The sequence below is a fragment of the Rhizobacter sp. Root1221 genome (assembly GCF_001425785.1).
In the GTDB taxonomy this organism is placed as follows: Bacteria; Pseudomonadota; Gammaproteobacteria; order Burkholderiales; family Burkholderiaceae_C; genus Rhizobacter.
Genome location: NZ_LMDI01000031.1, coordinates 1 through 57,671, shown reverse-complemented (window position 1 = coordinate 57,671; position 57,671 = coordinate 1). Strand labels below are relative to the sequence as shown.

At 68.3% G+C, this 57,671-nt stretch carries 46 protein-coding genes and 3 pseudogenes (1 of these 49 running past the window's edge); 39 read left to right on the top strand and 10 right to left on the bottom strand.

What is annotated here, in order from left to right; genetic code table 11:
• The 5 genes and pseudogenes from ASC87_RS33850 to ASC87_RS20450 form a co-directional block, all read left to right on the top strand.
• Positions 1-741 (top strand): annotated as a pseudogene (locus ASC87_RS33850) (amino acid adenylation domain-containing protein) (its annotated part extends 1,122 nt beyond the left edge of the window); the annotation flags it as partial.
• Between the two features lies 1 nt (position 742).
• Positions 743-4,978: amino acid adenylation domain-containing protein (locus ASC87_RS20465; RefSeq protein WP_235582231.1), on the top strand; the 4,236-nt coding region annotated here is incomplete at its 5' end.
• Positions 4,975-6,258 carry an MFS transporter gene (locus ASC87_RS20460; RefSeq protein ID WP_056666521.1) on the top strand — a complete coding sequence of 428 codons (1,284 nt, stop codon included), beginning with the start codon at positions 4,975-4,977 and terminating at the stop codon, positions 6,256-6,258. The genes ASC87_RS20465 and ASC87_RS20460, both read left to right, overlap by 4 nt.
• Positions 6,255-7,925 carry an acyl-CoA dehydrogenase gene (locus tag ASC87_RS20455; RefSeq protein ID WP_082568800.1) on the top strand — a complete coding sequence of 557 codons (1,671 nt, stop codon included), beginning with the start codon at positions 6,255-6,257 and terminating at the stop codon, positions 7,923-7,925. The genes ASC87_RS20460 and ASC87_RS20455 overlap by 4 nt, the downstream gene beginning before the upstream one ends.
• A 134-nt stretch (positions 7,926-8,059) precedes the next feature.
• Positions 8,060-8,296 carry a hypothetical protein gene (locus ASC87_RS20450; RefSeq protein ID WP_056666516.1) on the top strand — a complete coding sequence of 79 codons (237 nt, stop codon included), beginning with the start codon at positions 8,060-8,062 and terminating at the stop codon, positions 8,294-8,296.
• An 84-nt stretch (positions 8,297-8,380) separates the two neighbouring features.
• Here ASC87_RS20450 and ASC87_RS20445 read toward each other — a convergent pair whose 3' ends face one another.
• The gene (locus ASC87_RS20445; protein ID WP_056666513.1) at positions 8,381-8,596 is read right to left on the bottom strand and encodes a hypothetical protein; all 216 of its coding nucleotides are present in this window, start codon (positions 8,594-8,596) and stop codon (positions 8,381-8,383) included.
• Positions 8,597-8,816: 220 nt separating this feature from the next.
• On the opposite strand from ASC87_RS20445, the gene ASC87_RS20440 reads away from it, so the two are divergent.
• The gene (locus ASC87_RS20440) at positions 8,817-9,032 is read left to right on the top strand and encodes a hypothetical protein (RefSeq protein WP_056666511.1); all 216 of its coding nucleotides are present in this window, start codon (positions 8,817-8,819) and stop codon (positions 9,030-9,032) included.
• A gap of 64 nt (positions 9,033-9,096) precedes the next feature.
• Here the strand turns inward: ASC87_RS20440 and ASC87_RS20435 are convergent, their stop codons facing one another.
• The 3 genes from ASC87_RS20435 to ASC87_RS20425 all read right to left on the bottom strand — a co-directional run bounded on the left by ASC87_RS20435 (position 9,097) and on the right by ASC87_RS20425 (position 11,669).
• Entirely contained in the window at positions 9,097-11,022 is a 1,926-nt protein-coding gene (locus tag ASC87_RS20435) for a PAS domain S-box protein (RefSeq protein ID WP_235582230.1), read from the bottom strand.
• A gap of 92 nt (positions 11,023-11,114) precedes the next feature.
• Entirely contained in the window at positions 11,115-11,363 is a 249-nt protein-coding gene (locus tag ASC87_RS20430) for a DUF3297 family protein (RefSeq protein WP_056666508.1), read from the bottom strand.
• Positions 11,364-11,426: 63 nt separating this feature from the next.
• Complete coding sequence (locus tag ASC87_RS20425) at positions 11,427-11,669, bottom strand: hypothetical protein (protein WP_056666505.1); 243 nt, start codon at positions 11,667-11,669, stop codon at positions 11,427-11,429.
• A gap of 229 nt (positions 11,670-11,898) precedes the next feature.
• On the opposite strand from ASC87_RS20425, the gene ASC87_RS20420 reads away from it, so the two are divergent.
• Positions 11,899-12,285 carry a response regulator transcription factor gene (locus ASC87_RS20420; RefSeq protein WP_162255187.1) on the top strand — a complete coding sequence of 129 codons (387 nt, stop codon included), beginning with the start codon at positions 11,899-11,901 and terminating at the stop codon, positions 12,283-12,285.
• A 13-nt stretch (positions 12,286-12,298) separates the two neighbouring features.
• Here ASC87_RS20420 and ASC87_RS20415 read toward each other — a convergent pair whose 3' ends face one another.
• Positions 12,299-14,371 carry a PAS domain-containing sensor histidine kinase gene (locus ASC87_RS20415; RefSeq protein WP_056666499.1) on the bottom strand — a complete coding sequence of 691 codons (2,073 nt, stop codon included), beginning with the start codon at positions 14,369-14,371 and terminating at the stop codon, positions 12,299-12,301.
• Between the two features lie 238 nt (positions 14,372-14,609).
• Here ASC87_RS20415 and ASC87_RS33525 point away from each other — a divergent pair, with 238 nt between their 5' ends.
• The 32 genes from ASC87_RS33525 to ASC87_RS20260 all read left to right on the top strand — a co-directional run bounded on the left by ASC87_RS33525 (position 14,610) and on the right by ASC87_RS20260 (position 42,218).
• A complete protein-coding gene (locus ASC87_RS33525; protein ID WP_255359063.1) occupies positions 14,610-14,738 on the top strand; it encodes a hypothetical protein in 129 nt (42 codons plus the stop codon).
• 127 nt (positions 14,739-14,865) lie between these two features.
• Positions 14,866-16,008, top strand: a complete 1,143-nt coding sequence (locus tag ASC87_RS20410; protein WP_056666496.1) for a putative zinc-binding metallopeptidase — start codon at positions 14,866-14,868, stop codon at positions 16,006-16,008.
• Between the two features lie 142 nt (positions 16,009-16,150).
• A complete protein-coding gene (locus tag ASC87_RS20405; RefSeq protein WP_056666493.1) occupies positions 16,151-16,687 on the top strand; it encodes a hemerythrin domain-containing protein in 537 nt (178 codons plus the stop codon).
• Positions 16,684-16,899: a hypothetical protein gene (locus tag ASC87_RS20400; protein WP_056666490.1), complete on the top strand. Its 216-nt coding sequence runs from the start codon at positions 16,684-16,686 to the stop codon at positions 16,897-16,899. The genes ASC87_RS20405 and ASC87_RS20400 overlap by 4 nt, the downstream gene beginning before the upstream one ends.
• A 37-nt stretch (positions 16,900-16,936) precedes the next feature.
• Positions 16,937-19,606, top strand: coding sequence for a catalase (locus ASC87_RS20395; RefSeq protein WP_082568799.1), 2,670 nt, complete (start codon positions 16,937-16,939; stop codon positions 19,604-19,606).
• 119 nt (positions 19,607-19,725) lie between these two features.
• Entirely contained in the window at positions 19,726-19,992 is a 267-nt protein-coding gene (locus ASC87_RS20390; protein WP_056666538.1) for a flagellar biosynthetic protein FliQ, read from the top strand.
• Positions 19,993-19,999: 7 nt separating this feature from the next.
• Positions 20,000-20,782 (top strand): flagellar biosynthetic protein FliR, encoded by a 783-nt coding sequence (locus tag ASC87_RS20385; protein ID WP_082568798.1) that lies wholly within the window; start codon positions 20,000-20,002, stop codon positions 20,780-20,782.
• A complete protein-coding gene (locus tag ASC87_RS20380; RefSeq protein WP_056666487.1) occupies positions 20,782-21,861 on the top strand; it encodes a flagellar biosynthesis protein FlhB in 1,080 nt (359 codons plus the stop codon). The genes ASC87_RS20385 and ASC87_RS20380 overlap by 1 nt, the downstream gene beginning before the upstream one ends.
• On the top strand, positions 21,858-23,906 hold the full coding sequence (gene flhA / locus ASC87_RS20375; protein WP_056666484.1) for a flagellar biosynthesis protein FlhA: 2,049 nt from the start codon (positions 21,858-21,860) through the stop codon (positions 23,904-23,906). The genes ASC87_RS20380 and flhA overlap by 4 nt, the downstream gene beginning before the upstream one ends.
• Positions 23,907-23,931: 25 nt before the next feature.
• A complete protein-coding gene (locus ASC87_RS20370) occupies positions 23,932-24,687 on the top strand; it encodes a flagellar hook-basal body protein (RefSeq protein WP_056666480.1) in 756 nt (251 codons plus the stop codon).
• A gap of 35 nt (positions 24,688-24,722) precedes the next feature.
• Entirely contained in the window at positions 24,723-25,514 is a 792-nt protein-coding gene (gene flgG / locus ASC87_RS20365) for a flagellar basal-body rod protein FlgG (RefSeq protein WP_056666477.1), read from the top strand.
• Positions 25,514-26,488 (top strand): flagellar basal body P-ring formation chaperone FlgA, encoded by a 975-nt coding sequence (flgA, locus tag ASC87_RS20360; RefSeq protein ID WP_056666474.1) that lies wholly within the window; start codon positions 25,514-25,516, stop codon positions 26,486-26,488. The genes flgG and flgA overlap by 1 nt, the downstream gene beginning before the upstream one ends.
• Positions 26,485-27,060, top strand: coding sequence for a flagellar basal body L-ring protein FlgH (locus tag ASC87_RS20355; protein WP_056666471.1), 576 nt, complete (start codon positions 26,485-26,487; stop codon positions 27,058-27,060). The genes flgA and ASC87_RS20355 overlap by 4 nt, the downstream gene beginning before the upstream one ends.
• On the top strand, positions 27,060-28,208 hold the full coding sequence (locus ASC87_RS20350; RefSeq protein ID WP_056666468.1) for a flagellar basal body P-ring protein FlgI: 1,149 nt from the start codon (positions 27,060-27,062) through the stop codon (positions 28,206-28,208). Before ASC87_RS20355 ends, ASC87_RS20350 begins: the two co-directional genes overlap by 1 nt.
• 28 nt (positions 28,209-28,236) lie before the next feature.
• A complete protein-coding gene (locus tag ASC87_RS20345; RefSeq protein ID WP_056666465.1) occupies positions 28,237-28,611 on the top strand; it encodes a flagellar basal body protein in 375 nt (124 codons plus the stop codon).
• Positions 28,612-28,631: 20 nt separating this feature from the next.
• A complete protein-coding gene (gene flgC / locus ASC87_RS20340) occupies positions 28,632-29,075 on the top strand; it encodes a flagellar basal body rod protein FlgC (protein WP_056666462.1) in 444 nt (147 codons plus the stop codon).
• Positions 29,072-29,389, top strand: coding sequence for a flagellar hook-basal body complex protein FliE (fliE, locus tag ASC87_RS20335; protein WP_235582229.1), 318 nt, complete (start codon positions 29,072-29,074; stop codon positions 29,387-29,389). The genes flgC and fliE overlap by 4 nt, the downstream gene beginning before the upstream one ends.
• A 55-nt stretch (positions 29,390-29,444) precedes the next feature.
• Positions 29,445-30,887 (top strand): flagellar basal-body MS-ring/collar protein FliF, encoded by a 1,443-nt coding sequence (fliF, locus tag ASC87_RS20330; protein ID WP_056666458.1) that lies wholly within the window; start codon positions 29,445-29,447, stop codon positions 30,885-30,887.
• Positions 30,884-31,489, top strand: coding sequence for a hypothetical protein (locus tag ASC87_RS20325; protein WP_056666455.1), 606 nt, complete (start codon positions 30,884-30,886; stop codon positions 31,487-31,489). The genes fliF and ASC87_RS20325 overlap by 4 nt, the downstream gene beginning before the upstream one ends.
• Entirely contained in the window at positions 31,486-32,247 is a 762-nt protein-coding gene (locus ASC87_RS20320; RefSeq protein WP_056666453.1) for a FliH/SctL family protein, read from the top strand. The genes ASC87_RS20325 and ASC87_RS20320 overlap by 4 nt, the downstream gene beginning before the upstream one ends.
• A 5-nt stretch (positions 32,248-32,252) precedes the next feature.
• On the top strand, positions 32,253-33,563 hold the full coding sequence (locus ASC87_RS20315; RefSeq protein WP_056666449.1) for a FliI/YscN family ATPase: 1,311 nt from the start codon (positions 32,253-32,255) through the stop codon (positions 33,561-33,563).
• A complete protein-coding gene (locus ASC87_RS20310; RefSeq protein WP_056666446.1) occupies positions 33,560-34,042 on the top strand; it encodes a hypothetical protein in 483 nt (160 codons plus the stop codon). The genes ASC87_RS20315 and ASC87_RS20310 overlap by 4 nt, the downstream gene beginning before the upstream one ends.
• The gene (locus ASC87_RS20305; RefSeq protein ID WP_056666443.1) at positions 34,039-34,788 is read left to right on the top strand and encodes a hypothetical protein; all 750 of its coding nucleotides are present in this window, start codon (positions 34,039-34,041) and stop codon (positions 34,786-34,788) included. The genes ASC87_RS20310 and ASC87_RS20305 overlap by 4 nt, the downstream gene beginning before the upstream one ends.
• A 1-nt stretch (position 34,789) precedes the next feature.
• Positions 34,790-35,194: a flagellar hook assembly protein FlgD gene (locus tag ASC87_RS20300; protein WP_056666440.1), complete on the top strand. Its 405-nt coding sequence runs from the start codon at positions 34,790-34,792 to the stop codon at positions 35,192-35,194.
• Between the two features lie 28 nt (positions 35,195-35,222).
• Entirely contained in the window at positions 35,223-36,401 is a 1,179-nt protein-coding gene (gene flgF / locus ASC87_RS20295) for a flagellar basal-body rod protein FlgF (protein WP_056666436.1), read from the top strand.
• Positions 36,398-37,204 (top strand): flagellar motor switch protein FliM, encoded by an 807-nt coding sequence (locus ASC87_RS20290; protein WP_056666433.1) that lies wholly within the window; start codon positions 36,398-36,400, stop codon positions 37,202-37,204. Before flgF ends, ASC87_RS20290 begins: the two co-directional genes overlap by 4 nt.
• A 31-nt stretch (positions 37,205-37,235) precedes the next feature.
• Positions 37,236-37,595, top strand: a complete 360-nt coding sequence (locus ASC87_RS20285) for a FliM/FliN family flagellar motor switch protein (protein WP_056666430.1) — start codon at positions 37,236-37,238, stop codon at positions 37,593-37,595.
• The gene (locus ASC87_RS20280; RefSeq protein WP_056666428.1) at positions 37,592-38,023 is read left to right on the top strand and encodes a flagellar biosynthetic protein FliO; all 432 of its coding nucleotides are present in this window, start codon (positions 37,592-37,594) and stop codon (positions 38,021-38,023) included. Before ASC87_RS20285 ends, ASC87_RS20280 begins: the two co-directional genes overlap by 4 nt.
• Positions 38,020-38,904, top strand: coding sequence for a flagellar type III secretion system pore protein FliP (fliP, locus tag ASC87_RS20275; RefSeq protein WP_235582228.1), 885 nt, complete (start codon positions 38,020-38,022; stop codon positions 38,902-38,904). The genes ASC87_RS20280 and fliP overlap by 4 nt, the downstream gene beginning before the upstream one ends.
• Positions 38,905-38,912: 8 nt before the next feature.
• Entirely contained in the window at positions 38,913-39,737 is an 825-nt protein-coding gene (locus tag ASC87_RS20270) for a sigma-70 family RNA polymerase sigma factor (protein WP_056666425.1), read from the top strand.
• 32 nt (positions 39,738-39,769) lie between these two features.
• Positions 39,770-40,960: a tetratricopeptide repeat protein gene (locus ASC87_RS20265; protein WP_056666422.1), complete on the top strand. Its 1,191-nt coding sequence runs from the start codon at positions 39,770-39,772 to the stop codon at positions 40,958-40,960.
• A gap of 28 nt (positions 40,961-40,988) precedes the next feature.
• Positions 40,989-42,218, top strand: coding sequence for a glycosyltransferase family 4 protein (locus ASC87_RS20260; RefSeq protein ID WP_056666419.1), 1,230 nt, complete (start codon positions 40,989-40,991; stop codon positions 42,216-42,218).
• A 76-nt stretch (positions 42,219-42,294) separates the two neighbouring features.
• On the opposite strand, the gene ASC87_RS20255 is transcribed toward ASC87_RS20260, so the two are convergent.
• From ASC87_RS20255 to ASC87_RS33835, 5 genes and pseudogenes are all read right to left on the bottom strand, one after another.
• Positions 42,295-43,167 carry a transposase gene (locus ASC87_RS20255; RefSeq protein WP_056666416.1) on the bottom strand — a complete coding sequence of 291 codons (873 nt, stop codon included), beginning with the start codon at positions 43,165-43,167 and terminating at the stop codon, positions 42,295-42,297.
• Positions 43,168-43,465: 298 nt separating this feature from the next.
• On the bottom strand, positions 43,466-44,245 hold the full coding sequence (locus ASC87_RS32040) for a hypothetical protein (RefSeq protein ID WP_162255186.1): 780 nt from the start codon (positions 44,243-44,245) through the stop codon (positions 43,466-43,468).
• A 68-nt stretch (positions 44,246-44,313) separates the two neighbouring features.
• Positions 44,314-56,826, bottom strand: a pseudogene (locus ASC87_RS33845) (calcium-binding protein); the annotation flags it as partial.
• Between the two features lies 1 nt (position 56,827).
• Positions 56,828-57,386: pseudogene (locus tag ASC87_RS33840) on the bottom strand (calcium-binding protein); the annotation flags it as partial.
• Position 57,387: 1 nt separating this feature from the next.
• Positions 57,388-57,560 (bottom strand): calcium-binding protein (locus tag ASC87_RS33835; protein ID WP_369820780.1); only part of this gene is annotated, 173 nt, incomplete at its 3' end.
• Between the last annotated feature and the right edge of the window lie 111 nt (positions 57,561-57,671).

The following is a 57,671-nucleotide window of genomic DNA, read 5'->3' as shown; positions in this document are numbered from 1 at the left end:
GCAACCGTGGGTTGCATCGTGCACGAGGTGGACCAGGTACAGGACGGCCCGGTGCCCATTGGCCGGCCGATCGCCAACATGCGGGCCTACGTGCTCGATGCACAACGCCAGCCGGTGCCCGTGGGCGTGGTGGCGGAGCTCTACCTGGCCGGCGCCGGCATTGCACGCGGCTACCTGAACCGGGAAGAACTCACCGCGGAGCGCTTCGTCGAAGACCCGTTCCATGGCGGCCGGATGTACCGCACGGGCGACCTGGCGAGGTGGCGAGCCGACGGCCAGATCGACTACCTGGGCCGCAACGACCACCAGGTGAAGCTCAGGGGCTTCCGGGTCGAGCTGGGCGAGATCGAGGCGGCGCTGTGCCGGCACGAGGCGGTGGGGCAGGCGGCGGTGATCGCGCGGGAGGATCGGAGCGAGCCGAAGCTGGTGGCCTACATCGTCGCGAAACCAGGCGCGCAGGGCGAGCCGGCCCGGTTGCGCGAGCACCTGAAGGGCTTGTTGCCCGAGCACCAGATTCCAGCGGCGATCGTGCTGATCGACAGCCTGCCGCTGACGGCCAACGGCAAGCTCGACCGCGGGGCATTGCCCGCGCCGCAGCAGGAGGCCTACGCCTCGGCCGAATACGAGGCGCCGCACGAGGGCATCGAGCAGACGCTGGCGCGGATCTGGCAAGAGCTGCTGGGCGTCGAACGCCTGGGCCGCCACGACAACTTCTTCGACCTCGGCGGCCATTCGCTGCTGNATCGAGCAGACGCTGGCGCGGATCTGGCAAGAGCTGCTGGGCGTCGAACGCCTGGGCCGCCACGACAACTTCTTCGACCTCGGCGGCCATTCGCTGCTGATCATGCAGATGATGGAGCGCCTGAGGCTGGCCGGCTGGCGCGGTGATGCGCGCAGCATCTACCAGGCGTCGACACTGTCGGCGCTGGCCGCCGGGCTGGTGCCGCTGCTGCCGGCCGACGACCAGGCGGCGGTACTGCCGGCACTCCCCAGCGCACAGCTCGCCCTGCTTGCCGAGGCCGTGCCCGGCGGCGCGGCCAACATCCAGGACGCCTATCCGCTCGCGCCGCTGCAGGAAGGCCTGCTGTTCCACCACCTTCTGAAGCCGCGGGGCGATGCCTACGTGTCGCCCGTGCTGGTGGCGGTGGACGGCCGTGACCGGCTCGACACCTGGATCGCCGCGTTCCAGCAGATGGTCGACCGCCACGACATCCTGCGCACGGCCTTCTTCTGGGAAGGCCTGCCGTCGCCGTTGCAGGTGGTGCTGAAGCAGGCCACGCTGCCCGTCGAGGAATTCCAGCTCGACCCGTCGCGCGACCTGCGCGCGCAACTCGACGAGGAAATGGCCACCCGGCACCTGCACGTCGACGTGCGCCGGGCGCCCCTGCTGCGCCTGCGCATCGCACGCGACCCTCGATCGGCGCGCTGGTTCGTGGTGGTGCTGCAGCATCACCTGACCAGCGACCACGTGTCGTTGCAGATCCTGCGCGAGGAGGTGCTGGCCTGCCTGCAGGGCCGCGGCCACGCATTGCCAGCGCCGGTGCCATACCGCGGCTTCGTCGCCCATGCGCTGGCCCGCCGCGGCGAGGCGGAGGCCGAGGCCTTCTTCCGCAACCGGCTGGCCGATGTGGACGAGCCGACGCTGATGTTCGGGCTGGGCGACGTGCAGGGTGACGGCCGCCGCGTACGCCGCAGCCGCCGCGCACTGCCCGCTGCGCTGCACGACCAGGTGCGCGCCGCGGCGCGCCGCATGGGCGTGCCGCCGGCCGCGCTGTTCCACCTGGCCTGGGCCCTCGTCGTTGGCCGCACCAGCGGCCGCGACGACGTGGTGTTCGGCAGCGTGCTGTCAGGCCGGCTGCAGGGCGCGGCGCGGGCCGACCGCGCGGTGGGCCTGTTCATCAACACCTTGCCGTTGCGGGTGAGGCTGAACGGAGTCACCACGGCGGCGGCGCTGAAGGGCATGCGCGACGAGTTGGGGCAACTGCTGCGTTTCGAGCAGGCCCCGCTCGCGCTGGCGCAGCGTTGCAGCGGCCTGGCCGGCGGTTCACCGCTGTTCTCTGCACTGTTCAACTACCGCCACGGCAGTGGCGATGCCGAAGGCGCCACGGTCGAAGGCGTCGAGCTGCTGGAGGTGCGCGAGCAAACCAGCTACCCGGTCACGCTGTCGGTGGACGACACCGGAACCGGCTTCATGCTGGGCGCGCAGACCGATGTGATGGTCGATGCGGGCCGCGTGATCGCCTACCTCGAGACCGCGCTGCAGGCGCTGGTGCAGCAGCTGGCGACCGCGCCCGACGCGCCGCTGGCCGCGATCGACGTGCTGCCCGCCGATGAGCGCGAGCTCCTGCTGCGCGGCTTCAACGGCCCGCTCGAGGCGATGCCCGGCGAGGCGCTCGTGCACCGGTTGTTCGAGGCCCAGGCCGCGCGCCATCCCGAGGGCATTGCGCTGATGGTCGGCGAGCGGCGCATCAGCTACCGCGCGCTCAACGCCATGGCCAACCGGCTGGCGCTGCGGCTGCGCCAGGCCGGCGTGGCCCCCGACGGCTTCGTCGCGCTGTGCGCCGACCGCAGCGCCGAGTTGATCGTGGGGCTGCTGGCCACGCTGAAGGCGGGGGGGGCCTACCTTCCAATGGACCCGGCCTATCCGGCCGAGCGGCTGTCGTACATGCTGGCCGATGCCCGGCCTCCGGTGTTGCTGACGCAGGCCCACCTGCGCGACCGGCTGCCGCCGACCGAGGCACGGGTGATCGCGATCGACACCGCCGACGAAGGCGCCGACCCTGGCAATCCCGACCCCGCCGCCATCGGCCTGCACGCGCGGCACCTGGCCTATGTGATCTATACCTCGGGCTCCACTGGCGTGCCCAAGGGCGTGATCTCGCCGCATTCGGCTGCCGTCAACCGCCTGCAGGCGCAGCGCCAGATCGCGGCCTTCCGCCCCGGCGACGTGGCCTGCCAGAAGACTGCGATCGGTTTCGTCGACTCGGTTTACGAGACCTTGGGTCCGCTGGTGCACGGCTGCCCGCTCGTCATTGCGCCCGAGCTCGTGGCCAAGGACCCGCAGGCGCTGGTCAGCCTGATCGAGCGTGAGCGGGTCTCACGACTGATCGCGGTGCCCTCGCTGGCCCGCGCGCTGCTGGACCTGCCGCGCATCGGCGAGCGCTTGCGGCGGCTGCACAGCTGGACGCTGGGCGGCGAAACGCTCACGCCGCAGTTGTTGCGCGAGCTGCGCGCCACGTTGCCAGGCTGCGACTTCATCAACATCTACGGCTGCTCCGAGGCCTCCGCCGACTCCACCTGGCACGTGGGCCGCGAGCACGAGGGTACCCATGTGTCGATGGGCTTTCCGCTGATCAACACCCAGCTCTATGTGCTCGACCACCGAAGCCGGCCGGCGCCGTTGGGCGCGGTCGGCGAAATCTTCATCGGCGGCGCCGGCGTCACCTGCGGCTACCTGAACCGGCCCGACATGACGGCCGAACGCTTCCTGCCGCATCCGTTCGGCGCTGCGGCCGATGCCCGGGTCTACAAGACCGGCGACCTGGGCCGCTGGGGTGAGGACGGCCGGCTCGAATACCTGGGCCGCGCCGACCACCAGATCAAGATCCGCGGCAACCGCATCGAACCCGGCGAGATCGAGGCGCGGCTGGCGTTGCATCCGCGGGTGGGCCGGGTGGCGGTGGTGCCCCGCGACGACCTGGCCGTCGGCGAACGCCGGCTGGCGGCCTACGTGGTCCCCAGGGGCGGCGAGGCCCTCGATGTGGACGACCTGCGCCGCCACCTGCGTGCGGCGCTGCCCGAATTCATGATGCCGGCGGCCTTCGTGGTGCTGGAGGCCTTGCCGCTCACGCCGAGCGGCAAGCTGGATCGCATGCAGTTGCCGGTGCCCGCTGCCGGCCAGGCGCTGCGCGGCCGCCATGAACCGCCGCAGGGCGCGGTGGAGGCGCAACTCGCGCAGCTGTGGCAGGAGCTGCTGGGCGTCGAGCAGGTGGGCCGGCACGACAGCTTCTTCGACCTCGGCGGCCATTCGCTGGTGGCCGTTCGGCTGATGAGCCGGCTGCAGGCGCTGGGACTGGGCGTGTCGCTGTCGCTGCTGATGTCGCGGCCCACCGTCAAGGGCCTTGCCGATGCGGTGCTGTCGGGCCAGTGTGGCCGCGCTGATGAAGGCGCCGTGCCATTGCGCACCGGCGGCGAGGGCCGCCCGCTGTTCCTGGCTCACGAGGTCAGCGGCGAGGCCTTGCCCTACCTGGAGCTGTCGCGCCTGCTCGACGGCGGCCACCCGGTCCATGGCCTGCAGACACTGGATCTCGATGCCCTGGGCGAGCCGGTGTCGATGGAGGCGCTGGCAGCGCGGCACGTGAATACCATCCGCCGGCTGCAGCCGCAGGGTCCCTATCGCCTCGCCGGCTGGTCGTTCGGTGGCATGCTGGCCTGCGCCATCGCCGACCAGCTGCTGGGCCAGGGAGAGGCGGTGGAATTCCTTGGCCTGATCGACACGCATCTGAGCGCACCCGGCCTGCGCACGCCGCGCACCGTGGACGAAGTGCGGCTGCTGATGACGTACCTGCGTGGTGTGCTGCCCGACGTGCCTGACGGCGAGCAGCAGGCGCTGGCTGCGCTCGGTGACGTGGGCGCCATCCTGCAGCGCTGCCGCCAAGCCGGGCACCTGCCGGCCGAACTGCAGGAGGCCGAGGTCCGTTCGCGCCTGGCCACGCTGGGCCGCCTCATCGCCGCCGGCGAGCGCTACCGGCCACCTGCGCAGCTGCCGCCGCTGCACCTTTTCTCCGCCGGGCACGAAGACCCATCCTGCGGCTGGGCCGAGTTCGCCCGCGGGCGGCTGGCGGTGCAGGTGATCGGGGGCGACCACTGGACCATCATGCAGCGGCCGCACGTGCAGAAGCTGGCGCAGGCCTTGTCGCAAGCGCTGGCCCGGACGGGCGCTGTGCACCGGTCCGGGCACGCGGCGGTGCAGGCATGACGCGCGGCTGGCGCACCCTGCTGGTGATGGCGACGGCGCTGTTGCTGGCCTTCGTCGGGCTGCGGGTGGTGGAGTTCGTGATCGCGATCTGGGTCTACGAGCACAGTGGCTCGATCAGCCAGTTCTCGCTTGTGTTCCTGCTGACCATCCTGCCGGCCATCGCGCTGTCGCCGCTGGGCGGCGTGCTGGCCGACCGCTGGAGCCGGCGCGCGGTGCTGGCGGGCACCACGCTGGGCGCTGCGTTGGCCTGCGCGGCGTTGGCCGCGGTCGCCGCCTCGGGCACTCTGCAGGTGTGGCAGGTCTACCTGTTCACGCTGGTCGCCTCCGGTTTCTCGGCGCTGCAATGGCCGGCGATCAGCGCCACGCTGGCCCTGCTGGTCGACAAGCCCGAGCTGCCGCGTGCCAACAGCCTGGTGCAACTGGCCTTCTCGGTCGCGCAGGTGGTGGCTCCGCTGCTGGGCGGCGTGCTGCTGCAGGCGGTGCAGCTGAGCGGCGTTCTGGTGTTCTGCATCGCGGCGCTGGGCGCGGCGGTGCTGGTGCTCGCGCTGCTGAGGCTACCTCGCGCGCCGGCCGACGAGGCCTCGTCGGCCCGGGCCGCCACGGGCATCGGCCTGGCCGACTTCCTGACCGGCTGGCGCTACATCGCGGCCCACCCGGCGCTGCTGGCACTGGCGCTGTTTGTCATCGCCAACACCTTCTTCATGGGCATGGTCACCGTGCTGGCCATTCCGATGATCCTCGGCTTTTCGTCGAAGGCGGTGCTGGGCACCATCCTCTCCACCGGTGGCGTGGGCATGGTTGCCGGCTGCCTGCTGATCGGCCTGCGCCGCCGCGCCGACCGGCTGGTGCAGCGCGTGGTGGCCTACCAGGTGGTGGCCGGGCTGGCGATGGTCAGCGTGTCGCTCACCGAGTCGGTCGCGCTGGTGATGGCCTCGGCCTTCGTCTACTTCTTCAGCCTCGCGATCGTCGGTGCCTACTACGACGCCATCTGGCAGGGCACGGTCGCGCCTGCGCTGCAAGGGCGGGTGCTGTCGGCGCGCAAGACCGCCACGCTGCTGTCGCAGCTGCTGGCCTACCTGAGTGCCGGGGTCGTGGCCCAGCAGTGGTTCGAGCCGCTGATGCGTGCCGACGGCTACCTTGGCGGCGGCCTCGTCGGCAACCTGCTCGGGAGCGGGCCGGGCCGCGGCATCGCACTGCTGTTCCTGCTGCTGGGCCTGGCCACCGTGCTGGCCTCGGGCCTGGCCTGGCGCTCGCCACATCTCGCTTCCCCATCCCGATGATCACCTCCCATTCCGCCAGGTTGATCGCCTCGCTCGACAAGCAGCTGGGCGACCCGCGCGATCCCGCTGCGCCGGGCAGCCGCGAACGCGCGCTGCACGACGACGAGCAAGCGGCCTTTCCCCAGACGCTGTACACGGCGCTCGACGCCTGGGGCCTGCACCACCACTACGTGCCGCGCCGCCTCGGCGGGCAATTCCATTCTTTCGAGGAACTGCTGGCGCTGACCCGCGTGGTCGCGCAGCGCGACCTCACGGCCGCGATCGCCCATGCAGCGGTGTTCCTCGGCTCGGCGCCGGTATGGCTGGGCGGCAGCGACGACCAGCAGCGCCGGCTGGCCCGGCTGGTGCTTGACGGCGGCGCGGTGGCCTTCGGCCTCACCGAGGAGGCGCACGGCAGCGACATCCTGGCCAGCGACACGCACGCCCGGCTTGCCGACGATGGCGGCTTCGTGATCGACGGCCGCAAATGGCTGATCAACAACGCCAGCCGCAGCACCGCTGCGCTGGTGTTCGCCCGCACCAGGCCCGAGGGCGGGCCGCGCGGCTTTGGCCTCTTCCTGCTCGACAAGCGAGCGCTGGACCCGGGCAGCTTCGCACCGTTGCCCAAGCTGGCCACCCATGGCATCCGAGGTGCCGACATCAGCGGCTTCACGCTGCGCGCGGCCCGGGTGCCCGAGTCGGCGTTGGTCGGTCCGGCCGGCGGCGGGTTGGACCTGGCACTGAAGACGCTGCAAGTCACCCGCACGCTGTGCGCCGCGCTGGCGCTGGGCTCGGCGCAGTCGGCACTGAAGCTCACGCTCGACTTCGCGCTAGGCCGCCAGCTCTACGGCCGCTCGATGCTGACGCTGCCGGCGGTGCGCCTGGCCTTGGTGGAATCGTTTGTCGACCTGCTGGTGTGCGACGCGGTGGGTCGCGTGGCGGCGCGTGGGCTGCACGTGGCGCCGGAGCAGTTCAGCAGCTGGTCGGCCGTGGTCAAGTATTTCGTGCCGGCCACGCTGGAGCAGGCGGTGCGGCGACTGGCTGGCGTGATGGGCGCGCGCCATTTCCTGCGCCAGGGGCCGGAGGGCCTGTTCCAGAAGGTGCTGCGCGACAACGCGCTGATCGGCATGTTCGACGGCAGCGCGGCGGTGAACCTCCAGTCGATTGCGGCGCAGCTGCCGTTCCTGCTGAAGGCGGGCGAGGGCGGCGAGGACCCGCGACGAGCCTCGCTCTTCGACCTGTCGGCGAATCTGCCGGCTTTCGATGCGAGCCGGTTGGCCCTGTTCGACCATGGCGCCGACCTGGTTGTGGGCGCGCCGCCGCCGGCCGGCATGCCGGCGTCGGCCGCGCCGCTGCTGGCGCAGGAGGCCGAGGCGCTCGCGGCATTGCGGCGCGAAGTGGCTGCCTTGCGGGATCAGCCCGGCGCGATGAAGGCCTCGGCCGCGATGTTCCGTCATGCCCGCGCCTACTGCGACCGCCATGCTGCGGCAGCCTGCACGCAGCTGTGGGCCGCCAACGCGCCGCGGCTCGACCCGTTGGTCACCGACGGCCACGCGCTGGTACTCGCGCTGCGCCGCCTGTCAGGCCTGCCGCTGGACGAGGGCAATGCCTCGTTCGCGCCGGTGTACGAGACGATGCTCGAATGGCACCGTCGGGGAGGGGCGGCGCTGGGGTTCTCCCATTTTTAGAGAAAAACGCTGACGCGAAAGGGGTTTTGTGCTTCTTCCTTCGGGGCCGTCTGCATGGGTGGCGCCCGGGTTCATCCGGAGGGCATCAACGTGCGACAGGTTCATCATTCACCTCTCAACACCGGGAGACGTTGATGGCGAAGATCGAGAAGACCGCTCACGAAATCCACGATGAAGTTTCGCGGCTGGTCCATGAAATTCCTGCGGTGCTGGAGGATGGCGAGGCCGTCCAGGTGGGTTTTCCCATCCGCCTCGACGAGGGTGGCGGCGGCCCCAACTGGACCATCGAAAACGTCGCGAACGGGCGTGCCTACCTGACCGCCATCCGCGAGGTCATCACCGAGGCGCAGCAGCGCCTCGACCTGAAGTAGAACCTGAAACAAGAACAGGCGCCTCGGCGCCTGTTCTCGCAGGGAAGTCTGCCGCGCCAGGGGGTCACCCCGCGCGGCCCCCGTTCATTTTTCCAGCGCCGCGCGACCCGCGTCGGTGACCCCACGGATCACCGCGACAGTGTGTTGCCCGGCGTTGTACCGGCCCTTGGCCGACGAATCGACGACGGCGTCCAGCCAGCCTCGCGCCAGGAATTTCTTGACGTACTGGATGGTGGCGCCGTGCGTGACGGTCTTGGGAAATGGGCCGGCCGCGAGTTGGGCGAAGATGTTCTTTTCCATGGTGGATTCCTGCAGTGAACCCCGAGTGTCCCTCGGAAATGCCTCGGCAGGCTGAACGGCCGAGACTGGTTCTTGCCGGAGTGGAACGGGGGTCGCCAGGATGCGGTGCGGTGGACGTGCAGGAATACCTGCACTGCGGGCATGCGGGCCGCTGATGAGGTATAGCTTGATCCTGGCAACCGGAGGCAGGCCCCGGGGCCGCCTAGCGAAAGGATGCACCATGGACGACGACAACGACGACGACGAGGTTCGCGCCAATGACATGGCGCGGTTGACGCAATTGCTGCAGGACCGGGGCATCGAGGCACCGGAAGAATTCCAGGCACTGCAGCAGCGTTATGTCGACGGCGAGGCCGACCTCGACGAGGTGGGCGAGGCCCTCGACGCCCTTTGCGACGAAGAAGAGCACGCGGAAAGCACCACGGGCTCGTCGTAACAGGCGCCGCCTTGAAGTCACGCCAGCGTCGCGCTGTCGCTCGCCGCGGGCCTGTCCGCGTCCGTTACGCCGTGTCCCGCCGGGGCACGCTGGCCAGCAGGGCCTCCAGCTGTTCGAACGCCACCGGCTTGGTCAGGTGCTCGTCGAACCCGGTCACGAGGGTGGCCTGGCGGTCGGCCTGGCGGCCGTACCCGGTCATCGCCACCACGAGCAGGCCGGCATCGAAGCGGGTGCGCAGCTGCTTGGCCACGTCGAAGCCGTTCATGTCCGGCATGTTGAGGTCGAGCAGCACGACGTCGGGGCGGAAGGTGCCGGCCAGGGTCAGGCCATCGGCGCCGCTGTAGGCGCCGCGGGCGTCGTGGCCGAGGAGGGACAGCACTTCCACCATCGAATCGGTGGAGTCGCGGTTGTCGTCGATCACGAGCACGCGCCGGCCCGACGTTTCGCTGCGCGTCTCGGGGGCCAGGGCGATCGGGGCCGACCCGGCCGGCGCTGGCAACAGCATCGAAAACGTGGTGCCCTGCCCAGGCCCGCCGCTGCTGGCCGTGAGGTTGCCCCCGTGCAGTTCGACGATCCGGCGCGCGAGGCTCAGGCCGATGCCGAGCCCGCTGTCCTCCGGGTGCCTGGCCACCGGCTCCCGCGAGAAAAGCCGGAAGATGCGTTCGCTGGCATCGGGCAACAGGCCTATGCCGTTGTCGGTGACGGTGACCTGGAAGGCCGTCCCCTGCCGCAGGCCCGCAACGCGGATCCTGCCGCCGTCCGGCGTGTAGCGCGTCGCGTTGGTCAGCAGGTTCTGGATCGCCTGCGCCAGCCGGACGGTGTCGCCCAGGATGCCTACCGGTTGCTCGGGCAGGGTCAGTTCGAGCGTCTGGTGTTTCCCGTTCATTTGCGGCCGGACCGACTCGACACTGCTGCGTATCACCTCGCACACGTCCACCCAGGCCTTGACGAGCGAGATCCTGCCGGTGGTGATGCGCGCGACGTCGAGCAGGTCGTCCACCAGGCGGGTCAGGTGCTGGGTCTGGCGGCCGATGAGGTGGCGCATGTCCGCCATGTCGGGGGGCAGGTCGTCGCGCAGCGCCATGATCTCGACCGCATTGCGCAGCGGCGCGAGCGGGTTGCGCAGCTCGTGCGCCAGCGTCGCGAGGAACTCTTCCATGCGCCGGCTCGATTTCTCGAGTTCAGCCCACCGGTGTTGCTCGGAGAGGTCCCGCGTCACCTTGGCGAAACCGCGCAGCGTGCCGTCGGCATCGAGCACCCGGGTGATGGTGACGTTGGCCCAGAACACCTGGCCGTCCTTGCGCACGCGCCGCCCTTCCGCTTGCGCGCGGCCCGTGCGCCGGGCCAGCAACAGCTCCCGTTCGGGCAGCCCGGCGGCAATGTCCTCCGCGGTGAAGAACATCGTGAAGTGGTGCCCGATCACGTCGGCCGCCGCGTAGCCCTTGATGCGTTCAGCGCCCGCGTTCCACGTGAGCACCTCGCCTGTGGGCGACAGCATGAAGATCGCGCAGTCATCGACGGCATCCACCAGGAGCCGCAGTTGCGCCTCGCTCTGGCGGAGTTCTTCCTCGTGGCGGCGCCGTTCGCTGAGGTCGCGGGTGACCTTGGCAAAACCCTGCAACCGGCCGGCGCCGTCGCGCAGGGCGGTGATGATCACGCTGGCCCAGAAACGCTGGCCGTCCTTGCGGATGCGCCAGCCTTCGTCCTCGAACCGGCCCAGTGACGTGGCGCGCCTCAATTCCTCGGCGGGCCAGCCGCGGGCGACGGCCTCGTCCGGATAGAAGACCTCGAAGTGCTGGCCGATGATCTCGCGGGCCGTGTACCCCTTGAGCCGCTCGGCGCCGGCGTTCCAGGTGCGCACGGTGCCGTCGGGGTCGAGCATGAAGATGGCGTAGTCCTGGACACTGTCGACGAGCAGCCGGAACCGCTCGTCGCCGATCTCGCTGATCGGTCGATGGTCGGGCACGGAAGTCGGCTGTCCGATGGCCATTCACGGCTCCATTCGTGCGTCGCGGTTGACGGGCCCGCGGCGGGCGTCCCGAGGGTCGGTCGCCCTCGGGGCCAGTGTAAGCGCGCGGGGCGTCAGCGGTAGAACGCCTCGACCGTGCCTTTCAGCTTGATCATCATCGGCTGCCCCTTGCGGTCGAGCGTGCGGCCGGCGGGTACCCGGACCCAGCCTTCGCTGATGCAGTACTCCTCGACGTCGAAGCGCTCCTTGCCGTTGAGCCGGATGCCGATCTCGCGTTCGAAGACGGCGGGGACGTGGTGGGGGCTGCGCGGATCGACGGAGAGGCGATCGGGCATGGGGGGCAGGGAGGAGGTGTCGCTCATGGGGCTTCGGGGTCGGGGGATCGGTCGGAATCCGATTTTCCCGGATTTCTGGCCGACCCGGCGTCACCCTTGCGTTTCGACGTACGCGAGGCCCGCCATGCGGGCGCAGGCCACGGCTTCCTCGACGGTGGGAAAGTAGTCCAGGTCGATGAAACGCTGGGCACGGGTGCGCTTGCCGCCGAGCGAGGTGACGACGGTCCGGGCCTGGTAGTGCCCGCCGGCGAGCGGGTGCGCCGTCGCGGTGATCATGAAGTCGCCCACAAAGAGCCGTTCGACCTGGTGTGGAAGAAGCTTGCCGGTGCTCATGACGCAGGAAAGGAAAACGTGCATTCTTGCGGCCGCCGGATGCCGGCTCAAGGTGCCGGCCCCTCGTGGCCCCGCTGCTTGAGAGTTCGTGCACGAAAGTCGTGGTCGCCGCGCGGCCTGTGGGGGTAGGGATGGCGCCGCGCTCGACACAGGATCAGAATGCCCCGATGCCGTTCAGCCAATGCGCCCACTTCGTGCCGCGCCGGGCCGCGCTCCGGGCGGTGCGGGCATGAACATCGTTCTGGTCGAGGACTCGGTCGCGATGCAGCGGGTGTTCCTGCACTACCTGGAGCGCATCCCGAACGCGTCGATCAACGGCATCGCCGCCACGGAAGACACCGGCATCGAGCTGATCCGCCGGATGCTGCCCGATGTGGTGCTGCTGGACCTGTCGCTGGCGCAAGGCAGTGGCCTCAACCTGCTCGCCCGGTGCCGGTCCGAAGGGCACCGTTGCCAGGTGATGGTGCTCACCAACCTCGCCATGGATTCGTACCGGACCCGGTGCCTGGAACTGGGCGCCGCCGGTTTCTACGACAAGGCCTCGGAGGTGGACCTGCTGATGGCCCGGCTCACGGCGTGGGATGCCGGACCGGTGGCCGTGCACCAAACGTCCTGACCGGCAGGATGGTTCAGGCGCGCAAGCGCGCGAGCACCTGGCCCAGTTCCTCCACCGTGTGCTGCTTGTGCATCAGCGCACGCACGCCCGCTTGCAACGCGTCGCGGGTCATCTGCTCCGTGACGTTGCCTGAGCTGATGACGATGGGCAGGCCGGGGCGGATGGCGAGCAGGTGCCCGGCCAGTTGCAGGCCCGATTGCCCGGGCATGTCGAAGTCGGTGACGACCATGTCGAAGGCCGACGGGTCCCCGCGCACCAGGGCCAGCGCGGCCGCGGCCCCGTCGCACACCGTGGCCCGGTACCCGAGCCGGCCCAGCAGGCGCATCACGTCGTCGTCGTCCACGTAGAGCACGTGCTGGCCGGTCCCCTGTGGCACCTGCGGCTGAGGCGCCAGGGCGGATGCCGCCGGGCCGGGCTCGCACAGGGGCAGGTGGATTTCGACGCAGGTGCCCAGGCCCACCTGGCTCGTCACCTCGATACTGCCGCCATGGGCGCCCACGATGCCGTGCACCACGGCCAGTCCGAGGCCGGTGCCCTGGCCCGCTGGCTTCGTGGTGAAAAACGGTTCGAAGATGCGCGCAACGGTGGCGTCGTCCATGCCGTGGCCGTCGTCATGCACCCACAGCCGGGCGTACCGGCCGGGCACCACCCTGCGGTGTTCGGCGGCAGCACCCGCGAGCGCCACCGGCGCCGTGCCCACCGTGATGGTGCCGGGGGCGCCGTGCAAGGCATGCAGGGCGTTGGTGCACAGGTTCAGCACGACCTGCCCGATCTGGGCTGCGTCCGCGTGGACGTGGCAGGGGGTGGCAGACAGGTCCGATGCCAGTCTCACGCCATGGGGCAGCGTGGCGCGCAGCAATTCCAGGCTTTCCGTCACCAGGTCGTTGAGGCCGGTGACGGCCAGCACCGCCGGTTGACGCCGCGCGAAGCTGAGGATTTGCTGCACCAGCTCCCGGCCCCGTCTTCCGCCCACCTGGATCTGGCGCAGGTGGGCCGCGGTGGCCGATGCGGTGGACGCTTCGAGTGCCAGCGTGGCGTTGCCGAGGATGCCCGCGAGCACGTTGTTGAAGTCGTGCGCGATGCCGCCCGCGAGCACACCCAGCGACTCCATCTTCTGCGCGTGCCGGAGCTGTTCCGCCATCGCGCGCTGCGCGGCCTCGCCGGCTTTGCGCACGGAGATGTCGCGGATGCACGCGGCAAACACGCGCTGGCCATCGACATCCATGTCGCTGAAACTGACCTCGATGGGGAACTCGCTGCCGTCGGCATGCAGGCCCACGACCTCGGTGGCGCGCCAGTCGATGCGCCGCTCGCCGGTGTCGAGGTACCGCTGGAAGCCGCGCCGGTGCGGCTCGCGCAGGTACTCTGGCTGGATCACGGCGAGGTGTTCGCCGAGCAGCGATTCGGGCGTGTGACCGAACACCTGTTCGACGGCCGGATTGACGAATTGGATGCGGCTGCGTTCGTCGAGCATGATGACCACGTCGAGGGTGGTCTGCCACAGCAGGCGGAACCGGTTCTCGACGGCCTTCAGCCGGCGCTGGGCCGTGCGGGTTTCGGTGCTGTCGTGACGGTGCACGTCGGCCAGCGCCGTTTCCGAATGCTGCAGGGCCTGGGCGAGCCGGGCGTTGTGGTCGGCCTGTTCCTGGCGTACCAGGCGGTCATGGTGTTGTTCGAGTACACCCGTGGCCATGGCCGACAGGTCGGCCAGCAGGGCGCGTTCGGCCGGTCCGAGCGGCCGGGCCACGCGGTCCATGACCCACAGCATGCCCACGGTGGCACCGCCGAAGGTGACTGGTTGCCCGGCGCCGAACGCCAGGCCGTCGCCATGGAACGTGCACGCACCGGTGGTGGCAGGCCACACGCGCGGCACTGGCCAGGCGCTGCCGTCCCAACCCACGTGCGAGGCGATCCAGGGCCGTTCCGCGTCCCCCAGGGCCAGCAGCACGATGGGGGCCGCCAGCGAGGCAGCCGCCAGGCGGGTGAGGGCGTCGAACGCGGCATCGGGGGTGTCGCGGTTGAGCTGGAGCCTCTCGAGGAGCCTGTCCCGGTGGGCCTGATCGGTGGCGGGGGCGGTGACTGACATCGGGGCGTACTTCTGCGCGGGCCGTGGGGTTTAGCGTTATCGACATGATCGGCTGTTGCTTGAGGCATTTGGGCGGGGGCAAGCCCTAGAATTCCCCGCTTTTTGCAACGGAAGTGGGCTGAGCGATGTGGGCGACCTGGCGGGCTGGGGTGTTGTTGTGTGTGCTGGCGGCAGCTTTGCCGGCACGGGCGGGTGTCGAAGGAGCCGGGGCCTCCTTCCCGTCGCAGGTGTACGCCAGGTGGGCGACGACCTGACGCGGGGCACCGGGTTCGCGCCGCTGCCGGTCACGCTGCAGTCGCGCCTGGCCGCGCGGTTCATGGCCGTCAAGCCGCAGGACGGCAAGGCGCCGGACTACCTGACGAAGTGACCGATGGCCTGATGGCCTACGCCGGTTCGGGCACCGCAGGAGGTGCGCTGCCCCGGGGGGTTCACCTAAGCTGGAGGTTTCACCAGGAGGACCTCATGCTTCGACAGCCCAAGCCACGGAGGCACCCTTGAAGAACCTGTGCTGCGAACAATGCGGTGTGCGGGTTTTCTTCGAGAACGTGCTGTGCGAGGCCTGCGGGGCGGCGCTCGGATTCGAGCCCGGCGAACTCCACATGGCGGCGTTCAACGTGCAGCCCGATGGGGCCTGGCTGCGGGTCCATGGTGACGCGGCTGGCTGGCGGCCCTGTGCGAACTACGTGACGGCCGGCGTGTGCAACTGGATGGTGGCGGCGCACGACCCCAACCCCCTGTGTGTGTCGTGCCGCACCACGCAGGTCTTGCCCGGGCTCGGCAAACCCGAGAACCTGGCGTACTGGACCCGCATCGAGCAGGCCAAGCGCCGCCTCTTCTACAACCTGCTGTCGCTCGGCCTGCCGGTGCCCAGCCGGGCGGAGGATCCCGAACATGGCGTGTCGTTCCAGTTCCTCGAGCAGTTCGAACCCGCGGCGTGGGTGATGACCGGCCACGACAGCGGCGTCATCACGCTCAACATCGCGGAGGCCGACGACGCCCACCGAGAGCAGACGCGCACCCACCTGCACGAGCCGTACCGCACGCTGCTCGGGCACTTTCGCCACGAGATCGGCCACTACTACTGGGACCGCCTGGTCGCCGGCACCGAGTGGCTCGAACCGTTCCGCGAACTGTTCGGCGATGAGCGGCAGGACTACGCAGGTGCCCTGGCGTCCCACTACGCTGCGCCGCGCCCGGATTGGCAGCAGCAATTCGTCAGTGCCTACGCCAGTTCGCACCCCTGGGAGGACTGGGCCGAGTGCTGGGCGCACTACATGCACATCCAGGCCGGACTGGAAACCGCGTCCGCCTGGGGGCTGCGCCTCGACCAGGCGGTGCCGGGCGGACCCTCGGTGCAGGCCCATCCCGTGCCCCGCGGCGAGGTGGACATGGCCCATGTGCTGATCGAACAGTGGCTGCCGGTCTCGCAGTTCGCCAACGCGATGGCGCGCAGCCTCGGCAACCAGGACAACTACCCGTTCGTGATGCCGGAGCCGGTGGTCCGCAAGCTCGACTTCCTGCACCGTGTGGTGATGGCCGGCGTGAGCGGGACGGTGCCGGCAAACTTCCTGCCCCCACCGCAGGAAGCGGCGGAGGCCGAATGCCTGCACGACGCGCCGTCGCTGCACGACGCGTGATGCCACCGCCGCGTCCGGGCGCTCGTGGGCCGATAGGCCACTTGTCCGACACGGATTGATGCCACCTCCCTACGCGGTTTGCGCCGGTGCGATCGGATCATGTCTGCTCCACGTCACTCCCTCCCACTACCAAGGAGCCGCCATGACCGCAGCCAAGAAGTCCCCCCCGAAGTCCGCCAAGGCGCCGTCCCATGCATCGAAGGGGGCGGCCGCGAACGATGCCATCAAGCTGCTGACGGCCGACCACGCCGCGGTCAAGGCCCTGTTCAAGCAGTACGACAAGCTCGTGAAGGCCGAGGCGAGCGACGACGAGAAGCAGGAGATCGCGCACACCATCTGCCAGATGGTGACCGTCCACGCGCAGATCGAGGAAGAGATCTTCTACCCGGCCGCGCGCGAGGTGCTCGATGAGCAGGACCTGGTGGACGAAGCCGACATCGAACACGCCAGCGCCAAGGACCTGATCGAGCAGATCCAGGCCTCCGACCCGAGCGACGACCACTTCGACGCGAAGATCAAGGTGCTCGGCGAGTACATCGACCACCACGTCCAGGAAGAGCAGAACGAACTCTTCAAGGAAGTGAAGAAGGCCGGCCTCGACACCGCCGCGGTGGGCGAGGAACTGGCCGCCCGCAAGGAAGAATTGATGGCGGCCACCGGTCTCGAGACCTCGGTGTGATCCCGTCGCCACCCGCGCCGCCAGTCGACAGTGACAGCGACTGGGTGGCGCGCGTGGCCGCACGCATCCTGCTGCAGGACCCTCGCCTCGACGAGCGCGAGGTGCGCCACATCGTGTCGAGCCTCGGCAAGTACCCCGACTGGCGCGCGCTTGAGCCGGACGCCGCGGCCGCCAAGGTCTTCCAGCCTCCCGAGTCGGGTTCAAGCCCCTGACCTGTCATCGTTCCCAACCTCTACGGAGAACGTGTCCATGCCCACCAAGAAGCCCGCCAAACCCACTCACGTGCCGCCGGCCACGGCGTACGCCCCCGACACGTCGCAGCCCCTGCAAGCCGTCGGATCGGTGCTTGCGAGCGTCTCGGGGCCTTCCACCGCGCTCGTGGACTGCGATGGTGCGGCCACGCTCCCCACCGAACCGCAGCAGCGGCTCGGCGGCAAGGTGGCCGGCACCCAGGCATTGGCCGCGGCCATTCCGTCCAACCCGCTGAAGCGGCTCGAACACGGCCTGGCCAATGGCCACTCTCCCCAGGCCGGCCTGCCGGTGACACCGCGCGACGCGCTGGACACGGCCAGCACCGTGACCGAGGACAACAACTCCGCCAAGCTCGGTGGCCCGGCACGGCCGGGAACGAACCCCAACAACGACCCGATGCAACGGGTGCGGGTCGATTCGGGCGGCCGGGTGCTCACCACCAACCAGGGCGTGGCGGTCTCCGACAACCAGAACTCGCTGAAGGCCGGGCTGCGCGGGCCGACGCTGCTGGAAGACTTCGTGCTGCGCGAGAAGATCACGCACTTCGACCACGAACGCATTCCGGAACGCATCGTCCACGCGCGTGGATCGGCCGCGCACGGCGTGTTCCAGTGCACCGAGCCACTGACCGAGTTCACGAAGGCCGCGCCGTTCGCGCAGGCTGGCAAGCAGACTCCCGTGTTCGTGCGCTTCTCCACCGTGGCCGGTGAACGCGGGTCGGCCGACACGGTGCGCGACGTGCGCGGCTTCGCGGTCAAGTTCTACACCGAACAAGGCAACTGGGACCTGGTGGGCAACAACATCCCGGTGTTTTTCATCCAGGACGCGATGAAGTTCCCCGACCTCGTGCATGCGCTCAAGCCCGAGCCGCACCACGCCATGCCGCAGGCGTCGAGCGCGCACGACACGTTCTGGGACTTCGTGTCGCTGATGCCCGAGTCGGCGCACATGCTGTTGTGGGTGATGTCCGACCGCGCCATCCCGCGCAGCTACCGCACGATGCAGGGGTTCGGTGTGCACACCTTCCGCCTCGTCAACGACCAGGGCGAAGCGGTGTTCGTCAAGTTCCACTGGACTCCGGTGGCCGGCACCCACTCGCTCGTGTGGGACGAGGCCGCGAAGATCACCGGCGCCGACCCGGACTTCCACCGGCGCGACCTGTGGGAGGCCATCGAGGCCGGCGACTACCCCGAGTGGGAACTGGGCGTGCAGGTGTTCAGCGACGTGCAGGCGGACGGTTTCACGTTCGACGTGCTCGACCCTACCAAACTCGTGCCTGAGGAACTGGTGCCCATCCGCCCCGTGGGCAAGCTCGTGCTGAACCGCAACCCCGACAACTTCTTCGCCGAGACCGAACAGGTGGCGTTCTGCGCGGCCCACGTGATCCCCGGCATCGACTTCTCGAACGACCCGCTGCTGCAAGGCCGCATCCACTCGTACGTGGACACGCAGCTGAGCCGCCTCGGTGGCCCCAACTTCCACGAGATTCCCATCAACGCGCCGATCACCCCGGTGCACAACAACCAGCGCGACGGCATGCACCGGCAGGCCATTGCCCGTGGGCGCGTGGCCTACGAACCGAACTCCCTCGGTGGGGGCTGCCCGTTCCAGGCCGGGAAGGTGGGCTTCGTCTCGTTTCCCGAGCCGGTGGCCGAGGACAAGGTGCGCGGCAAACCCGAGCGGTTCGCCGATCACTACTCCCAGGCGAAGTTGTTCTGGCGCAGCCAGGCGGCACCGGAGCAGAACCACATCATCGCGGCCTTCCGCTTCGAGCTGACCCGCGTGCAGACAGAGGCCGTGCGTGAACGGGTGATCTCGGTGCTGGCCCACATCGACGGCACGCTGGCCGCAGGGGTGGCGTCGGGCCTCGGCATCCCGGTGCCGCCGGCGCAGCCGCTGGCGCTCGATGCCGTGCCCGAATCGGAGGTGGCCGTGTCGCCGGGCCTGTCGTTGCTCAGCCGGCCGGGTGCCGGCAAACCCGCGGGGCGCAAGGTCGCGCTGCTCGTGGCGCCAGGGGTCGATGCCACGAGCCTCGTGCTGGCCCACGACACCCTCGTGGCCGCGGGCGCGGTGCCGCGTTACGTGGGGGGGCGCCTGGGCCGTGTCGATGCCGCGGGCGGGGAGGTCGTCCACGTGGAGGTGTCGCTCGAGGCGGCGCCGTCGGTGCTGTGGGACGGCGTGGTGGTGCCGGCCGGTGACGCCGTCGCCGCGCTCGCCGCAGCCGGCCAGGCCGTGGAATTCCTCAAGGACCAGTACCGCCACTGCAAACCGATCCTCGCACTCGGCGATGCGTCCGCATTGTTCGCGGCAGCCGGTGTCCCGGCCACGTTGCCCGATGGTTCACGCGACCCGGCGCAGTTCACCGGTGCCACGGCGGGCAAGGGCGGGGCGGTCGCCGCGTTCGTGGCCGCACTCGGTGCACACCGTGACTTCCGCCGCGAGGTGGATCCGCCGCGCCTGGGGCTCGCCGTCCCCCGCCCCCGCCACGGTGACCGCGGCGTGAGGGAACGGGTCGCCATGCGCGGCGAACGCGCGCACGCGCAACTCCAGCGGTCCGCCACGATCGCACTGGCGCGCCGCACGTCGGCCACGGTGGGGGCGACGATCAGCAGGTCCCATTCGTGCACCTGTGCGCAGTTTGCGGGAAGCGGTGCCATCAAACCGTGACATACCTGCCCGCGGGTTCAGATTTGTCGCGGCCCGATGTGTCAGGTGTAACGGCAAGCCCTACAATTCCCGCCATGCGTCCGCGAAACGGACCTAATGTCCTTGAGGGGGGAATGTCGATGCACGCAGATCTTGCGTTGCGAATGCTTGCGGAATTGTTCTGGACCGGGCTCATCGTGTGCCTCCCGGTGCTGGGACTGACCATGCTGGTGGGAGTGCTGATCAGCGTGCTGCAGGTTGTCACGCAAGTGCAGGAAATGTCATTGACGTTCGTGCCGAAGCTCGTGACCGCTGCCATCAGTTTGATCGTCTTCGGCCCCTGGATCCTCCGCACACTCGCCGCCTTCTCCACGCGACTCTGGTCCGGCATTCCGGCCATGTTCTGAGTGCAGCATGGCTCCCCCCGAGTTGTACCCAGCCCTGCAGGGCTGGTTGGCAAGCACGTGCCTGCTGAGTCTCCGTGTTGCAGGCTTGTTGCTTGCCGCTGCACCGCTGTCGTCGGTGGCGGTGCCTCCGACCGTCCGTCTGTTGTTTGGCATCGCGTTCGCCGTGGTGTTGGCATCGGCGCTGCCCGGGGTTCCGTCGCTGCCCTTTGAGGGATCCCTGGGGAAGCTGCTGTTTGCCGGCCTCTGCGAGGTGGCCTTGGGTGCCACGCTGGCCCTCGGGGTGAACCTGGCCTTCGCGGCGTTTTCGATCGGCGGCCGTCTGCTCGATGTGCAGACGGGTTTCGGCATTGGCCAGGTGTTCGATCCCGTGTCCCGGCAACAAGTGCCGGTGATCACCAGCGCCTTCAACCAACTGGCCATGGTCTTGTTTTTCGTGACCGACGCGCACCACAACGTGTTGCGCGGGCTGGCCCTCAGCGTGGAAGCCATCCCGCCAGGGTCGCCGTGGCTGCTGCAGCAGGCGGCCTTGCCGCTGATGCATCAAGCCTCCTCGATGTTTTCGCTCGGCTTCGCGATGGTCGCTCCGGTGGTGTTCTGCCTGTTCCTGGTCGAGGTCGGGCTCGGCGTGCTCGCGCGCAACCTGCCGCAGATGAACACCTTCATCCTGGCCATTCCCGTGAAGGTGGTCGTGGGTGTGGCCGCGCTGTCGGTCTCGTTCATGGCGCTGACGGGTGTTGTCGAGCGGGTCAACGGGTCGATCTTCAAGACCTGGGAGGCGGTGTTTCGGTAATGGAACAGGATCTCGACCGCAACGATGCGGCCACACCGTACAAGCTCGAGCAAGCGCGCAAGAAGGGCCAGGTCTCCAAGAGCGCCGACGTCGTCTCGGCGCTGGTGTTCGCCGCGGCCGTCGTCTATTTCTATGCCCGCGGCTGGGACGTCATCAGCGAGCAGTTCCGCTTCGACGGCACGCTGTTCCGCCAGTTGGCCCGGGCCGGCGCGCAGCCCGAGATCCTCTGGCAGCTGGTCGAGCATGGGGTGCGCGCCACGTTCATGCTGCTCGTGCCCGTGCTGGCAACCATCATGCTGGCTGCGGTGCTCGGCAACGTGTTGCAGACGGGCGCCGTGTTCACGGGCCACCCGCTGATCCCCGACTGGCAGCGCATCAATCCGGCGGCGGGGTTCAAGCGGGTCATGTCCATGCGAACGCTGTTCGACGCATTCCGCGCCTGCGTGAAGCTGGTGGTGTTGTCGCTGGTGGTGTACGCCGCGCTGAAGTCGCTGCTGCCGCAGTTCCACCAGCTGGCGGGACGGCCGCCGCTCGCGTACACGCGGTTGCTGGTCGACGATGTGGCGTCGCTCTGCCTGAAGCTGGCGCTGGCGCTGGGCGTGATCGCCGCACTGGATTTTGCGTTCAGCCGCCGCGAGTTCGCGAAGAAGATGCGCATGAGCAAGCGGGAGCTCAAGGACGAGGTGAAGCATCGCGAGGGGGATCCCCGCATTCGTGCCCGCCTTCGCAGCCTGCGCCGGGAGATGCTCAAGCGCAGCCTGGCGTTGCGCAAGACCGGCTCTGCCGACGTGCTGATCACGAACCCGACGCACCTGGCCGTGGCCCTTCGCTACCGCCACGGTGAGATGGAAGCCCCCTTGCTGTTGGCCAAGGGTGCGGGCGGCATGGCCGCCGCCATGCGGCAGATTGCCGCCAGAAAGCAGATTCCCGTGGTCCAGAACCGAACGATTGCGCGTGCCATTTACCACGGGATGGAGATCGACCAGCAAGTGCCCCACCACCTCTATGCCGACCTGGCCCGCTTGATGGTCTGGATCCTTGCCATGCGCGAGAAGCGTGCAGCGGGGGCGCGCGCATGAACGCGTTGCAACGCATCGTCGGCAAACACAGCGACATCGCCATGGTGGCGATGGTGCTGGGCATCCTGGTGATCCTGTTCGCCCCCATTCCGGCGGGTGTGCTCGATTTCCTGCTGCTCGCGAACTTCAGCTTCGCCTTCCTGATCCTGCTGCTGACGTTCTACATGGCGCGGCCGGTCGAGTTCTCCACCTTTCCTTCACTGCTGCTGATCGCAACGCTGTTCCGGTTGTCCCTGAACGTCGCGGCCACCCGCCTGATCCTGTCCGAGGCCAGCGCCGGCAAGGTGATCGGGGCCATCGGGTCCTACGTGGTGGGCGGCAACTACGTGATCGGGCTGATCGTCTTCCTGATCCTGATCGTCGTGCAGTACGTCGTGGTGACGAGCGGGGCCCAGCGGGTGTCCGAAGTCGCTGCCCGGTTCACGCTGGACAGCATGCCGGGCCAGCAGATGAGCATCGATGCCGACCTCAACATGGGGTTCATCGACCAGGTGGAGGCCCAGCGTCGCCGCAAGAACCTGGAGAAGGAAGCGGGCTTCTACGGCGCCATGGACGGTGCCAGCAAGTTCGTGAAGGGTGATGCGATCGCCGGCATCATCATCATGCTGATCAACATCATCGGCGGCATCGTGATCGGGGTGATGCAGTTGGGCTTGCCGTGGGGCCAGGCCCTGCAGACCTACACGCTGCTGACCATCGGCGACGGCATCGTGACGCAGGTGCCGGCCCTGGTCATCGCGGTTGGCACCGGCATCATCGTGACCCGCTCCGCGTCGGACGGCAACCTCAGCCAGGAGGTGCTGCGCCAGATCACCTCGTTTCCGAAGACGCTGCTCCTCGTTGCAGCGGCGCTGGGCGGGCTCCTGCTGCTGCCGGGCATTCCTGCTTTGCCCACGCTGACCTTGTTGGTCGTGGTGCTGGGGGTGTGGTGGTTTGTCCGGCGCATCGCGGCGAACAAGGCCGCTGCCGAGCCGCAAGCTGACGCCGAAGGGGCTGCCGAGAAGGTGGGGGACGATCCGTATGCGGCCTTGCCGGTCGAACCGATCGAGGTGCAGGTGGGCGCCAAGTGGAGCGCGCTGGTCACGCAGGCCGACGGGCTCTTCATGGAGCGCATCGCGGCGTTCCGCAAGCAGCATGCCCAGGAGTTCGGCCTCGTGTTGCCTCGGGTGCGCTTCAAGGACCTGGCGCGCCTGGGCGCCGAGCGGTACGAGATCCACATCGACGGGGTCATCGCCGGCCGCGGCGAAGCCCGTGCCGACCGGTTGCTGGCCATCCACCCCACCGGCGACGTGACCGCCGTGCAGGGTGAAGTCACCCGGGACCCGACCTACGGCCTTCCCGCGCTGTGGATCGACGCTACCCGCCGCGAGGAGGCCGTGGCGGCCCGGTACACGCTCGTCGACGCCCAGACGGTGCTGATGACCCACCTGACGGAAGTGCTTCGCCGCGAGTCGGCGACATTGCTCACGCGCTCCGAGGTGGAACGCCTGCTGGCGCGGGTGCGGCAATCCCAGCCGAGCCTGGTGGAAGAGCTCATCCCCACCGTGTTGTCCGTGACGGACGTGCAGCGGGTCCTGCAGAACCTGTTGCGGGAGAAGGTGAGCATCCGCCACATCGAGGCCATCCTGGAAACACTGGCCGACGCAGGGCGGGCGAGCAAGGACATCGGCTACCTGACGGAGCGCGTGCGGCATCGCCTCGGACACGCCATCTGCCAGGGGTTGCTGGGCGACGCCACGGCGCTGCAGGTGATGACACTCGACCCGGCCATGGAGAGCCAGTTCATGCACACGCTCCGGCAGGCCGACGCCGGACAGCCCCTCGTGATCGACCCCAGGCTGGCCGAGCAGTTCATGGGCCGCCTCGTGTCGAACGCCGAACGCATGATGAAACACAACCTCCTGCCCGTGCTGCTGTGTTCGCCGGACCTGCGCCGCCACCTGCGCGCGCTCTCGGAACGGGTGCTGCCGCACCTGCGCATCCTGTCGATGACCGAGGTGCCGCAGACGATCGAACTGAAATCCTATGCCGTGGTCGGTGCCTGACCGCGGCCTTCATCCAGGAACCAAGATGCAAGAAGTACTCGCCATTGCGCTGCGGTCGATGCAGCAGGACGTGGCCCGCCTCGAACAGGTGGGCACGAACCTGGCCAACGTCACCACCCCCGGCTACAAGCGGCAACTGCTGGTCAGCCGCGCCGAACACGCCATCGTGCCGTCGTTCGCGCAGGCGATGATGGGCGTGGCCGCGTCGCCGGAAGGTGGCGCCACCGCACAAACCGCGCAGCCCTTCGAACTGGTGCGCGACATGCGCTCGGGCACCCTGCGGGCCACGGGCCGCAGCCTCGATGTGGCGCTCGCTGGCGACGGTTACCTCGAAGTGCAGATGCCGGAGGGCCTTGCCTACACCCGCCAGGGTGAATTCCAGCTGGACGCCCGCGGGCGGCTCGTCACCATGCAGGGCCTGCCGGTGCAAGGCCAGGCCGGCGACATCGTCGTGAGTGGCAGTGGTGTCACCATCGACGCGAAAGGCAATGTCACCGACAACGGCCGGGTGGTCGACCGCCTGAAGGTCGTGGCCTTCGAGCCCGGCCAGGCGCTCACACCTCTCGATGGCGGCTTGTTCGCCGAGGGCAGGAGTCCGTCACTGGTGTCTGAAGCCGACATCGACGTTCGCCAGGGCTTCCTCGAGAACTCGAACGTCCAGCAGGCGCGGGAGATGGTCGAGCTGATGCAGACCATGCGGCGTTTCGAATCCATGCAACGCATCGTGCAGGGCTACGACGACCTCGTGGGCTCGGCCATCCGCAAGCTCGGCGACGCCTGATCACCCACGCATTCCCGCATTTCGCAAGGATCTCCATGTTCGATTCCCTCTACATCGGTGCCACGGGCATGCACGCCCAGCAGATGAACGTCGACGCCGTCGCCAACAACCTGGCCAACGTGAACACCGTGGGCTACAAGCGCGCACGGGTCAGCTTCGTCGACCTGATCGCGCGCGAGGCCAGCCGTGTGTCGTCGGGTGACGTGCCTTCGCTGGCCGGCGCGGACGACGTGTCGCGTGCCGGGGTGGGTGTTGGCGTCGTGGGCATCACCAAGGTGTTCGAGACGGGTGACATCAAGAAGACCGATTCAGCCTACGACCTCGCCATTTCGGGGGAGGGCTTCTTCGAGGTCACGTTGCCGGACGGGACGTCGGCCTTCACGCGTGGCGGGTCGTTCAAGGTGGGCCCGGACGGCCTCCTCTCCACGCAGGCCGGGCACCCGTTGAAGCCGGCCATCGCCATTCCCGAGACGGCACAGTCTCTGACCGTGAGCCAGGACGGCAAGGTGCTGGTGCGCATGCCCGACCAGACCACAGCCGTCGAACTGGGCCAACTCGACCTGGTGCGGTTCACGAACACCGCAGGCCTGCAGTCGCGGGGCGACAACGAATACCGGCCCACCGCCATCTCGGGCGACCCCATCGCCGGCCGGGCGGGCGAGGACGCCATGGGCACGGTGCGGCAGGGGTACCTCGAAGGCTCGAACGTCAAGCTGGTCGACGAGATGGTCAACCTGATGGTGGCCCAGCGGGCGTACGAGGCGAGCGTGAAGGTCGTGCAGGCATCGGACGAGATGCTGGGCATGGTCAACAGCCTCAGGCGCTGATGACAGCCTCCCCGGTTTCGCGGCTGGCAGCAGCGCTGGCCTGGCTGGCGCTGCCCGCGCTCGCGTGGGCGGCGCCGGTGCGCCTTGAACTTTTGCCGCAGGTGGCTGTGAACGCCACGCACGTGCGCCTGGGCGACGTGGCGCGGGTGGTTGGCGACGACCGCGAGCAGGTGCAGGCCGCGGCGGCACTGAACCTCGGCAGCGGGCCCCGCGTCGGGGAGGTGCTCCGGCTCGAGCGGGCCCAGATCGAGCGGTGGCTGCAGCGGGCGGATGGACGGACGGGTGTGTACGAGTGGACCGGGGCCGCGGCCGTGCGCGTGGAACGCGCAAGCCAGTGGGTGCCGGCAGACGAAGTGTGCCGTGCCGCGCAATCGGCGTTGACCGACTGGCTGGGCACGTCGAGGGGCACGGCCCAGGTCTCGCCAGTGTGCGGCACCGCGGCGTGGGCGGTGCCCCCGGGCCGCATTGAACTCAAAGCTCACGCCATGGCCGAAGGCCAGCCGGTGGAGCGCCGCATGCAGTTGCCGGTGGACATCTGGGCCGACGGTGTTTTTGCCCGATCGGTTCCGGTCACCCTGCGGGTCCGGTGGATCGGCCCGGCCTGGGTGGCCCGGCGCGACGTTCGCGCCCAGCAACGCATCGACGGCGATGCCCTGGTGCTGCAGGAGACCGAGCTGGCCGGCCTGTCCTCGGCGCCGCTGGCGGCCGACCAGTCCACGTCCGGGCTGCGCCTTCGCCGGCCATTGCTGGCGGGCCAGGTGCTGACCTCGGCGCACGTCGAACCAGAGCCGCGGGTGAGCCGGGGCCAGCGGGTGCGCCTGCTCAGCCGCTCCGGTGCGATCACGCTCGAAACAACGGCCGAAGCCTTGCAGGACGGTCAACCCGGCCAGCAGGTGCTGGTGCGTGTGCCATCCGCGTCTGCGCCCGTGTCGGCGTGGGTGATCGGACTGAACCAAGTGGAGTTGAAACCATGAAGAATCGACGGATCCTTGCCGCCTTGCTGTTGGCGGGTTTCGCTGCATCGGCGGTGTCTCAGAGCCTGTATGACGAGAAGTCCTACCGCGCGTTGGCCAGCGACACACGCGCCTACCGCGTCGGTGATGCGCTGACCGTGCAGGTCCTCGAGAACTCCGCTGCCACGGCGAACGCGGACACCGGCACGCGGCGAAAGAACGAGCTGAGTGCGGATCTGACCCGGGCGCACGTACCCACGGTGTCCGTGGGGATCGGGGCCGGTGGTGAGTTCGACGGCGGGGGGCGCACCACGCGTTCCGGCAAGCTGCTCGCCCAGCTCACCGTGACGGTCAAGGAAGTGCTGCCCAACGGCGACCTCCAGGTGGCCGGCGAGCAGTTGCTGCTCATCAACGACGAGCAGCAACGCATCAATGTCGAGGGGCGTGTGCGGCCGCAGGACATCGCCGAGAACAACGTCGTGGTCTCGTCCCGGCTGGCCGACGCGAAGATCACCTACGTTGGTGAAGGTGAGCTTGCCGAACGGCAGAAGCCTGCCTGGTGGCGCAAGGCGCTGGATTTCGTGGGGCTGTGATGCGCACCTTCCTGCAACAACTCACGGGCGTTCTCCTGCTGGCTGCGGCCTTGGTGGTGCCGTGCGCGGCCGCCACGCCGGCGGGTGGGCGGTCGAGTGACGCCATCCGCGTCAAGGACCTGGGCAAGATCCAGGGGTGGCGCGACAACGCGTTGATCGGCTACGGCATCGTCACCGGCCTGGCCGGCACCGGCGACTCACCCACCAACCGCACCACCCGCCAAGCCATGGCGAACGTGCTCTCGCAGTTCAACCTGTCGGTGTCGGCAGACCAGATCCAGAGCCGCAACGTGGCCGTGGTCATGGTCACGGCGGCGCTGCCGGTGTTCGCACGCGAAGGCGACACGCTCGACATCGGGGTGACGTCGGCCGGCGACGCCCGCAGCCTCGTGGGCGGCACCTTGCTGCTCACGCCGCTGAAGGCGGCCAACGGGCGCATCTACGCGCTGGCACAGGGGCCGCTGTCCGTGGGCGGCTACCGCTACGACGCCAACGGCAACGTGGTCCAGAAAAACCACCCGACGGTGGGGGCGGTGCCTGGCGGCGCCACGGTGGAGGTCGGCTTGCGAACGGCAACGCACGACGACCAGCAGAACGTCACGTTCGTGCTGCACGATGCCGACTACACCACCGCGAACCGCGTCGCGGCGGCCATCAACGCCCAGCTGGGAGGCAACCTCGCCGAAGCGCGCGACGCCTCCGGCATCGACGTGCGCATTCCCGATGGGCAACGGGGGCACCCGGTGGCGTTCCTGTCGCGCCTCGAGAACGTGATGGTCGAACCCGATCGGCGTGCGCGCGTGGTCATCAACGAACGCACCGGCACCGTGGTGGCCGGTGGTGACGTGCGCATCTCCAAGGTGGCCGTGGCCCACGGCGAGCTGCGAGTGTCCATCGATGCGGAAACCACCGTGTCGCAGCCCTCGCTGCTCAGCCGGCCGTCGGCCGGCGTGCGCACGGCCGTGGTGACCAATAGCCGCCTGGAGGTGACCGAAGGCAGCGGCACCGGCTTCGTCATGGCGAACAACACCGTGGCCGACCTCGTCCAATCGCTCGCCCGCATGCGCACCAGCACGCGCGACATCATCTCTATCCTGCGCGCCGTCAAGGCCGCGGGGGCCCTGCACGCGGACCTCGTGGTCCAGTGATCTCCCCATTCCCAGAGGAACTCCCATCATGAACCCAGGCGTGGAAGCCATCACGACCGCCTCGCTGTCGCTCGCACTCGATGCGGCGACGGTGCGCCAGCAGGTCATCGCCACGAACATCGCCAACGCAGGCACGGTGGGCTTCGTGCCCCGGCGGGCCAGCTTCGAGGCGCACCTGGCCGACAACCTGCGTGCGGCGCAGGGTGCGGCGCGCGCCCTCGCACCCGAACTGCAGGTGCGCATCGAACCCGACCTGAACCCCGCTGGCCAGCCGCGCGACGTCCACGTCGATACGGAAGTGGCCGCCATGGCCGAGAACAGCCTGCACTACCAGGCCCTGGTGCGCGGATTGAGCCGCCATCTCGGCATTCTTGCCAGTGCCGTCACTGAAGGCAAACGCTGAGCCAACCGATAAGACCTGCCATGAACTACTCCCAATCCTTTGCCATCAGTGCCACGGGCATGGACGTCGAACGCCTGCGCGTCGAGGTGGCCGCGCTCAACATCGCCAACGCGAACACCGTCCTGTCGGCCGACGGCAAGGGCTTCCAGCCGCTGCGGGTGACAGCCCAGTCGGCGCTCGGCGTGCAGTCGATGGACGGCAACGGGTTCTCGTCACTCGTCGGCCAGGGGCTGGCTGGCCCGACCAGCCTCGTCGAGCCCAGCGGCAGGGCGGTTCGCGCCGTGCTCGATCCGGGCCACCCGCAGGCGGACGCGCGTGGCTATGTCTCCTATCCCGGCGTGGATCCGGCCACGGAGATGATGACGATGTTGAGCGCTTCGCGCGCCTACGAGGCCAACGTGGTGGCCATGAACACCGCCCGTGCGATGGCCGTCAAGGCGCTGGAAATCGGAGGTGCCTCGTGACCGCCGCTTTCATCGCGCCGGTGGCGGCGATCCAGCTGCCTTCGCTGGAGGCGGCGATGCCCGCTGGCGTGGCGGGCGTTGGCGGAGCGGCCCCCACGTCGTTCGGGAACCTCGTGTCGAACGGGTTGCAGCAGGTCAGCGCGCAGTTGAACGTCACCCAGGCGGACCTGCAGTCGCTGGCCACCGGCAATGTCGACAACCTGCACCAGGTGATGCTGCGCATGGAGGAAAGCCGCATGTCCTTCCAGCTGATGCTGCAGGTGCGCAACCGGCTGCTCGAGTCGTACCAGGAAATGATGCGGATGCAGGTGTGATCGCACCGGCCGTGCTGGTGATGGGGACCGTCTTGAATCGAATGGGGAGCGAGAGTTGAAAACGTTTTGGCAAGGCCTGAGCCTGGCCGCCAGGGTGAGCCTGGTCGCGGGGATCGTGCTGATCGTGGCGGCCACGGTGGCGATCGCGGTGTGGCTGCTTCGCACCGAACGCGACGTGCTGTTCGGCAACCTGTCCGCACAGGATGCGGCGGCCATGACGGCCGAACTGGACCGCATGAAACTGCCCTACGCGCTGGGCGCCGACGGCACGTCCATCCTGGTGGACAAGGCCACGCTGCACCAGACCCGGCTCAAGCTGATGAGCAAGGACATCCCGCTGCACGGTGCGGTGGGGTTCGAACTCTTCAACAACACCGACTTCGGCATGACCGAGTTCGCGCAGAAGGTGAATTACCAGCGGGCACTGCAGGGCGAGATCACGCGCACCATCATGTCCCTGGCCGAAGTCGAGTCGGTGCGGGTTCACCTTGCATTCCCGGAAGAGGGCCTCTTCAAGCGGGAGCAGGGCAAGGCGAAGGCCGCCATCACGGTGGCCCTCAAGCACGGCCAGTCGCTGCGCCCGGAGCAGGTGAAAGGCATCCAGCGGCTCGTGTCGGCCTCGGTGGCTGGTGTGAGCCCGCAGGACGTCACCGTCGTCGACCAGACCGGCGTCGCGTTGACCCGGGTGGCGGCGCCGGCCGGTGACGGCCAGGCCGAGGTGGGTCCGCAGCTCGAACTGAAGCGCGACATCGAGCAGCACCTTGCCGCCAAGGCAGCGCACGTGCTGGACCGCGCATTCGGGCCGGGCCGGGCACTGGCGAGCGTGGACGTCGTGCTCGACATGAACCAGGTTCGCACCACCACCGAAGACGTCGTGGCACCACCCGTCAAACCCGGTGAAGCGGTGACCGGCGTGATCGTTCGCGAGCGGGAGACCTTCAAGGGAGACGCCCTGCAAACCGCGTCCAATGACGGCGCGCGTGCCAACAATGGCAGCTCGCAGCGCGAGACCGACTACCAGGTGGGCCGGCGTGTCGAGCAGGTGGTGTCGCAACCCGGTTCGGTGCGCCGCCTCCAGGTCCTCGCCGTCATCAAGGTGCCGCTGGATGCCGGGCAGATCGAGCAGACCAAGGCCCTCGTCGCGGCGGCCGTCGGGGCGTCCCTCGAGCGTGGCGACGTGGTGGTCGTGCAGCCGCTCAACGGCCTGCATGGCCTCAACCGCCAGGAACCGGAGGCCCTCGCGATGGGGCCTGGTCCATCGACCTTGCCAGAGGGGCGGCAGGCTGTGGCGGAAGAGGCGCCGGGTGGCACGTCGCCCCTTCCGCCGGTCGTGACTGCGCTGGGCGTGTTGGTGGGGGTCGTGGTGCTGGTGCTGCTGGCGTGGGCGCTGTCGCGCGGCCGCCAGGCGGCCGCGCGCCCGCCCATGACCGAGGCGGAGCGCCAGGCCGCGCTCGTGCAGGTGCGCCAGTGGCTTTCGGCTGAACGGAGCGAAGGATGAGCGGGTTCGAGGGCGCCGTCGGCGCGTTCGCGATGCCGGCCAGCGCCCGGCAGGCGGCCTTGCTGCTGCACACCATGCCCGCGGCCGACCGTGGCTGGCTGCTGCAGCAGTTGCCCGCATCGCAGCGGACGGAGGCCGAACAGCTGCTGGCCGAACTGGCCGAACTCGGCGTTCCCGCCGATCCCCGCTTGCTGGACGAGGTGCTCGCACCGGTGACCACCGGGGCGCCACCCCTGCGGCTGCCATCGACCGAAGGTGACCGCCTCGTGCAGCGCCTCGGGCAGTTGCCGCCGCGGTCCATCGGCGCCGCGTTGCAGACCGAATCGGACGTGCTGGTGGCCCGCGTGCTGCGCCTGGCGCCGTGGCCGTGGCGAGAGGCCGTGCTCGACCACCTCGGGCCCACCCGTCGGCGGCGCATTCAGGAACACATGTTGTCGGCGCCCGTCCCCGTGGCGTGGAACGCGCTCGACCTGGCGCTGCTCGATGTGCTCTGCTCGCACGCCGAGCGCGGCAGCGTCAATGGATCGGGCCACCCGGTGGCCCCGCGTGCCCCGCACACGTGGCGCGAGCGCGCGCGCGAATTCTGGAAGGTCCTGCGATGAGTGATCGATCCAAACCCGCGGTGTTGCGCGACATGGCCGTGACGGCGCAATCGCGGTCACTGCCACGGCACCGTCCAGCTGCGGAACCCAAGGCGCAGCCGCTTCGGCCGGTGGTTGGCCAGCAGGCCATCGCCAGGCCGGTGACGATGCCGTCGCCGCCCAAGGAAGACGTGCGCACGAAATCGCTCGCCGACGAACTGCAGGCCGCCCGCGAGACGGGGCTGCGGGAGGGCCTCGGCGAGGCCCAGCGTCGCCTGGACGAGGCCGTGCGTGCCGCGACCCAGAAGCTGCAGGCCCAGACGGATGCATTGCAGGCCCGGCTGCATGCCGAGCATGACGCGAAGATGAACCAGCTCCAGCAGACCCTGGACGGCCTGGCCGTTGCCTGGACGCAGCGCCTGGATGCCTTGGAGCCGGCGGCCATCGAACTCGCATTTGCCGCGGTGTGCCGACTGATGGGGCAGGCGCACGCCAACCGCGACGCCGTGGCCGCGCTCGTGCAGCAGGCCATGGGCCAACTGCGCGGTGGCACCTTGTTGCGGGTGCGGCTGCATCCGGGCGACCTGGCCGGGCTGGAAGGCGACGCGTTGGTGCAGGGGCACCCGGCCGTGCAATGGGTGGCCGATGCGACCGTGGAGGTGGGCGGTTGCCTGCTCGACACCGAGCACGGCACGCTGGATGCCCGGCTCGACCGCCAGCTCACCAGGCTCCGCGAAGTCTGGGTGACCGCCGCACGAGCCCGGGGCCTGGAGGGCTGACACCGATGCTGCGCACCCTCACCGCCGCCACGGCCACGGCCGACCTCACGGTTCGCACCGGGGTCGTCCAGCAGTTGTCCGGCCTCGTCATCGAGGCCCGGGGGCCCGATGCCGTGCTGGGCGAAGTGTGTTCCATCGCCGTGCGGGGCCAGGCCGAGCCGCTGCAGGCCGAGGTGGTGGGCATGCGCGCCGGACAGGTCACGCTGATGCCCTACGGTTCGTCGCAGGGCCTGGCCCCCGGGTGCGAGGTGACGGCCAGTGGCGAACTGGCCAGCATCGGCGTGGGGCCGGCACTGCTGGGCCGCGTGATCGACGGATTCGGCCGGGCGCTCGACGGCCGGCCCGATCCGGCCACTACCGAGCGGCGGCTCGTCAAGGGCAAGCCGTTGAACCCGATGCACCGCCCGCGCATCGAGAAGGTCATGGAGACCGGGGTTCGCACCATCGACGCGCTGCTGACGCTGGGACAGGGACAGCGCGTGGGCATCTTCGCGGGCAGTGGCGTGGGCAAGAGCACCTTGCTCGGCATGGTGGCGCGCCACGTGCGGGCCGACGTGAACGTGATCGCATTGATCGGCGAGCGCGGGCGCGAGGTGCGGGAGTTCATCGACAAGCAATTGGGCGAGGAAGGGCTGGCGCGGTCCGTCGTGGTCGTGGCCACGTCCGACCAGCCGGCGCTGGCGCGCCTGCGGGCGGCCTATGCGGCGGTGACCATTGCCGAGGCTTTCCGTGATGAAGGGAAGCAGGTCATGCTGACCATGGACTCGATCGCCCGGTTTGCGATGGCACGCCGCGAGGTGGGGCTGTCGGCCGGCGAGCCTCCGACGGCCCGCGGGTACACGCCGTCGGTGTTCGCCGAACTGCCCGAACTCTGCGAACGCTGCGGCACGTCGGGGCAGGGGGGCGCCATCACCGCACTGCTGACGGTGCTGGTCGAAGGGGACGACCTCAACGAACCCGTCACCGATTGCCTGCGTGCCACGCTGGACGGGCACATCGTGCTGTCCCGGCAGCTCGCCAACCAGGGCCAGTACCCGGCCATCGACGCGCTCAAGAGCGTGAGCCGCCTGATGCCGGACCTGGCCACCGGGGAGGAACAGGCCCTGGCAGTAAAGGCCGTCGAATACCTCGCCTTGCTCGACCGGAACCGGCAGCTCGTCGACATCGGTGCCTACGTGCGCGGCACCAATGCCGCGCTCGACCGTGCCATCGACCTCGAGCCTCAGCTGCTCGCATTCCTGAAACAGTCATCTGGCGGCGTCGCGCGTCACCTGGCCGTGCAGCAGTTGGCCGGCCTGCTCAAGGGGGCGGCATGAGTGCGGACCGCCGGGGCTACGTCTACCCCCTCGAACCGTTGCGCCTGCAGGCGCAGTGGCAACTCGACGCCCTGCAGCGCGACCTGGCAGACTGCGCTGCCCGCCTCGCCGCGTCGGGCAAGGACCGGCTTGCCGCGCAGGCGCAACTCGACGCCGCGGCCCGCGCCGCGCGCCCCACGTCGGCCACGGGGTTCGACCCTGCGCTGGCACACCGCCGGCTGGCCTACCTGGCCGACGCGCAGAAGCGAATTGCCGCCCTGGTGAAGACCGAAACCGAAACCAGGACCGAACACGGCGAGTGGCAAGCAAAGTGCCATGCTGCCCAGCTCAAGGTCGACGCAATCGAACGTGACAGCGAGGAACGCCTGCAGGAACACGTGGCCGAGCGCGCCCGCCAGCAGGCCGTGGTTGCCGACCAGGACTGGCTGGCGCGCGCCGCGTGGCACCGCCACACCATGGGGCCGGAGGAAGTGCGATGAGCATTGATCCCGCTGCGCAGGCAGGCCAGGCCGATCCGGCCCGTTCGCCCACCACCGCTCGCGCCCCGGCCGATCCGGCACGCCTGGCATGGCAGCGCGAGATGGAGCGGGCGCAGACCGAGACGTGGTTCAAGAAGCAAACGGCGCCCCCTCCCGGCCCGGACGCCCGGGCGCGTGGTGACGGCCGTCCGGCGCAGGCGCCAGCGAACCCCTCCATCGCACGCACCGTGGCACCACCTCACCCGGTGTTCACGTGGGCGCCGGCGCAAGAGGCCGGGCAGGTCGCCGTCGACAGTGCCGGGCATCAGGGACGCGCGCTGGCGGGTACTGCGGAATTCGCTGCCGCGACGGCATCCCGCCCGTTCGCGATCGGCGGGCCCGCCGCCGCACCCGTGCCTGCGCCATTGAATGTTCGTCCCTCGGCACCCAACCTGATCACCGGCCCGGCGCCCACCGAGGCGCCCGCCGTACTGCTGCAGCTCGCCGACGTCGCCGAACCGGTGCGGGTGCATGTGCAATGGGACGACGGTGTCGCCCGGGTCTGGGTGGGCGTCGACGCGGCCCATGCCGACCACCTGCCTCGTGTGGCCGGGATGGTGACCCGCTGGCTGGCCGGGCAGGGGATCCGGGTGGCGAGCCTCACCTGCAACGGTGAACCGTGGCCCACGGACACCGCATTCTTCGATTCGAGGCGTCCCGATGCGGACGCCGTCATTCACATCACTGAAACCACAAGGGAGTTCTGACATGGACAGCATCGGCGCCGTCGGCGGCACCACGGGCGCGAACCTCCAGGCCAACGGCCTCGGCATGGAGGACTTCCTGAAGATCCTGCTCACGCAGCTGACCTTCCAGGATCCCCTGAAGCCCATGGACAACCAGGAGTTCATGGCACAGATGGCGCAGTTCACATCGCTCGAGCAGACGCAGCAGCTCAATGGCAAGCTCGACGCGTTGCTGTCGACTCAGGCGGCGCTGCAGTCGGTGGGGCTCATCGGCCGCACGGTCGACATCACCACCGAAAGCGGCAACGTCACCGGCACGGTCGCCACCCTGTCGCTCGCAGGCAGCTCGCCATCGCTGTCGGTGCGCACCACCGCAGGGGCCACGTTGAGCAACATCGGGCTCAGCCAAGTCACCGCGGTGCGCTGAGCGCGCGCGCATCCTCCAGGAGAATCACATGCTCGAGTCGATCTACGTTGGAATGAGCGGCCTGATGGGCTACTCCCACGGCCTGCGTGTCATCGCGAACAACACCGCCAACCTCAACACCCCGGGGTTCAAGGGGGCGTCGCTGCAGTTTGCCGACATGTTCTACGCGAACAGCGATGGGTCCGGCAGCGAGGCGTTCGGGCGCGACCAGCTGGGCTACGGGCTCACCACCTACTCGACCTCGCTGAACTTCAAGCAAGGTGAACTGCGCCAGACCGGCAACGACCTGGACCTGGCCGTCGACGGCCAGGGACTCTTCGTGCTGCGCAACGCCGAAGGTGAACTGCACTACACGCGCGCCGGGCAGTTCGAGTTCAACGGCGACGGGGTGCTCGTGAACCGCGCGGACAACAGCGAAGTGATGTCGGCCGACGGCACCGGCAACTTCACCCGGATCGACCTGAACACGCAGCGCATCAACGCCGCGAAGGCGACCACGTCGATCGCCTTCCAGGGCAACCTGCCCAGCACCACCGCGAATGCCCAGACGGTCAGCAACATCGTGGCGATCGATGCGCTCGGCGGCGAGCACACGCTGAGCCTGTCGTTGACCCGCACCGACCAGAAATGGGCCGTGAAGGTGCTCGATGGCACCACGACGGTGGGCTCCGGCACGTTGGAGTTCGCCGACGGAAAACCGACCGCTGCCACCTCAAAGCTGAAGATCGAGTACAAGCCGGCCGGGCAGGCTGCCATGCCCCTCGAATTCGACTTCAGCGGCGAGGTGCGTTCGTTTGCGTCGGGTGACATCTCCACGCTCGCGGTGACCCGCCAGGACGGCTACAAGCTCGGCGCGTTGAGCAGCGCCACCTTCGACAGCACCGGCACGCTGGTGCTCGCGTACACGAACCAGCAGTCCGTCAAGGGCCAGCGCATCGCCCTGGCGCGGTTCGACACGCCCGATGCGGTGGAGGCCGTGGGCGACAACCAGTTCAAGTCGACCGACGAAACCGCGTGGCACACCGGCGTGGCCGACGGCCTGGCCTTCGGCACCATCAGCTCCGGCGTGATCGAGTTGTCGAACGTGGACTTGTCCCAGCAGTTCAGCGACCTGGTCATCATGCAGCGCGGCTACCAGGCGTCCTCGCAGATCGTTTCCACCGCGAACGAGATGCTGCAGGAACTGTTCTCGATGAAAAGCAAATGAACGACATCCCGCTCCCTGAGCAGCACACACCGCTCCGGTGGTGGTCTGCGCCGGCACTCGACACCCTGTCGCGCCGCATCGAACCCGTGTGGCGGGCCTGGGCGGCGCGCTGGGACCTGCCGGCCGAACCGGTGGAAAGTTTCAACGCGCACGAAGCGCCCGCCAACGCGTCCGCCGAGTGGCAGCCGTGGCAGGCCGACGCCTGTGCCGCCACGCCATGGGCCTGGGTGGCCGCCGCCCAGGACACGCCCGCGGGCGTGATCGCGGGCTTGATGTTCGCGCACGGCAATGCCGGCCCCGTCGGCACCGAGGTGGCTGGCCGCGCCTGGCGCGAGTTCTCGGACGAGCTGGCGAGCCTGCTGGGCCGTGCGCCATCGGCTGAATTGCCGTCGTTCGGGCGGCCGCGTTCGGCCGCCTGGTCGGGCAGTGTGCGGGTGCGGCTTGCCTGGGGGCGCGGCGAGGCACCGAGCCTGTGGCTGCACCTCACGGCCGACAGCGTGGCCCCGATGCTGCGCGACTCACGGCGGCCGTGGCAGGGTCAGATGGCGCCCATCACCGCGTCGGTGCTGGGCGCCATGGCGCACCAGCCCGTCACCCTGCGCGTCGAACTCGGTACCACCGAGCTCGACCTCGGCACGCTGCAGTCGCTGCGGGTCGGTGACGTGCTGACCTTGTCGCACCGGCTGGATGCACCGTTGACGCTGCGGCCTGCCGACGCGCAGGCGCCCGTGGCGTGCGCCGGTCACCTCGGCGCCCGCAACGGCCGGCGCGCCATCGAAGTCGTGCGGTCGCACGGCAACTGACATCCTTCCCGAATTCCGGACCTTCCCTACCATGAGTGATTCGAAATACCCCGCCAACGCACCGGCGGCCGACAGCGGCCGCACCGCACACGTCATCGCCTTGACGGAACTGCACGACGGCCCCGACAGCGCACGCCCCGTGATCGGCGACCCGGTCAACCCGCTGCACCACATCAAGACCCGCCTGCAGGTGTGCGTGGGCCAGGTGGAGGTCACGGTGGGAGAGCTGATGTCCGCGAAGGAACACCAGGTGTTCGTGCTCGACCGCCTGGTGGACCAGCCGGTGGACGTGCTGCTCGAGGGCAAGGTGGTGGCCCGTGGCCAGCTGGTCGCGGTGGACGACCAGTTCGCCGTGCGCATCACCGACATCCCCGTGCCGCTGAAAGCATGAGCGGCCTGCGTTCTTGCTGCCGCGCCGTGTTGCGCGGGGGCTGGGTGCTGGCGCCCGCGCTGGCCGGTGCCGCGGAGGGCGTGGTGCCGGTGGTGCCGCAGGCGTCATCCCCGCTGCCGTTCCGCACCGAGGCCACCGATCCGGGCTTTCCGGTGGCGGGGGCGGTGTTGCTGCTCGTGCTCGTGGCGGTCGCTGCGGGGGCGTGGTGGTTCCGGCATCGGCGCAGCGGCCCGTGGCTCCAGCGGCTGGTGACACCCGCGCCGGCGGAAGTGCGGGTGGTCTCGAGCGTGCGGCTCGACGTCAACACGCGGCTGCACGTCGTCGAGTGGAAGCGCCGGCAATTGCTGGTGGCTGTGCAGGGGGCGGGGGCGCCCGTCGTGCTCGACCGCGACGACGCGCCTGCTGCGCCGGTGGAGCCCACGACATGACACGGCGCGCCCTGGGCTGGTTGCTGGTGTGCCTGCTGTGGTGCGGGGCGGGCTGGGCCCAGGTGGCGCCCGAGGTGGATGTGCCTGCACTGGCCGCGTCGGTGCCGGTTGCTGCCGAACCTGCCGCATCCGAAGCCGCGGCGCCCGTGACCACCACGGCCGGAAAACGGGGGGACACACGCACCGAGGCCCGCAAGCCCGGGCAGGGCGTGGGCATCGACCTTCGCCTGCCGCAGGCCAATGCGCAAGGCACCGACACCGCGCTGGCGGTGCGCATCGTCATGGGCCTCACGCTGCTGGCGGTGTTGCCAGCCCTGGTGGTGTGCGTGACGGCGTTCCTGCGCATCATCATCGTGCTGTCGATGCTGCGCCATGCGATCGGCATGCCCGAGACGCCCCCCAACACCGTGCTGATCGGGCTGGCGTTGTTCATGACCTTGTTCACGATGTCGCCGGTGCTGCAGACCGTGAACGACGAAGCGCTGCAGCCCTACATGCAGGGCACGCTCGGCAACGACGTGGCCTTTTCCAAGGCCAGCAAGCCGATCCGTGAGTTCATGGTGCGGCAGACGCGCGAACAGGACCTGGCGCTGATGGTGGAGCTGTCGAAGTCGAAGCCGCCCCAGAGCATGGACGACATCGGCAACATCCAGCTGGTGCCGGCCTTCATGCTGTCGGAGCTGCGTGCGGCCTTCCAGATCGGATTCGTCATCTTCCTGCCGTTCCTGCTGATCGACCTGATCGTCTCGAGCATCCTGATGGCGCTGGGCATGATGATGATGCCGCCCACCACCATCGCATTGCCGCTCAAGGTGTTGATGTTCATCCTGGTGGACGGCTGGAGCCTCATCCTCAAGGCCCTGGTGGGCTCGTTCCACTGACTTGAGGCATGGCCACCTCGCGCGCTCCCGGCTCGCACGCCGCCGCTTCGGCGGCGGCGTCGGCCATGCCCGAGCGCGAGAACGAGTTGTGGTCGTTGTTCCGGGCCTCCGGCGACGAAGCCCTGCGGCAGCAGCTGATCGCCCACCACCTCGACTACGCCCGCGTGGTGGCGGCCACCTACTACGCCCGGCGCAACCACAACGAGATCGAGTTCGCCGAATACCACCAGCTCGCGTCCGTCGCGCTGGTGGAATCCGTCGACCGGTACGACCCTGACAAGGGCGCCCAGTTCCGGACCTTCGCCGCGCGCCGGATGCATGGCGCCATCCTCGATGGCCTCGAAACCCTCACCGAAAAGCAGCAGCAGATCGCCGTCCGGCAACGGCTGCGCCAGGAGCGGCTCGACGCCATCAAGGCGCAAGCCCGGGTGAGCGGGGCGCAGGTGGCCGCGCCGTTCGGCAAGGGATCGAAGGCCCAGGCCGACGAACTGTTCCGCTACCTGGCCGAGGTGGGCATCGGCATCGCGCTGGGGTGCCTGCTGGACGGCACCGGCATGGTGGCCGCTGACGAACCGGCCGGGCAGCAGCCGGACGGCCACTACCAACGGCTCGAATACAAGCAGCTGCAAGCCCGCCTGCGTGATGTGATCCGCCACCTGACGCCTCAGGAGCAGACCGTGATCACGTCACACTACCTCCACGAGCATGCCTTCGACGACATCGCCAGCCGCATGGGCGTGACGAAGGGCCGTGTGTCACAGATCCACCGCACCGCCCTTCAATCCCTCCGCAGCCGGCTCAAGGCCGGCAAGCGCGTGGACGTGGCCTGGTGAGCAACCCTTTACCGTACGACAAGAGACCCACGATGACGAATCCCACTGCGACGCAGCGCCTCGACCGGCTCGAGGGATACCTGCAGCAAGACCCCGAGAACCTGGCACTCGTGGGCGAATCGTTCGATGCGGCGCTGCAGGCTGGAGCGTGGCTCCGTGCCGAGACCCACCTCCGCAAGGCCCAGGCGTTGGCCGGCCATGCCCCGGGCTGGACGCTGAAGGAAGGGCAGTGGTTGCTGGCCCAGCACCGGTTCGGCGAGGCGCGTGCCGTGTTGCAGGTCTTGTCGGATGCGCCTGATGTACCGGACGACCTGCGTCCGGTGGTGGCGCATGACCTGGCCTACATCGCGTTGCGCGAGGGCGCGCCTGAGTCGGGGCTGGCGGTGCTCGCGCCGTGGGTCGAGGTGACGCCTTCGCAGGCCGTTGATGGCGCGCTGCAGGTGCTCTGGTTGCGCTTGATGCACCGGGCCCAGCGCCTGGACGCCGCCATGGCATGGGCCCGGGAGCGCTGGCAGGTGCGCCAGCTGGCCACGGCCGCGGCCGGCGTGGCCAGCCTCGTTGCGCTCGATGAGTCTGATTTCACGGCCAGCCTGCTGTGGTCCGACCATGCGTTGAAGGAGCCGGGCGCACCCGTCGAGGCGCTCGTCGCACGCGCGTCGGTGGCGCTGGCCGAGCAGGCGCCTGCGCTCTCGCGCCAGCTGCTGCAACATGCGTTGAGGCTGAATCCCACCGACGGCCGAACCTGGTCGGCCTTGGCCTTCACCGACCTGATGGAGCAGCAACTCGACGCGGCCCGCGCCAGCTTTGCCAAAGCCCTGCAGGCGATGCCGGAACACGTGGGCACCTGGCACGGCCTCGGGTGGACGTGCCTCTCGCAAGGCGACACGGATGCCGCGCTGCGGGCGTTTGAACAGGCGATCGAACTCGACCGCAACTTCGCCGAGAGCCACGGTGGCCTGGCCGTGGTGCTCGCGATGCGCAAGGCGAACGATGCGGCACAGGAGGCCATCGACCGCGCGATTCGCCTCGACGGCACGAGCCTGTCGGCCCGGTACGCGCAGGCGCTGCTGAGCGGCGATGCGTCCGACAGCCGATCGCTGCGCCGCCTGGCCACGCGGCTGCTGGGTGGCCGTGCCGCGCCGCTGGGCGGTTCCATGCTCGACCTGTTGCCGCAGGTGGACGACGGCACGCCGGCGGCCCCGCCGCCCGGCGACCTCAACTGACACACGTTTCGAACGGGAGCGCGTCGCGATGCGGGTGTTGGTCATCCACCAGAATTTTCCGGGCCAGTTCGGCCACCTCGTGAAGGCCTGGGCACAGCGGCCCGGCTGGGACGTGCGGGCGCTGGGGCGCGAAGGCGCGCCGGGCCTGCCGGGTTTCGACAAGCTCATCCGCTACCGCCTCGCCCGCGAGGGGCGCCCGCAGCAGCATCATTACCTGCGGCAGATGGAGTCGGCCACGCTGCACGGCCAGGCGGTGGTGCGTGCGCTGCAGCAGCTGAAGCAGAACGGGTTCACGCCCGACGTCATCGTGGCCCATCCTGGTTGGGGTGAAACCCTCTACGCCAAGGACGTGTTTCCGCTCGCGCGGCTGGTGCACCTGTGTGAGTGGTACTACAACGCCGACGGGGCCGACCTGGGCTTCGATCCCGAGTTCCCGCTCAGTTTCGACGACCGCGCGCGCATCCGCACCTGGAACGCGCTGCACACCCTGAACCTGACCCAGTGCGACGTGGCCATCAGCCCCACGCATTGGCAGCGCAGCCGGCACCCGGAGATCTTTCAGCCGAAGATCATCGTGCAGCACGAAGGCATCGATACCGAGTACCTCGGCCCGAATCCACAGGCATCGTTCACCACGCCGAGCGGGGCGGTGCTGCGCGTGGGCGACCCGGTCATCACCTACGTGGCCCGCAACCTGGAGCCCTATCGCGGGTTCCATGTGTTCATGCGCGCACTGGAGCGTGTCCAGAAGGCCCATCCGGGTTGCCACGCCATCATTGTCGGCGGCGACGGTGTCAGCTACGGCAAGCGCCCCGACAACGCCCCCACGTGGCGGGAGCGCATGCTGCGCGAGGTGTCGCTCGATCCTGCCCGCACGCATTTCCTCGGGCGCGTTCCCTTCGCCGACTACGTGCGCGTGCTGCAGGTCTCGGCCGCCCACGTGTACCTGACGTACCCGTTCGTGTTGAGCTGGTCGTTGCTCGAGGCCATGGCGTGTGGTGCACCCATCGTGTCGTCCGACACGGCGCCGGTGCGGGAGGTGATGCATGACTGCCGGCGTGGTGCCCTGGTCGACTTCTTCGATGTGGGTGCGGTGGCGTTGAAGGTCGAGGAGATGCTGTCGGTCGCAGGCCAGGACGAGCCGCTCTCGGCCTTGGAAGGCGGGGCGCGTGGGTATTCGCGGAAGGCGGGTCTTGCGGGGTATGACCGGGTGATCGGGGCACCCTCGGCGGGGCTGGTCGAGAGACGGTTGGCCTGAGGCTCTTCGACGGGGCAGGGCGGTGCCGAACTCGCGACTGATTCAGCGTCACGAGTTGCTCGCGTACTCCCGGTGTTCACGAAGACTTGGGATGCTCGGCCTCGGCGATCAAGCGGCTGACGCGAGAGACAGAGAGGTTGGTCTCTTGGGCCAACTGGCTCATGCTGAGCCGGCTCTCGGTGTAGGCGCGCAGCAGCGCTTGCCCCACGGAGTCACTCCGGGCGAGCCATTGTCGGAAGGTCGTGGGTGCACCGCGCTGCGGTGCGGGAATTTCCTTCGACGCGCGTTGCCGCTGGTCCGCCATGGCTTGCATGCGCGCGATGAAGGCATCGTCGCCGAGGTAGATCTGTTGGCGCAGCGCCTCGTCCCACAGGCGAACACCGTGCGCCGCGGCCACCAAGTCGGCGTACAGCCGGGAGGCGTGATGATGGTCGTCGAGGGTCTGCGCGGCCCGGCCCAGCAGGTGCGCGTGCAGCCCTGCGGTGTCCAACCAGCCCGGCGGCGCCCGTTCGCCCGCATGCGCCCGATAGCTGGACCAAAGCCAATCGCGTGGATGCTGAACGATGCGGGCGCGCACCGGGTTCAGTTCGACGTAGCGGCAAACCTCCAGCAGGTAGGCCTCCTCATCGACGAGGATCGCCTTGAACCGACCTTGGAACAGGTGGCCCACCTTGTTGTGGCGGCGATTGAAGGCCTGCGTGAAGACGCCGTTGAGGTGCCGCATCAGGGCCGACAGATTGCCCTGGCGGGTGCACAGCACGAGATGGTAGTGATTGCCCATCAGGCAGTACGCCAACGAGTGAGCGCCGAAGCGGGCAAGTGCCTGCTCGAGAACGGCGAGCAGCGCGTGCCGGTCGTTGTCGTCCACGAAGATGGGTTCGCGTCGATCCCCGCGAGAAGTCACGTGGTAGATCGCGCCGGGGAATTCAATTCGGAGAGGACGGGCCATGCGGGAGCATCGCCGGGCTTTGGGGGCGGGTAAAGCGCGGTTCCCTACGGTGACGTACCTGCTTGCGAAATTGCTCGGAATCTCGGGGGTTTTGGTGGGTTGGGCAAGACGCAAGACTTGACCCCAGGGTCCCCCTAAGACTTGACCCCAGGGTCCCCCTCCCAGGCTCATCGCGGCGCCACCGTCCGCAGGGGCGGCGTGCACTTGCCTTCAGGATTACCCCGTATGTCGGGGGTTTTGATGGGTCAGGCAAGACGCAAGACTTGACCCCGGCCCCCCCGTGACCCCGGCTCCCCGCTTATTTCTTTGGCGATTTCTTGCGCTGCTGAGAATAGAACTCTACAGCCTTCTTATATTCTGGATCACCCTTAACCTCAGCCTTCTTGCGGGCAATAAGATTTAGCGCTAATTCCGCATCATCAAGATAACCAAGAGCGCTGCTCGCATTGGCGTAGGCGTACACAAATTGCGAATCTGAGGTAATTGAAGGGTTCAGCTTGAAAGTTTTATCCGAGGCAGCCAGAGCTAGTTCGCTCGACCCCTCTGCAGCAAAACTTATTGTCAGATTTCTATACACTCCGGCCAAATTGTATGCGTCGCCTTTTAGTGCCTTCTGCAGATTGTTTATCGCCGCATCGTGCTTTCCGATCGATGTTTGCCATCCGCCCAGCAAGGCAAAGCCGGTGGGCCAATCTGGATATTTTTTGACCAGTTGAATATACTTCAACTCGAATTCGGCCGCCTCCCGATCGGAAATGGGGCCGTCGGCAGCCAACCTTTCGCGAATAGAAAGTTGAATTCTTGCCGCATCTATACTGTATGCGTAGCGAGAGTCACCCTTGGGAGCCGCCTTCAGCACTCGCCGAGCCGCGGCAAAGTCGTCTGTCATCAAGCTTAGGAGCGCTAGGCGCCCTATGTAGGTGTGAGTGGACCCACATTCGCTTTCAAGAGATTTCCAGACCTTAAGCATCGTCGGGACATCGGGAGCCGGCCCAGCAACATGCGTCGCGGACTTTTCGATCCACTGCTTCTCGCAGGAGATCTCCAATTGCGCGGATTCGGCGAATGAATTTTGCACCATTATTGAACCTAACACTACCGACATAACGAAGCGAAGAAGGGTTTTATTGCACATCTATGGCCTCTCTAGCGAACCCACCCATTAACCGTGGCATAGGCATTTGTCGCAGACTGCTTAACATCGGCACCAAATTTCTTGAAAGTAAACTTTGAGGCATCCACTTCAAAACCTATTTGCGCCTTAGCCCCAAATAGCGCGGCTGCACTAGCTCCAAAACCGGCGTTCAGGCGTCCTTTGGAATAATCAAAAACATACTGTGCCGAGCCTCCAATCGCGACCGCGCTAAGTCCTGCGCCGGCCTTAACTTTAACTTCGAGTCCACCATATTCAATTGCGCGAGACTCGGCAGCACCCTGAGCTTGAAGCAAGGCCGCCTCGGCCTTGAAGCCAGCGCTGGAGCCGCCGCCGTTGCGCCCGCCGCCGATCTTGGCATCCAGGCCAAAATCAGCCGCACTCCGCACCGTCACGTCCAATTTTCCGACTTCCGATTTGTATGAGTCTCGCGAGTATTGCAATTCACTCGCCGTCCCTATGCGGACACTTGTCTCAACGCCATCTTTGGAGATTTTTCCTTTCAGGCTGGCATCAGTCTGCGAGCGGGCTACGATCAGTTTCCCATCGGGATCATTTTCACCGAAAAATCGGACCTCGGTCCCATCTTTCACTTCATACTTGATCTCGCCTGCCAACTCCACTTTACCCTTTGTTCGGGCACCATCTCTGCTCGGACTATATTGACGAGGTCCATTAGCTGGTTGTCCCGACTCCTTATCGGACCAGCGGCCAGACTTGTCATCAGCATATTTCCGCATTTCCCTCCCGACGGGACCGTCGAGTCCTTCAACCTCGGCTGCCGTAGGCGGCTGATCACCTTGCGGGGACGCTTCTGCTTGCGCTCTGGCCTTGGCAAAAATGTCATTGATCGCTGCACGTTTTTCCGGATCGTCTCGATGAACAAGCTCAGAAACTGGGTTGGTCCACTTGTCCTTCGGCTCCGCTACTTTGCCGCTAATCCGACGCCTCCCAGTGTTTCCAACAGGAGCATTTTTTTCAGCGTCGGCGGCCGGTGAAGGCAGCAGGCTTGAGGATTGTGGATCAGTTGGGCCTTCGCCTGAAGAATCGTGGGCTCGCAAGCCAAGTCCATGCGACGAGTCGTCCGGTTCAACGTAAGACCAGTTGTCGTTCATGGCGATAAACGCGCCGAGGATGTCTTCCTCAACATCGGGTTGTGAATCGGCCCCCTGGGGGACATCAATACCTTCGCCAGACAACGTCGTTGCGACCAGACTTTCTCCCAACGCATTGCCAAACGCATCAATCGCCACTTGAGCCATCACCACCTTGCCACCCCGCATCGCCGCGGCAGCGGTGCTGGCCGCCATCCCGACCACGGTCGAGCCGGCAAGCCTGGCCAGGGGCCCGCCCCCAAGCATGCCCACGAGGCCGGGGCCTCCAATTGAGCCCCCGTCAATCGTCGGACCTTGCAGGCTGCTGCCCATCACCGTACCGCGCAGCTGGTCGCCGACATAAGCCGAGGCGGCCGAGGCTGCAACACCCCGCCAGCTGAACTTGTCCTGCATCCCGGTCATCACACCGATACCCTGCGTGACGGCATTGCTGAGCGCACTGCGCACGACGATGTTGGCGGTACTGCCTGCCGCGCCAACGATGCCAGCCGGCATCATGGCCGACACGGCTCCGCCGACTGCGGCCATCCCCACGTTCTTCCAGTTGAAGTCCTCCTGCATGCCCATGCCGATGGCAACGCCCTGACTGGCGATGGAGCCCACTGCTGCGCCGATCATCGCGGCGCCGACCGCGACAGCGGCGCTGATCCCTTGCACTGCGGCCATGCCCAGTGCCCCGGCCATGGCGGTGCCGCCCGCCATGGCCGTCAAGCCTGCTGACGCGATGCCCCCGATCGTGGTGGCGGAGCTGAGCGCGCCAGCCATCGCCAACGCCGCAGCCCCCGCCGTAAACACCGTCACCACCACCGCAACGATGATGACGAGCAACATCCCGATCCCCCCACACCCCCCCTTGCCAGGCATCGGCATGTTGGGCGTGGTGTCCCCGGTGATCTTGCTGGGGTCGTACGGCTTGAAGGTCCCGTCGTTGTTGTGGACGGAGCCCACGACGCTCGGGATGTTGACGGTCTGCCCGACGCGCAGGTCGTTGTCGCCGGTCAGGCCGTTGGCCTCGGCGATGCGGAACCACAGGCCTTCGTCGCCGTAGGACTGGCGCGCGATGCTGCGCAGGGTGTCGCCTGCGTGCACCTGGTAGGTGCCGACGCTGGCGGTGGGGTAGTTGCCGGTGATGGGCTGGTAGCCCAGGTTGAACTCGGCGATCTGCGCGAAGCGCGGGTTGCCGTTTTCATCGCGCTGCTTCGTCTCGTCGATGCCGATGCCGTAGCGGCCCAGCACCTCGCCGTTGACCACCACCTGGCGCTGCTCGGCACCCTGCTGGTTGGAGTACAGCGCGTGGCCCGTCACGTCGTTGACGAAGCGGCGGTTGTTCTGCTCCTTCGTCAGGTCGTCGACGCGCACGAGGTTGCCGTTGACGTCGTAGGAGTTGACGGTCTCCCCATCCTTGAACTTGGTGCTGGTCGCATGGATGTTGGCTTCCTTGTACCCGTCGAACAGCTTGTGGGAGTACTTGTAGTAGTTGCTGTACTCGTTGGGCGAGGTCAGCGTGTACGACATCAGGTTGCCGGCCGCGTCGTAGCGCGAGTAGTGCACGTCGGTGACGACCTTGGAGTGGTCACTGTTGTAGATGAACTGCCGCACGAGCCGCCCGTTGGTGTCGTAGCGGTTGGTGCGGGCCTCCAGCCCGATGGTCTCGCCGGGGGCCGTGCCGCTGTTGAGCGCCTGGGTGTAGGCGGTGGGCAGGTTGGCGGGCCCGGTGACCATGACGCGGCCCACCGCGTCGTAGCCGCGGCGGTCGAGTTCGAAGCCGTCGCGCTTGACGTTCTTCAACCGGTTCAGCGTGTCGTACTCGTAGTTCTCCGACACTTCGTTCAGGCCGGGAAGGATGCGGTAGGACAGGGGCGTGCCGTTGTCATACACGGCCTGCCCGGACTCATCGGTGTACAGGTAGGCGGGCGGCGTGGCGGCCACGGCCTCCAGCTTGTTGCCCAGGTACGTGTCCTTGATGCGGTTGCCGTCCCGGTCGTATTCGACCAGGTGGGCGTCCGCCTGCAGCAGGCCCGTCGACGTGAGTCCCACGCCGGTCTGGCGGTTCATCTGGTCGTACGTGAAGTAGTTGTCCGTGTCCTTGCGGCTGTCCACCGTGGTGCTGCCGAGGTTGAACACGTCCACGTGCGTGCGGATGTGGGTGCGGTTGCCCACGAGGTCGTAGTCGATGTCCAGGCTCATGCGGCCGTCGGCCACGTGGCGCAGGCGGCCCACGTTGTCGTAGGCCAGCATGTTGTTCTGGTACACGACGCCGTCCTGCGTGGTCTTCTCGCGCACGTGGCGCCCGGCCAGGTCGTAGGTGAACTCGGTGACCTGATTGAGCGAGAGGTCGGTGATCTTCGTCACCTGGCCCGCCGCGTCGTACGCGTTGACGATCTGCGGGTTCGCGCCGTAATGGCCGTTGGTGGAACTGATGAGCTGGCGGGCGTTGTCGTACGTGAAGGTGTACGTGGCACCCGACAGGTCGGTGCGGGACAGCAGCAGGCCGGTGGTGTCGTAGTTCCAGGTGCTGGACCGGAAGTTCTGGTCGAAGTCGGCCACCTTGCGGCCGAAGACGTCGTACACCGAGCGCGTGCGGAACGCGCCGGTGCCCGGCTGGATGGTCTCGATGACGTGGCCCGCCAGGTCGTACTTGTAGCGGGTGACCTCGCCGGTGCCGTCGCCGGTCCAGCCGAGGGTCTGGTCGAGTTTGCGCCCGGCCTGGTCGTATGAGATGAACTCCTTCAGCTCGGCCTGCCAGTTCGACGTCACCATGTTGACGTCCACGTTCCAGACGGTGATGGTGCCGTGCCGTGTTTCCACGAGGCGGCCCATCTTGTCGTAGAGGTAGTCGGTGGTCCGGTTGGCCTCGGCCCCGTAGGTACGGACCTTGTCGCCGAAGCCGTTGAACACGTAGCGCACGACACCGGTGTCGGCATGGTGTTCCTCGACCAGGTTGCCACCGGCGTCATAGACTTGACTGTTCACGTTGCCGCGTGCATCGCGCACGGCCACCTGGCGCCCGAGCGCGTCGTGGTAGACCTGGGTGACAGCCCCATCGGGCTTGGTCTCGCTGACCAGCTGGTTGCTGGCGTTGTACGTGTAGCGTGTGATCCACCCGGCATAGCGCGGATCGCTCTTGCTCAGGGTGTTGCCCCAGCGGTCGTACGTCATCTCGACCGTCGGGCGTGCCACCGGGCTGGCGGTGAGGCTGGTGGTGGACGAGGCGAGGGTATTCGTGTCGAACGTACCGGTGCTGGCCGTCTGCGTGGGTTGGCCCACCGCACTCGTCAGCACCCGGTATTCGTACGCACCGGGTGCCAGGTTGGCCGTCGAGTAGCGCAGCGCGTCCCCGAAGTTGAGGGCCGTTTGCGGGAACGTCATCCAGCCACCAGTCGATCCGGCCGGGCGAATCTCGAGTGTCACCTGCGTGGTGGCATCGAGCGGCGCGGCCACGTCGATGACGGCCGGGCCGGTGCCCGGCGCGCTGTCCTGCATGAGGCGCCACTCGCCGTGGCTGTCCTTCTTCCACAGCACGATGCGCGACACGGCACCCAGGCCGCCCGCGTTGAACTCGACGGGGCCGCTCTCGTCGGAGGATGCGACGACCGGTCCACTGTCGGCCCACGCCACCGACACACCGGCCGCAGCGCGGTCGGCGTCGTAGACGATGGTCTGGGACCGCGTCACCACGGGGGTGTGGCGGTTGTCCGGGTAGGGGTTGCCGGACTCGTCGGTCATCACCGGCCCGCCCGCGAGGGCGGCGGTCTGGTACTCGAAGTACAACCGGACGTCGCCCGATCCCAGCGCCGACAGGTCGGGCCACGCGAGGTTCACGCGGTTCTCGCCCACGAATGCCCACCCGGCGCTGCCGTCGGGCGGATAGTTCGTGGTGACAGACGTGGCGATGCTGGCGGTGGCGGCCTGCTGGTTCAGGGTCAGCGTGCCCTGCACGGCGGCGGTGTCCCGGGCCACGCCGAGTTGCTGCGTGGCGCGGCCGAGCTTGTCATGCACCGTGTCGGTGCGCCGCAAGGTGCCGAGCGCCGAGGCGGCTGCGGCCGAGCCGAGCAGGCGCAGGTTGCGGTTGTCGCCGCCGATCCCGCCGCTGCGGAGTTCCGCGGTCTGGTTGCCCAACGCGTCGTACAGGAAGATCTTGTCGATCCCGTCGCCTGCATTGGTGCGCCACAGCCGGCCGGCGTTGTCGTAGTCGTAGTACGCCTGGTTGTACCCGTTGATGTCCGTGCCGATGACTTCGCCGAAGGCGTTGTAGCGCGTGCCGTTGTCGATCAGGTTGGCCGACGACTTCTCCACGGCCACCATGTCCCACCCGCCGGCCTGGACGGGGCCGCCGTCCCAGCGAAGCACCCAGGACCCGCTGCCGTCCGCCTGCCAGACCCGCAGGCGGGTGATCGACGCAATGCCGCTCACTTCCACGTCCGCGTCCGAGTCGGTCCAGGTCAACCGGACGCCGGCGTTGGCAGTGGACGCGGTGTACGTCTGGCTGTGTGATTTCTCCTGGCTGCCGGAGCCCGCGTACACGTTGCCCGTTTCATTGGTGCCGATGACGCGGGTCGAATCGTTCGTGAGGTAGTCGACCTCCACGCGCACGGACCCGCCGCTGGGGTTCACCACCGTGGCCCAGGTCAGGTCGACCACGTTCTGTCCGGACACGTGCCTGCCCGATCCGTCGGTGTACACGGTCGTCGACGACACGACCTTCGTGGTCAGGCCGGTGCCGAGTTTCGTGGCGACGCCCGGGTCGATCGTGTTCGTGAGGCGGCCCAGCACGTCGTACTGGTACACCTTGAACACGGTGCTGTCCGCAAGCAGCTTGCCGTCCTGGATGACGGCCTGGCCCGACGTCGCGCCCTGCCAGGTCTTGGCCACCTGGCCGCGTTCGTTGTACGAGGTGTAGCTGCTGTAGCCGGCGGCGTCGGTGACCTGCACGGCGTGGCCGTGGCTGTCGTAGCGTGCCAGGGTGGAGCGGTCTTCCGCGGAGATGCCCTGGACCACGGTGTTCAGCTGGGTGCTGGTGGACACCCCGGTGAACTCGCCGGCCGTGGCCGTTGCACCGAGCGCCACGTCGGTCTTGACCAGCACGTTGCCATGTGCATCGCGACGGAACAGCGACAGCGGGGTGAGTGGCGAACCGTTCGCGCCAGGCCGTGTGGGGGCCAGCACCGCAGTGACGCGGCCGAGGGCGTCGTAGTAGCTGTACGTGGCGTTGCCAAGGGCGTCCGTGGTGCGGGTGAGGTTGCCCACCTGGTCGTAGCCGAAGCGGGTGACCAGGTCCGTCGGGGCGCCGGTGCCCGACAACGCCTGGGTGGCATTGCTCGCCTGCACCTGATGGCGGGTCTCGCTGAGCTTGCGGTTCAGCTGGTCGTAGGTGTAGGTCACCGTGCGGTCGCGCTGCGCATCGACCGCGGCGGCGCCTGCCGACAGCAGGTTCCAGCTGTCGGCCGCCTGTGCCGTCGCATGCTCGGTGATCGACACCACGTTGCCGACGGCGTCGTACGCCTGGTGGGTGCGATAGCCCAGCGCGTCCACGGTGTCGGTGACGCGGCCCAGGCGGTCGTGGTACTGGAAGGTCGACACCCACGTGCCGTTGCTTTCAGTGCCGCGCTGCAACGTGGCCACGCTCACCTTGTCGCCGAAGGCGTTGTAGGTGTTGCGGGTCACCTTGCGCGCGGGGCCCGACAAGCCGGTGCTCGCGTCGTAGGTGAAGACTTCGGGCTCGCGCACGGCGATCACCCGGCCGAGCCGGTCGTACTCGCTCTCCAGCCGGCGGTCCTGCGGCGAGCCGTACTGCGAGAACCACGATTGCAGGGTGGCGATGGCGGCACCCTGCGTGGGGCTGCCGGCGGGCACGCTGGCCGGCGTCACGCGCTGCACGTACCGCGTGGTGGCCACCGCGTCGCCGAACGCGTCGCGGGTGTACTCGGTCACCTGGCCCAGCGCGTCGATGTCGTAGCGCACGCGGTTGGCCAGGTCGTACACCTTCTGGCTGACGCTGCCAGCCGTGTCGACGTTGATCACCGCGTTGCCGAACGTGTCGTAGTAGGTGCGCGTGGTGAGGGTGCGGCCGAACTCCGAGACCGCGGCCAGGCCGGTGGCACCGTTGCGGGCCAGGTCCGCCAGGCTTTCCTGGTAGACCATGACCTGGGGGTGCGTGACCTGCACCTGGTGTCCGGCGGCGTCGTACAGGTACGACGTGGTGCGTGCTTCGGCGGGCCGGTTGGCCGCCTCGGTGCGGCTGAGCAGGTTGCCCAGCGCGTCATAGGTCAGGCGCGTGACCAGGGTGCCCGAGCTGGTGGGGATCTCGTACAGGTCGCCGCGCGCGTCTCGCGCGACGGATGTGAACTCCACGGCCGGCGACTCCTCGGCGATCAGCCGATTGCCCTGGTCGTAGGTGTACGTCCAGACGCTGCCCTTCTTGTTCTCGAAGGTCAGCTTGTTGCCGTTGGCGTCGTACGTGTAGCGTTCCGTCTGGGCCAGCGCATCGATGGTGCTGGTGAGGCGTCCGGCGGCGTCGTAGACGAACTGCTGCTTCTGGTCGGATGGGTGGGCGAGGGGCAAGGCGCCCGCCGCCTGCGGCGTGTTGAAGAACTTCGTGGTGAACGTGACACGCCCGGCGGGGTCGTAGGCCGTCGTGGTGACGTGGCCGGTGGCGTCCGTCGTCTGCACGGCGCGGTTGGCACGGTCGAAGAGCACCGTCGTGACGCGGTCGCGCGTGGCGTCGGCCTGGGCGGCTTCGGGCGGTGCGCCCGCCGTCACCAGCGTGGCGAAGCGCGTCTGGCGAACCACATTGCCGTTGCGGTCGTACTCGAGGCGCGTGACGGCCCCGCTCGCATCGGCGGTCCACGTGGGCCGGCCCAGGCTGTCGTAGGTGGAGCGGGTGACGCGGTCGGTGGCGGCCGGCTCGACGCTGTCCGGGGACGCGGCAGAGGTGATCGCGGTGGCGTACTGCGTCTGGCGAACCACGTTGCCGAACGCGTCGTACTCGTTGCGGCTCACGCTGCCCATGCCGTCGGCCACGAACGTGGCGCGGTTCAGGCCGTCGTACGTGGTGCGAACGCGCTGGTCGCGGCTCGCGTTGGCCACCGGTGCGGGGTCGGCACTGGTGCCGCCCGCGGGCACGGCGACCGCGCTCGCGTAGCCGATGCGTTCGGTGACGTTGCCATGGGTGTCGTAGCGGAACTCCACCACGGCCCCGTTGCCGTCCACCGTGAAACGCAGCCGGCCGTCGCGGTCGTACCGGCGAACGTCCACCACGTCCTTGCCAGGCGATGCCACCAAACGCCCGAGCACGTCGCTCGGCCGGATGGCCTGGGGCAACCCGGCCAGGCTGATGGGCTGGGCAGGGCGGATGGTGCGCAGCAGGCGCCCGCCGATGTCGTAGTCCGATTGGGTCACGGCGCCCATGGGGTCCACCGTGAGGATCGTGCGCCCGTTCGCGTCGTACGCGTGGCGCGTCACCGCGCCGGTGGCGTCGGTGCGGGTGATGACGTTGCCCAGGCCGTCGTAGGTTCGGCGGGTGACGAGCGAGCCACGGCTGGTGGTGTGCACGTCCTGGACGACGGTGGTGTAGTCGACGTCGGGCGACGCTTCGGACACGAGCCGGTTGGCCGCGTCATAGCCATACGTCCAGGTGTTCCCCGACTTGTCCTGGTAGGTGAGCTTGTTGCCGTTGCCGTCGTAGGTGAAATGCTCGGTCTGGCCCAGGGCGTCCACGGCGCTGGTGACCCGTCCGGCGGGGTCGTACACGAACTGCCGGGTCTGGTCGGCAGCATCGGCTGCCGGCAAGGCCCCTGGCGCGGCCGGGCGGTTGGCGAAGCGCGTCGTGGACGTGACACGGCCTTCCGCATCGTAAGCCGTGGTGGTCACGTAGCCAGCGGCATCGGTGGCGTAGACGGCGCGGTTCGCGCGGTCGAACTGCACGGTGTCGACGCGGTCGAGCGTCGCGTTGGCCACGACGGCTTCCGGAGCCGTCCCCGCCGGAATCCTCGCGGCAAACCGGGTGACGCGCACCGCGTTGCCGTTGGTGTCGTACTCGCTGTGCGTGACTGCACCACTCGCATCGACCGTCCACGTGGGCCGGCCAAGGGTGTCATGGCTGAAGCGGGTGACCTGGTCGCCGGCGGAGGCCGTCACGCTGCTGGGCGCGGCGTTCGCCGCGACCGCGGTCGCGTAGTGCGTCTGGCGAATCAGGTTGCCATGGGTGTCGTACGTGTAGCCGGTGACACCACCCATGCCGTCGGCGACATGCGTGGCGCGGTTCAACGCGTCGTACGTGGTGCGGACGTGCTGGTCGCGGGCGGTGTCCGCCACGACGGTGGGGTCCGTGTTGCCAGTCCAGGTAGCCAGGTTGATGGCCTTCGCGTAGCCGATGCGTTCGACCACGTTGCCATTGGCGTCGTACTTGAACTCCACCACGGCACCGGTGCCATCGACCGTGTAGTGCAGGCGGCCGTCCTGGGTGTAGCGGCGCACTTCGACAGCGTCCTGGCCAGGCCTCGGGACGAGGCGGCTGCCGATGTCGCTGGTCCGCGCCGACACCCCCAGCCCCGCGAGGTCGATGGGTTGGGCGTAGCGCGTGTCTCGTACCAGCCGGCCTTCGGCGTCGTACTCGGCCCGGCTGACCGCACCGGTCGGGTCCACCGTGAAGACCAGGCGGTCATTGGCGTCGTACGTGAAGCGTGTCACGGCACCGTTGGCATCGGTGCGCGAGACGACGTTGCCCGCCTTGTCGTAGGTGTAGCTGCGGGTGAGGTTCAACCCGGTCGGGTCGATGCGTTCACCGGTTCGGCGTCCGAGGTGGTCGTAGGTGAAGGTGGAGACGGCGCCCGACGGATCGGTGACGGACACCGTGTTGCCGCGGCTGTCGTAGCCGTACCGGGTTTCCAGGTGGAGGCCATCCGGGTCGACAACCTGGGTCAGCACGCGGCCGGCCAGGTCGTAGGCGATGGTAGTCACCGTGCCTCGGGCGTCGGTGGAACGGTACTGCTGACCCTTCGCGTCGTACGCGAAGGTGCTGGTCAGGTTCAGCCCCAGCGGGTCGACCTGCCGGGTGAGCACGCGGTTGGCCGCGTCGTACGTGACGGTCGTCGTCACCCCATTCGCGTCAGTGGTTTCGACCAGGCGGTTGGCACGGTCGTAGGCATGTCGCACCGTGTTGCCGAGCGGACCATCCGCACCCGTCAGGTTGCCGTCGAGGTCGTAGCTGTAGGTGGTGACGGCCCCGCGTCCATCCGTCACGCTGGCGGTCTGCCCGTGGCGATTGTGCGAGGTGGTGACCGACGCGCCTTCCGGCGTGGTCGCCGTGATGCTGCGGTCCGTGTCGCTGTAGGTGTAGCGCGTGACCTGGCCCAACGCATCGGTCTGGGTCAGCACGCGGTCGAATGCGTCGTAGCTGCTGCGCCGGATGCTGTTGGTGGGATCGATGGTCACCACCGAGCGGCCCAGGCCATCGTAGGATTGCTGGCGGGTGTTCCCGTTGGCGTCCACGGTGCGGATCACTCGGCCGAACGCGTCGTACTGGGTTCGTGTGGTGGCGGCGATGCCGCCTTCGTCGGTCACCGTGGAAGTCACCTGGCCACGATGGTCGCGGGTGGCGGCCTGGGTGACCGACTCCCCATTCTCGAGCAGGGTGGTCGTGGACGAGGTCTCGCCGAACGCGTCGTAGCGTTGCGTCACCGCATGGCCCAGCGCGCCGGTGGTGGACGCCACCTGTCCGCGCGTGGTGTACGTGAAGGCCGTCACGCTGTCACGTGTGCTGTCGTATTGGCCGGCGAGCGCCGTGGCGATGTCCGCCGCCGCACCACCGGTCAGCCCGGTGGTGGCGATGCGGGTGCCTAGCCGCAACGTGGCTTGCAGCTGGTTCAGCGTGTCGTAGCGCCGCTCCTCCACCTCGCCGAGCGCGTTGACCGAGTGGGTCAGGCGGCCGTCCGTGTCGTAGTAGAACAGCGTCTTGAACCCGTTCGGATCCGTGGTGCTGGTGCGGCGGCCTGCCGCGTCGTAGGTGTGCGTGAGGCCGTGTTGCGCCCACAGCGCATCGAGCTGCGGCTGGGTCAGCGTGGCACCCAGCAACGCGCTGCCTTCGGCGGTCAGTTCGCCCGTCACACGGCCTTGCAGGTCATACCGTGTGTTGACCGTGCGCACTTCCGCCGTGCCCGCGGCCCGGCTGGTCTTCACCAGGTTGCCGACCGTGTCGTACGTGAACTGGGTGACCGTGCCTTCCGCGTTGGTCTGTTGCACCACACGGTTGAGGGCGTCGTACAGGGCCGTGGTGACACGCGCCTTCGGGTCGCTCACCGGCCGCAGCTCGGCCATCGACTGGGCCTCCCGGCCGAAGGGGGCTACCGGCTGGCTGTAGCGGATGGTGGTGGTGCGATTGCCGGCCGCATCGTAGAGGTGTTCGGTGAGGTACCCCTCGGCGTCGATCTCCCCGATGACTTGGCCGAGCCCGTCGTGGACCAGGCGAGTGGTTTGGTCGGTGCCACCCAGCGTCGAGGCGAATGCCACGTCGGCTGGGGCGGCGTCGAGCAGCGTGCTGCCGGTGGCCCCCAAACCGTCGACGTGCGCGGTGCCACTGCCGAACCAGTTGGTCAGCGTGCTCGAGTGGCTGGTGCCGACGCCCTGGATTTCGAGCGCATTGCCCACCTTGCGGAAGACCAACTGGTTGAGCGTGGCGGCCTGAGGCGCGGCGAGGGGCTGGGCATCGGTAGAGCTGGCCGGGACCGTGCGCGCCAGCATGGCAGCGTAGTCCCAGGTGGTTCCGTCTGCAAACCGGATCTGGTCGAAGCGGTTGGTGGCCGCCGTCGTGTAGAAATTCGTGACGTAGAGGTGGTCGGTCGTGCCCTTGATCCACAGCGTCAGGTGGTCATACGAACGGGTCAGCACCAGGTCGGTCGGCTTGACGTCCGCACCCAGTTCCAGCACGTCGATCTTGCCGGCCGTGGAGTCGCTGCCCGTGATGGTGTCGCTGCCGGAGCCGCGGCCGAAGCGGAACACGTCGTTGCCGGTGCCACCGTCGAGCGTGTCGTTGCCCGCGCCGCCGTCGAGGGTGTCGCTGCCGTCGCTGCCCGTCAGTTGGTCGTCCTGGTCGCCGCCGAACAGCACGTCGTTGCCGGCGTCGCCGGTCAGGGAATCGTTGCCGTCACCGCCGTGCAGGGTGTCGTTGCCCTCTTTGCCGGCGAGGGTGTCGTCGCCGGACGCACCGATCAGCGTGTCGGCGGACAGGTACCCCGTGAGGCTGTCGCCGGCCGCGGTGGCCGTGGTGGCGCGCTGCTTGATCTCCGCAACGTCCCACGTGGTGCCGTCGGCGAAGCGGATTTGCTCGATGCGGTAGCCGCTGGTGACGTCCGAGCTGAAGAACGCGGTGACTTCGAGTCGGTCGCCCGTGCCGACNCGTGCCGACGACGGTCAGGATGAGGTTGTCGTTGTTGCGCAGCAGCTGGATGTCGGCGGGGACGATGCCGGCGCCAAGTTGCACCACGTCGAGCTTTCCYACCGTGGAGTCGATGCTGTAGATGCGGTCAGAACCGGATCCTCGACCGAACACGTAGGTGTCGTTGCCTGCTCCGCCGTCCAGCGAGTCGTTGCCTGCGCCACCGTCGAGCGTGTCGTTGCCGGCGTTGCCGTCGAGGGAGTCGTTGCCGGCTCCGCCCAGCTGGCTGTCGTTGCCGTCGCCGCCGGACARGGTGTCTTCGCCGTCGCCGCCGTCGATCGTGTCATTGCCGCCGCCGCCGCTGAGGCTGTCRTTGCCGAGGGCGCCCTGGASGGTGTCGGCCGAGTTGTAGSCGGTGAGGCTGTCGTCGCGGTCGGTGGCATCGAGTGCGCGGGCCTTGATGGTGGCCAGATCCCAGGTGGTGCCGTCGGCGAAGCGGATTTGCTCGATGCGGTAGCCGCTGGTGACGTCCGAGCTGAAGAACGCGGTGACTTCGAGTCGGTCGCCCGTGCCGACGACGNGTGGTGCCGTCGGCGAAGCGGATTTGCTCGATGCGGTAGCCGCTGGTGACGTCCGAGCTGAAGAACGCGGTGACTTCGAGTCGGTCGCCCGTGCCGACGACGGTCAGGATGAGGTTGTCGTTGTTGCGCAGCAGCTGGATGTCGGCGGGGACGATGCCGGCGCCAAGTTGCACCACGTCGAGCTTTCCYACCGTGGAGTCGATGCTGTAGATGCGGTCAGAACCGGATCCTCGACCGAACACGTAGGTGTCGTTGCCTGCTCCGCCGTCCAGCGARTCATTGCC

What these genes read in the sequence shown, in the direction of transcription:
- ASC87_RS20460 (WP_056666521.1), top strand. Translation starts at nt 4,975, where the DNA reads ATGACGCGCGGCTGGCGCACCCTGCTGGTGATGGCGACGGCGCTGTTG.
- ASC87_RS20345 (WP_056666465.1), top strand. Translation starts at nt 28,237, where the DNA reads ATGAACCCAGGCGTGGAAGCCATCACGACCGCCTCGCTGTCGCTCGCA.
- ASC87_RS20420 (WP_162255187.1), top strand. Translation starts at nt 11,899, where the DNA reads ATGAACATCGTTCTGGTCGAGGACTCGGTCGCGATGCAGCGGGTGTTC.
- fliP (WP_235582228.1), top strand. Translation starts at nt 38,020, where the DNA reads ATGACACGGCGCGCCCTGGGCTGGTTGCTGGTGTGCCTGCTGTGGTGC.
- ASC87_RS20350 (WP_056666468.1), top strand. Translation starts at nt 27,060, where the DNA reads ATGCGCACCTTCCTGCAACAACTCACGGGCGTTCTCCTGCTGGCTGCG.
- ASC87_RS20385 (WP_082568798.1), top strand. Translation starts at nt 20,000, where the DNA reads ATGGCTCCCCCCGAGTTGTACCCAGCCCTGCAGGGCTGGTTGGCAAGC.
- flgF (WP_056666436.1), top strand. Translation starts at nt 35,223, where the DNA reads ATGCTCGAGTCGATCTACGTTGGAATGAGCGGCCTGATGGGCTACTCC.
- ASC87_RS20270 (WP_056666425.1), top strand. Translation starts at nt 38,913, where the DNA reads ATGGCCACCTCGCGCGCTCCCGGCTCGCACGCCGCCGCTTCGGCGGCG.
- ASC87_RS20450 (WP_056666516.1), top strand. Translation starts at nt 8,060, where the DNA reads ATGGCGAAGATCGAGAAGACCGCTCACGAAATCCACGATGAAGTTTCG.
- ASC87_RS20310 (WP_056666446.1), top strand. Translation starts at nt 33,560, where the DNA reads ATGAGTGCGGACCGCCGGGGCTACGTCTACCCCCTCGAACCGTTGCGC.
- flgG (WP_056666477.1), top strand. Translation starts at nt 24,723, where the DNA reads ATGTTCGATTCCCTCTACATCGGTGCCACGGGCATGCACGCCCAGCAG.
- ASC87_RS20425 (WP_056666505.1), bottom strand. Translation starts at nt 11,669, where the DNA reads ATGAGCACCGGCAAGCTTCTTCCACACCAGGTCGAACGGCTCTTTGTG.
- ASC87_RS20435 (WP_235582230.1), bottom strand. Translation starts at nt 11,022, where the DNA reads ATGGCCATCGGACAGCCGACTTCCGTGCCCGACCATCGACCGATCAGC.
- ASC87_RS20430 (WP_056666508.1), bottom strand. Translation starts at nt 11,363, where the DNA reads ATGAGCGACACCTCCTCCCTGCCCCCCATGCCCGATCGCCTCTCCGTC.
- ASC87_RS20255 (WP_056666416.1), bottom strand. Translation starts at nt 43,167, where the DNA reads ATGGCCCGTCCTCTCCGAATTGAATTCCCCGGCGCGATCTACCACGTG.
- ASC87_RS20290 (WP_056666433.1), top strand. Translation starts at nt 36,398, where the DNA reads ATGAACGACATCCCGCTCCCTGAGCAGCACACACCGCTCCGGTGGTGG.
- ASC87_RS20390 (WP_056666538.1), top strand. Translation starts at nt 19,726, where the DNA reads ATGCACGCAGATCTTGCGTTGCGAATGCTTGCGGAATTGTTCTGGACC.
- ASC87_RS20440 (WP_056666511.1), top strand. Translation starts at nt 8,817, where the DNA reads ATGGACGACGACAACGACGACGACGAGGTTCGCGCCAATGACATGGCG.
- ASC87_RS20395 (WP_082568799.1), top strand. Translation starts at nt 16,937, where the DNA reads ATGCCCACCAAGAAGCCCGCCAAACCCACTCACGTGCCGCCGGCCACG.
- flgC (WP_056666462.1), top strand. Translation starts at nt 28,632, where the DNA reads ATGAACTACTCCCAATCCTTTGCCATCAGTGCCACGGGCATGGACGTC.
- ASC87_RS20320 (WP_056666453.1), top strand. Translation starts at nt 31,486, where the DNA reads ATGAGTGATCGATCCAAACCCGCGGTGTTGCGCGACATGGCCGTGACG.
- ASC87_RS20355 (WP_056666471.1), top strand. Translation starts at nt 26,485, where the DNA reads ATGAAGAATCGACGGATCCTTGCCGCCTTGCTGTTGGCGGGTTTCGCT.
- ASC87_RS20300 (WP_056666440.1), top strand. Translation starts at nt 34,790, where the DNA reads ATGGACAGCATCGGCGCCGTCGGCGGCACCACGGGCGCGAACCTCCAG.
- ASC87_RS20260 (WP_056666419.1), top strand. Translation starts at nt 40,989, where the DNA reads ATGCGGGTGTTGGTCATCCACCAGAATTTTCCGGGCCAGTTCGGCCAC.
- ASC87_RS20315 (WP_056666449.1), top strand. Translation starts at nt 32,253, where the DNA reads ATGCTGCGCACCCTCACCGCCGCCACGGCCACGGCCGACCTCACGGTT.
- ASC87_RS20285 (WP_056666430.1), top strand. Translation starts at nt 37,236, where the DNA reads ATGAGTGATTCGAAATACCCCGCCAACGCACCGGCGGCCGACAGCGGC.
- ASC87_RS20325 (WP_056666455.1), top strand. Translation starts at nt 30,884, where the DNA reads ATGAGCGGGTTCGAGGGCGCCGTCGGCGCGTTCGCGATGCCGGCCAGC.
- ASC87_RS20455 (WP_082568800.1), top strand. Translation starts at nt 6,255, where the DNA reads ATGATCACCTCCCATTCCGCCAGGTTGATCGCCTCGCTCGACAAGCAG.
- ASC87_RS20265 (WP_056666422.1), top strand. Translation starts at nt 39,770, where the DNA reads ATGACGAATCCCACTGCGACGCAGCGCCTCGACCGGCTCGAGGGATAC.
- flhA (WP_056666484.1), top strand. Translation starts at nt 21,858, where the DNA reads ATGAACGCGTTGCAACGCATCGTCGGCAAACACAGCGACATCGCCATG.
- ASC87_RS20415 (WP_056666499.1), bottom strand. Translation starts at nt 14,371, where the DNA reads ATGTCAGTCACCGCCCCCGCCACCGATCAGGCCCACCGGGACAGGCTC.
- flgA (WP_056666474.1), top strand. Translation starts at nt 25,514, where the DNA reads ATGACAGCCTCCCCGGTTTCGCGGCTGGCAGCAGCGCTGGCCTGGCTG.
- ASC87_RS20405 (WP_056666493.1), top strand. Translation starts at nt 16,151, where the DNA reads ATGACCGCAGCCAAGAAGTCCCCCCCGAAGTCCGCCAAGGCGCCGTCC.
- ASC87_RS20370 (WP_056666480.1), top strand. Translation starts at nt 23,932, where the DNA reads ATGCAAGAAGTACTCGCCATTGCGCTGCGGTCGATGCAGCAGGACGTG.
- ASC87_RS20280 (WP_056666428.1), top strand. Translation starts at nt 37,592, where the DNA reads ATGAGCGGCCTGCGTTCTTGCTGCCGCGCCGTGTTGCGCGGGGGCTGG.
- ASC87_RS20380 (WP_056666487.1), top strand. Translation starts at nt 20,782, where the DNA reads ATGGAACAGGATCTCGACCGCAACGATGCGGCCACACCGTACAAGCTC.
- ASC87_RS20445 (WP_056666513.1), bottom strand. Translation starts at nt 8,596, where the DNA reads ATGGAAAAGAACATCTTCGCCCAACTCGCGGCCGGCCCATTTCCCAAG.
- ASC87_RS20305 (WP_056666443.1), top strand. Translation starts at nt 34,039, where the DNA reads ATGAGCATTGATCCCGCTGCGCAGGCAGGCCAGGCCGATCCGGCCCGT.